The following is a 57,123-nucleotide window of genomic DNA, read 5'->3' as shown; positions in this document are numbered from 1 at the left end:
ACTCGTAAAATGGCCTCGTCCCCCACAGAAGCCCCTCCTTTTATATACAGAAAATTTATATTTTTAAAATAACTTTTTATATACGTTTCAAATTATTACATGAATATTAAAAAAATACAATAAAAAATTCAAAAAATTTCATCATTGTTGAAAAAAAATAAAAAACAACGGCTGTAAACGAGTAACCGTCGTTTTTAACAAATATATGTATCGTTTTCACTTTCCATACATAATAAACTTTTTATACCAATGTTCGACCACTTCGGGAGCAAACGGTCCCTTTTTTTCTGTAATCCATTGAACTAATTTTTGAATATTATTTTTTAAAATTTTATCAATAATTTCAGGGTAGCCCATTTGTTTGCGATGTCGTTCATATTCATCACGATCTAATATTTCATATTGACCGTTCGGAAATACTTTAATGTCTAAATCATAATCAATATATTTCAGCGCTTCCCCATCCCAAACGTAAGGCGAGCTCATATTGCAATAGTAATACACACCTTCTGGACGAATCATGGCAATAATGTTAAACCAATGTTCTGCATAAAAAAAACAAATGGCCGGCTCACGCGTCACCCACGTTCTCCCATCTGATTCTGTCACAAGTGTACGATCGTTGCCACCGATCACTTCATCTTCGCTTCCTTTTAAAACGACTGTTTCTTTCCATGCACGATGGATATGACCATCATGTTTATAACTATGAATTTGAATGATCGCCCCTGTCTGTGGATAATCCATACATATTCCCTACTTTCATTCGACGCTTTTTCCTCTATTATAACGTTAATAAGCGAGGAAGAAAAAGAGCATCGGACGAAAACCGATGCCCTTTGCGCGTTATTGATTTTTCTTTGCTTCTGATTTTGCGTTTTGTTGTTTAACATGTTGAACATCTGTTTCAGTTGAAAACTCTGTTCCATACTGGCCAGCATTTTGTTGTTTAACATGTTGAATATTTGTTCCTGCTGCTGTTTTGTTTGGTTTCACGATACTCACCTCCACGCTTATTACTTTGTATCATTCGCTCAAAAAATATCCATATGAATAATTTTTGTTTTGCTTCCTACACTACATAAAGAGGTGAGAATAATGTATATTGGCCGCGATTTAGCAGCTTTGCAAATGATTTCAAAACAGGAGTGGAAAGATAGCGAGTTAGCATTTTTTCATCATGCCCTTCAACAAGTAACGCCGTATTTAAATGCCGAAGGACAAACGATGCATCGTGAAATTATTGAAGAAATTGAAGCAAGAGGCGGTTTACAGCGAAACGAAGCCACATATACAAATGGAACACGCATATTTTATGAGTAAAGGCAAACGCCTTTACTCATACGCTTGCCATATTTTTTGATATATGACTGGAAAGGCATACTGTTTTAGTTCATCGGCTGTTACCCATTTGGTCGTTTTCCTATCGATCTGCAATTGAAGTGCCTTTGCTTTATATGCTTCAATATGCCAGACGATATGGGAAAATACATGCTCGAATGTATCGATTCGTTCCATCGAGCGGATTAAAACATGGTATCGTTCACTTATTTCTTTTATAAATTCCTGTTCATTCAATGTCGGAGCGTGTTCGTCATTTGGAAGTTGCCAGAGATTAGCAAGTAATCCGCTACTTGGTCGCTTTTCAATTAGTATACGCCCTTCTTCGTTAACAAGTACGACAGCACGAAAGGCCACGTGCTTTGGCGCTTTCGCTTTCGTTTTTATCGGTAGCTGTTTTTCTACCCCTTCTGCAAACGCGCGGCAGTGGCGTTGAACGGGACATAATAAACAACTTGGATTTTTCGGCGTACAAATAAGTGCACCAAGTTCCATTAACGCTTGATTAAAATCAGACGGATTGTCATGTGCAATAATATGGGATACAATTTGTTCAAACTTTTTTCTTGTACTCCCTTTCGCAATGTCGTCTGTAATATAAAAAATACGCGATAATACTCGCATCACATTTCCATCTACCGCAGGCTCAGGAATATCGTAAGCAATGCTTAACACCGCTCCAGTTGTATATGGTCCAACGCCCTTTAATGAAGAAAATTGTTCCTTAGACGCTGGCACACGTCCACCGTACTTTTCTTTTACTTCTTTTACAGCTGCATGTAAATGGCGAATACGGGAGTAATATCCGAGCCCCTCCCACACCTTTAACACTTCTTCTTCCTCCGCGTCAGCTAACGCGTCTAAAGTCGGGAACTTTTCAATAAACTGATAAAAGTAAGGGATGACCGTATCAACACGCGTTTGTTGCAGCATAACTTCTGATACCCATATTTTGTATGGATCTTTTTCTTTACGCCACGGTAAATCACGTTTCTCCGCTTGAAACCACTGAATTAAATCGTGCTGAAATAACTCAATATGAAAATGTGCCAATATTTGTTGTAAATTTTCTTTCACGTTCATTCCTCCAAGGTGGTAAACTAAAAGTAAGTTCAATCGGAAAAAGGGGGCCTTTTATTTGGATACTGGTACACACGTTTTGATGGGGTTTGCATTAGGTGGATTAGCTACGCTAGATCCAACAATCGCTCATGATCCGACACTTGCTCACGCTGTGCTCATCGGCACGCTCGTTGGCTCGCAAGCACCTGATATCGACACGATTTTAAAATTAAAAAATAACGCCAAATATATTCGCAACCATCGTGGCATCACTCACTCTATCCCTGCCTTGTTTGTTTGGACGTTGCTCATTAGCGTCGTTCTTTTTTATGTGTATGACACGTCTTTTTTTCATGTAGCGCTTTGGACATGGATTGCCGTTAGTTTACATGTATTTGTTGACATTTTTAATTCGTATGGTACGCAAGCGTTACGTCCTTTCTCAAAGAAATGGATTGCCCTCGGCATCATTAACACATTCGATCCATTTATTTTTATTATCCATGTCGCTGGTGTTGTATTATGGCTGAGCGGACACCATGCAGGATATACGTTTCTTTCAGTTTACATCGTGCTCATTGGTTACTATATCATTCGCTATCGTCAACAACAAGCGATAAAACAAAAATTAAAACAAATGTTCTCGGATGTCGAACAAATCATTACCGTACCGACAATAAAATGGAACGAGTGGCATTTAGCTGTCACGACATCGACCCATTTTTACGTTGCGCGAGCACAAAGCGGGGCAATCGATGTACTTGACATTTTTGAAAAATGTCCGATCCCAAATATCCAAGTCATTGAAAAAGCAAAGCAAGATGACAATTTAGCTGCCTTTTTGTCATTTTCGCCCGTATATCGTTGGGAAATTCATGAATATGACGATCATTATGAAGTGCGTTTCATTGACTTACGATATCGAAGCAAAGATTATTATCCTTTTGTTGCGGTCGTACAACTTGATCGCAACCTCAATATCGTTAGTTCATATACAGGTTGGATTTTTAGTGAGAAAAAATTGCGCAAAAAACTAGAACTTATTCCAAGCTAAAGTAGGCGTAAAGTCATCCGTCTCGACAAATACTATACGTGTGCTTTGAAAGCACGAAATGAACGTCTAGGGGGACTAACATTGAGCAATAAAGAACGCGGCTTTCCGAATCAAAACAACGAAAAATTAGAAGGCGAGCCACGCGCAAAAGCGGAATACGCATCGAAACGTGCGAACGGCACAATTAATACGCACCCTCAAGAACGAATGCACGCATCAAGTCAACGTGGCGACATCGAGGAGGAATAAAATGGGTAAACATTGGCGTAAAAAATTTTATGATAACCGTTATTCCGATCCTTTTCCACAACCATGGGCAAACCCGAAACACGCCCATGCGCAAGTAAACGGTGAAACACAACAATCGCAAAGTTTAATGATTTTACATTCTGAAGTAAGCAAACGGAAAATTTAAAATGAAAAAGAGGTTGACAAGCGTGTCAACCTCTTTTCTTTAACAACGAAATCGGTAGCGCGACTTCTATGTTTGGATCGTTTAAACGATAGCCCCATGCGAAAACGCCGTTCATATATTGAAGTTTAAATAACGACTGCGGGTCCCCTTCAATTTCATAAAATTCCCCTGGTTGAAAATCATTTGGATTTAACAAATACGCTTTCGCCATCGCGATTTTTCGTTCATATACCGCGTATTCGTTCACCATTCCCATTTGTTCAGCTTTCCGTGCTTTTTCAGTTAACGTGGCGATCTCTTGTTTTAATTCCCATTCGCTCATTTCACTATACCGTTTTTGTTCCATTCTCCCCACTCCAACTTTATGACTAATTCACCCTCATCGTATCATAAAGCGAAGCTAAAATACATAGATCAAAATAAGGCTAAAAATTCCCGTCATCAATACGTAATAAAGCATCGGAATGAGCGTCATACGAATGATTGTCCCTTCTTTTCCAGCTAAACCGACGACGGAAGCGGCAGCAACAACGTTTAATACACAAACCATATTCCCTGCATTCGCCCCTAACATTTGTCCAGCGATAACGATATGATGAGGTACTTGAATTTGATCAGCAATGCTAAATTGAAATAATGAAAACATCATGTTACTAAACGTTGCACTACCTGAAATAAATGAACCGAGCGCCCCAATTAAAGGAGCAACTAACGGCCAAGCCGCACCAACCGCCCCTGCGACCATCGATGCTAGCTCAATCGGCATACTTGCAAGCCCGGCGTCATTTATACCGGAGTTAATGAAAATTCGAACCATCGGCACCGCCGTTCCGAGCGCAATGGCGCTACCGATGAGCGTATATGCCGATTGTTTTACTGTTTCCACCACATCTTCGCGCTTCATTTTATGCATAAACACTGTAATGAAGATGACGACAAGAAAAATCGTTCCCGGTAAATATAACGGCTCAATCGATGTGCTAATGTTCGTTCCTAAAATGTTGTTAAACTGTAGTTTTACCGAACGAAGCCATGTTTTTAACGGTAAGTTTTGAAGGCGAGTTAACACTAAAATAAGCGCAACTAAAATATACGGCATCCATGCAAGTAAAAGCGGCATGTCACTTTTTTGCACGTTCGTTACTTGTTCATGTACATCTGTTTTCTTAAAATCCCACGGCTCTTTCGGTAACAAAAAACCTTTTTTCGCCGCTGGGACGACGATCGCTAAACCGATTAATCCACCGATCATCGATGGAAACTCTGGTCCGAGAAAAGAAGCAACGAGAAACGCAGGAACGGTAAAACTAAGCCCTGCAAATAAGGCAAATTTCCAAATTTCTAATCCTTCTTTCCACGAACGATTTTCACCAAAAAAGCGCGTTAAAATAAGCACTAAAATAAGCGGGATAAACGTACCGATAATAATATCAAACGACACTGCTTGTTTAGCTAATGTTTGAAGAAATGATGATAAATCCGCTGTGCCGATAACATGTTGCACTCGTTCGGCAACAGAGTTTCCTTCCCGAAGCCCTTGATCGACCCCGACAATAATCGGTGTGCCGACAGCTCCGAACGAAACAGGGCTACTATCTGCAACGAGGGCAACAACAACCGCTGCAAGTGGCGGAAAACCTAAAGCGACAAGAAGCGGAGCACCGATCGCTGCAGGCGTTCCAAAGCCTGCAGCACCTTCAATAAAAGCACCAAACAACCATGCAATAATGATAACTTGCACACGGCGGTCACGCGTAATGCCTAAAAATCCACTTCGAATCGTATCCATTGCTCCACTTTTTGTCAACGTGTTTAACAATAAAATTGCACCAAAAATAATCCATAAAATTGAGATTGCTACAATGACGCCTTCAATTGTGGCAGCTGCTACTTGAATGCCGGGCATTTTCCAAACAAACAACGATAAAACAACGGTAATTAAAAAACTAATCGGCATCGCTTTGGCCGCTGGGAGACGCAGTAAAACGAGAAAAATAAAGACAGCTAATACCGGTGTAGAAGCTGTAATCACTTGTAAAAAGCTCATATTGTTCCCCTTTCTTTGTTGTAATATAATGACATAAGACATTATACTACATATTTGTGCATATATTCACAATGACATTTGACTACTTCTTGACAACTGTTTATGTATACGTTTTCCTTGTTTTTGTAAATATATCACATACGGAAGGATGAAAATCATGGAAAGTATCGTTATTACAGGAGCTGGGACAGGGCTCGGAAAAGAACTTGCGCTTTTATATGCACAAAAGGGATACGAAATCATTTTAGTCGGGAGAAGAAAAGAACCATTGCAATGTGTTCAACAACAAATTGAATCATGTAAAGGAAAGGCAGTCGCTTTCCCGCTTGATATTACAAATTATGAACAAGTGCACCAAACAGCTGAAGCACTTTGTCATACATACAACATTACGATGCTTATTAACAATGCAGGCATTGGCCATTTCGGCCCACTAGAACAAATGACGGAGCAACATATTCACGAAATGATTGATACTAACGTCAAAGGCACGATATATATGACAAAAGCATTTCTTCCATATTTTAAAACGTTACCTGAAGCCAATATCATGAACATTATTTCAACAGCCGGTTTGCGCGGTAAAGTAAACGAAAGTGTATATGTCGCAAGTAAATTTGCTGTACGCGGTTTTAGCGAAAGTCTCGTAAAAGAGCTGGCGGAAACAAACGTCGCTGTGACGGCTGTATATATGGGCGGTATGAATACACCGTTTTGGGACGATTCTAACCATATTCAAGACCGTTCCCGCCTTCGCTCACCAAAACAAGTAGCAGAAACAATTATAAACGAATATAAACGACAAGCAGAAATTATTGTGGAATAGGAGGAATTAGTCCTCCTTTTTCTTTTCTAAAAATTTTTCAATTAACGAAAGCGAAAAACCTTTTCGGTACAATGCTTGTTTCATTTTTTGTTCATACGTATAACGGTCATATGTTTTGTAGCGACGATGTGCCTTTTCCCCGTGATACATGAGCGCTTCCCATTCCGCTTCGTCATTTGCCGCCACATGTTGTTTTGCCACTTCAACAATATGCGAAGGAAAACCTTTCATATGCAACAATTGCGCAACATATAATTTTTGTTCTTGATGCGACCGTTTTTTCGATTGCTTATTTATTTTTTCAATCCATTTGATCGCTTTATGTCGTTGCATATCTTCCGTATAACGTTCCATCGCTTTTGCGATCACATCGTCACTTATCCCTTTATCCATTAGCTCTTTATAAATCACATAAGGACCTTTCAACGTTGTGTTCACTTGTGTCTGCACGTATGCATGTGCAAATTGTTCATCGTCTATGTATTGCTCATGTTGTAGTTTTACAATCACTTGTTCAATCGTTTGGGCAGCTATGTCTTTTTTTGCTAAATAATCAACCACTTCTCGTTTCGAGCGCATGCGATAAGCTAAAAAACGAAGGGCCAACTTATACGCTTGTTTTTCGTCATCTTTTTTCATCATCTCTGCCCATTGCTCTCGGGTTACTGTCATTCCCTTTTTCATTCGGTATTCAATTAGTATATCTTGATCAACAGAAACCATTTGTTTACCGCCATCTTCTTTGACAAAATGAACGTAAAAACGTTCAGCATTTTTTCGGTCTACTTCAATTTTTTCAATCCACATCATGAAAACACACCTTTTCTTTCTTTTTTTCTTTGAGCAACGCATAATAAAGGAAAGGAGGGAAAATAATGAATATTTTGATTGCTGGGGGTACTGGGTTTGTCGGCAAGGCGTTAACGACATATTTTTCACAAAACGGGCATCATACGTATATATTAACGCGAAATGCACAAAAACGGGAGAACGATCCGTATATTCATTATGTACAATGGCTAACGGAGGACACTAACCCTTATGAACAACTATCTTCCATTGATGTGGTTGTCAATTTAGCTGGTGAATCGATTAATAGCGGACGCTGGAATGAAACAAGGAAGCGAGTAATTATGGAAAGTCGATTACAAGCAACACACGCGATTTATGATCTGATCGCCAAAATGAAGAAAAAACCGAACGTTGTCATTCAAGCAAGCGCAATCGGTATTTACGGTACATCGCTCAACGAAACATTTACAGAACGTCATGAAATAATGGGAACAGACTTTTTAGCACAAACAGTAAAACGATGGGAAGAAGCTGGGCAACGTATTGCATCACTTGGCGTGCGCACTATATTTATGCGCTTTGGCATTATTTTAGGGAAGGGTGGAGGAGCTCTTCCACGCATCATTCTTCCTTACAAATGGTTTATCGGTGGAACGATTGGAAGCGGGAAGCAATGGATGTCGTGGGTACATATAGACGACGTCATTGGCGCAATCGATTTTGCCATTCGTCATGAAAGGATCTCTGGTCCGGTCAACGTCACCGCTCCATCCCCTGTGACGATGGAACAGTTCGGAAAAACAGTCGCTAACGTTCTACATCGCCCACATTGGCTCCCTGTTCCATCCTTCGCTCTCAAACTATTGTTAGGGGAAATGAGCATGCTTGTGTTGGAAGGACAGCGTGTCATCCCAGAAAAATTACTTCAAACAGGATATCATTTTTCATTTCCAACTGTTGATCGGGCGCTTGTGAACATACTACAATCGTGACGAATACACTATTCGAAAAAGGAAATAAAGGAGTCTAGCATGAAAAACATATTGCTCAAATACGGTACAGTATATCCAATTACATCTCCTCCGATGAAAGGAGCAGATGTACGTATTGAAAATGGAAAAATTGCAGAAATCGGTTACAACCTTTCAGTTAACGAACAAACAGAAATCATTGACGTAGCAGGAAAATACGTCTTTCCGGGGTTTATCGACGTGCATACACACCTTGGTTTATACGACGAAGGAACAGGATGGGCGGGTAACGATGCAAACGAAACAATTGAAACGATGACTCCGCATGTACGTGCTATTGATAGCGTATATCCGCTTGATCCTGGTTTTCGTGATGCGATCGAACACGGCATCACAACGGTTCATATTATGCCTGGAAGTGCGAACGTCATCGGCGGAACGACAGCAGTCATTAAAACACACGGAAAAAATGTGGCAAACATGATCATCAAACAACCAGCTGGCTTAAAAATTGCACTCGGTGAAAATCCGAAACGCATGCATAGCCAAGGGAATAAAGAGTCACTCACGCGCATGGGCATTATGGGAATGCTCCGTGAAACGTTTTACAACGCTAAATATAGCGATTGTCCACGCGATTTTCGCACCATTCCAATCATTCAAGCATTAAATCGTGAAATTCCGATTCGTGTTCATGCCCACCGTGCTGATGACATTTTATCGGCCATTCGTCTAGCAGATGAGTTTGGGCTTGACTTGCGCATTGAACATTGTACAGAAGGGCATCTCATTGCGGAAGAACTTCAAGGTAGAAATTTGCATGTCTCCGTTGGGCCGACACTCACACGCCGCTCCAAAGTGGAGTTAAAAAACAAAAGTTGGAAAACGTATAAAATTTTATCCGATGCCGGCGTTCATGTCTCCATTACAACAGACCATCCGTACACGCCAATTCAATATTTGCACATTTGCGCTGCCATTGCTGTACGTGAAGGTCTTGATGAACAAAAAGCGCTCGAAGGCATTACGATTTTACCAGCACGTAACTTAGGAGTAGATGACCGTGTCGGCAGCTTAGAAATTGGAAAAGATGCTGATATTGTCGTTTGGAATTATCATCCTTTTCATTATCTTTCTACCCCTATCCTCACCATGATAAATGGGGAAATAATATACAAAAAAAATTAATAAAAAAACTATTTATTTTTTACATCGTTTCAAGTATGATATAAAAGGTTATACACGAAATATATACGTTCAAAATTATATACTGATGCGACAGTAAGGGAAGGCAAATGGTGCGCCACCAGCAATACGCTGGTTCTAGTGGGTTCGATTCCCACCCCGAAATTTTTTGATTTGCATAAATTAAAAAATTTCGAGGGTGGCTCGTTCCCTATGGTCGACTGCCCTCGTGAATGGAGGGAAATCCGATGTTAAAAAAACGCGAACTGCAAGATTGTCAAGCGTTGTATGAACTTATGGTGCACCCGGACGTCTTCCCTTTCGTGCGCCATAAAGCATATTCATACGAAGAGTTTTTATTTATTACAAAACAAACGATTGAAGCGGAAGAACGCGGTGAACTCATTTCGCGCACTATTTTAGATGAGTGGGGCAATCCAATTGGAACGATTAACTTATTTGATATTGAGGATGGCGCTGGCTTTTTAGGCACATGGCTCGGAAAGCCGTATCACGGAAAAGGATACAACCAACTTGCTAAAGACGCCTTCTTTAACGAACTGTTTTATGAACGTTCCATCAACACAATCTTCATGCGCATTCGCAAAGTCAACGTCCGCTCCACAAAAGCTGCCGAAAAACTTCCTTACGTCACCCTTGCTAATGAAACGAGAAAACCATTATGGGAAGCCATTAATCAAGGTGAAGACATATATAACTTGTATGAAATTTCTAAGGACAACTATACGTTATATGCGATGCGCCAACAAAAAGTCGATGACGAACAACAATTAAAAGAAGCGTAACCTGTTCTGTGCGAACAGGTTTTTTATTTGGATAATTTTTTATTTTTCTGTTCATAATGTTAACGTGACATTTTACAAAAGCGAGGGATACATATGACTGACAAAAAGAAACGTGAGAAAACGAAAAGTACGCTCTCTAGCGCACAAGAAGTGACATATGCTCGCGACTTTAAACGAGCAGATCAAGCAGGTGGATTTACTGACAAACATGCTCGCCATTAACAACATTGTCCATTCATTTTTTTCGCTATTCGTCACATGCTAGTAGCGAAAGAAAGGAGGCGACACATATGGGACGTTCACGTGGTCAAAAAGCGCGCGATAAAAACAAATCAAAAATGCCACAAGTACCAAAAACGATGAAATCAGACGGTCACGATGTCGAGTTTTCTGCCGAATTTGCCGATCATGAAGATTTAGAGGCACAAGCACGTGCTGAAGCAGCTGGCATTCGCCAAAGTAAAAGAAGAAAATCATAAAATAAAGAGAAGGTGTCCCGAAAATTCTAGGGACACCTTAAACTTTAAACGTAGAAACCGCATTGCGTAGTTTTTCTGCCATTTCAGCTAACGATGTAGCTGCTGATGTTACTTCTTCACTTGATGCTAGCTGTTCTTCAGAAGATGCGGAAATTTCAGCCGTCCGTTCAACGAAGTGTTTCGCAATCGACGATACTTCATCCATCGAAGCATGCACTTGATGAACACCGGCCGACATTTGTTCAGAAACCGCTGATAGTTCTTGAATTTGGGCATTTACTTGTTCAATCGAGCGCAAAATTTGCGCAAAAAATGTTCCTGTCTCTTCTACTAATTTTGTTCCTTGTTTCACTTCTTCCGTTCCTTTTCCAACAATACTTACAACATGGCCTGTATTTTGTTGAATCATTTCAATTAATTGTGCAATTTGATTTGCAGACTCACGCGACTGTTCTGCCAATTTACGCACTTCGTCTGCTACAACGGCAAACCCTTTTCCGTGTTCGCCTGCTCGTGCCGCTTCAATGGCTGCGTTAAGCGCCAATAAGTTTGTTTGTTCAGCAATACCGACGATGACATCGACAATTTTTCCGATTTGTGCTGATTTTTCATTTAGCTCTTTAATTACTGTATTCGTTTCGTTTGTCGACTGGTTAATTGTATTCATTTGCATAACGACTTTTTGTAAATATTGCTGTCCGACAGTCGCTTGTTTCGTTGTCTCCGTCACAGAATTCGCTACAACGGTAGCCGTTTGAGCCATTCGCTCAATTCCTGTTGCCATCTCACCAATAGCTTCCACGCTTTCTTCTGCATGTTTTCCTTGCATTTCTGCCCCTTGGGCTACTTCTTGAATAGCTGTCGTTACTTCTTCTGTCGCTGCACTTGCCTGCTCCGCGCTTGCCATGAGCTCTTGTGCCGAAGCAGACACATGCTCGGTTGCTGCACTTACTTGTTGAATAAGCTGTTTCAAGTTGTGAGCCATTCGATTAAACGACTTCGCCAATTCACCAATTTCATCTCGGTTCGTCACATGAATGTCATCAACTGACAAATCACCGTGCGCAATTTTTTCAGCATGATCGGAAATTTGTTTCACTGGTCTTGCAATCTTTTCGCTAATATATAACGCAATGGCAATACTTACAAAAAAGGCAATGCCCATCGTTATAAGCGTCATATATTTCATATCTTTTGCTTGTTGTGATAACGTTTCGCTCATTTTCTGCAAATGTTCGCCTTGTGCCGCTCGCGCTTGCTCCCCCGCTTCAGTTACTTCTAACGTAATGGCATTGCCTCGCTCTTTCATGAGACGTGAAATTTCATCCATTTGACCTTGCTTTTTGAACTCCATCGCCTGTTTCGCAATATCACGATAGTCTTGCTCTGCTTTTACTAAACGATCAATGGCTTGCTTTGCTTTCGCCTCTAACTGTAATGATGCCATTTTCTCTTGATTATCCGCAAACTCGCTCGCTGCTTGTTCAAATGCGGTTAAACTTTCAGGCTTTCCGTTAATTAAATATCCCCGTACAGCAATTTGTTCACGCAACACCGCATTTTGCATATTTGTAACAACATTCATGCGCACAAATCCTTCTTTCATCGCATTGGAATACTGTTCATCGATTTGCTCTAGCCTATTATATGTAAGCATACTTACGACAAAAAATAACAATAATACTGAAAGAAACGCCACAATTAATTTTTTTCTCACCGTTAAACTCATGATGCTTTCCCCCTGTCGTAATAAAATAAAAAAGCTGCCCAAACAAAGTAAGTAGAGGCAGCTATAGTTTAACGTATCCAGAGAATGGAACCTTCTTATACTTCACAAGAAGGGCAACTGGCTGGCATATCTATACACATAGACGTAGCCCCTATAGCTTTGCGCCCTACCCTTTCGAGTAGTTTGCCGATTATTCAATTTTTTACATTTTCATTTTATCACAACAACTATGAAAAAAGAAGTAGGTAGTTGTGACTAAAAGGGCAACATTTTATATCGTCAATATATAACAAACGAAATTTACCTTTAACAAAAATATTTTATGTTCTATTAATAAGCGGGCGTCTATGGGCGGCTTTTTTCAGTTCAACGGAAAATAGCCCAAGCATTTGCCTAGGCTATTTTTTCGTTGTGTTGATTCGAAACGGTACATAGAGCGGACAAAATCTTATAAATGCCGTAGCAATCAGAACAACTCCTAAAATGCCAACATATTTGATATTTCCTTCGAGGAAAAATAATCCTAATAACGCAATTCCTAATACAAAACGAATCATGCGATCAACTGAACCAACATTAGCTTTCATTTTCTTTTCCTCCTCTCATCTTTCTATCTTTATCATAGAGGAAAAAAGCGAATCGCTCCGTGATAAAATCACATTGTCGCAAATTTGTCACATAGTCTCTCTTTGTCCACAATCTTTACTTTTCCACGCGCGAGTTGAACGTATCCTTCTCGCTCGAGCTGTTTTAAAATGCGGCTGACAACTTCACGCGCTGTTCCAAGCTCGATCGCAATATGCTCATGCGTCATCTCGATCATATTTGTTTTATTTTTCTTGCATCTGTCAAGCAAAAATTCAATGAGACGCTTATCCATTTTTTCAAATACGATATGCTCGATCATTTGCATCATCGCCATAAACCGATTCATCATCATATCATAAACAAATGTTTGTAGCTGTGTGTTTGTTGCCATCATCGTCGCAAACGTATCTTTTGGAACGATCATCGCTTCCGCATCTTCTTCCACAATTGCCGTCGCTGGAAAAGGTGAATGCGACAATACGCTTGAAATGGTCAACACGCACGACTCGCCGCGACATACGCGATATAAATTGACTTCTTTTCCGTTTTCCCCAATCTTCGCTACTCGGATGACGCCAGAAACGATGAAGGCTACATGTTCGCACATATCCCCCTCCCGAAAAACAATGGTTCCTTTCGGGAGCTTTACGTTTATGTATACATTGTCGTACAAAAATGGAAACAATATTTCTCCCCCTCTCCTTTCTTAATATTACAACGTACCAATCGCCCCTTTCCATACAAAAAAACTTCCCCAAAATAGGAGAAGTTTTTCTAAGTCCCACAAAACGTCCGATACGGTCGGGCAGACGGTGCAGGGGGCTTGGCGTATTCTTCTTGCTCTTTCGTGTAGGCATACGGATATTTCAACACGTGAAGCAGTCGCTCCATGACCGTATCGTCCCCATACTCGACCGCTGCCGCAAGCGCTTCTTCAACACGATAGTTGCGCGGAATGATCGCAGGGTTGTGTTGCCGCATTCGTTCATGTACTTCATCTTTTGTGATGTCTTGGCGGGCAATTCTTTGTTGCCAACGTACATACCAGTCACGAAACTCTTTTTCGTTGAAATTCCATTCATCTAGCGTTAACGCGCGAAACGTATTCGTATAGTCTGCCTGATAGGTGTACATGAGATGAAGCAATTCACCGATAAGCTTTTTATCTTCCTCTTCTTCCGTGCAAAGTCCAAGCTTCGCGCGCATCCCTTGCAGCCAATACGTTTCATACAACGTCGGAAATTGAGCGATTACTTCTTGCGCTAGTTCAATTGCTTTTTGTTCTTCGTCATGTAAAAGCGGCAAAAGGCTTTCTGCAAAGCGTGCGATGTTCCATCCAGCAATATACGGCTGATTGCCATACGCATACCGCCCTTGCGTATCAATGGAACTAAACACCGTCTTCGGGTCGTACACGTCCATAAATGCGCACGGTCCGTAATCAATCGTCTCGCCGCTAATCGTCATATTATCCGTATTCATCACCCCATGAATGAACCCGACTAATTGCCATTTCGCCACAAGCGCCGCCTGCTTTTTCATCACTTCTTCAAGTAAAAAAACATAGCGGTTGGAGGCGTGTTCAACATCCGGGTAATGTCGCTTTATCGCATAATCGGCTAATTGTTGCAATTCCTCTTTCGATAAAAAACGAGCCGCATATTGAAACGTCCCGACACGCAAATGGCTCGCTGCCACGCGCGTCAAAATCGCCCCTGGAAGTTCCGTTTCTCGAATAACAACTTCCCCTGTCGTCACAACGGCTAAACTGCGCGTCGTCGGAATACGAAGCGCATGCATCGCCTCGCTAATGATATACTCACGAAGCATCGGTCCAAGCGCTGCCCGACCATCCCCACCGCGCGAATACGGCGTCCGCCCCGAACCTTTCAGCTGAATATCGACTCGCTCCCCACTTGGCGTCACATGCTCCCCAAGCAAAATGGCGCGCCCATCGCCAAGCATATTAAAATATCCGAACTGATGCCCCGCATACGCCTGCGCCAAAGGCTCCGCCCCTTCAGGCACACGATTTCCAGCAAACACCGCCACCCCTTCTTCACTCGCCAACGCCTCTCTATTTAATCCAAGCTCCTCCGCAAGCGAACGATTGAGCACAACAAGCTTCGGATCACGAACAGACGTTGGACGCATCCTCGTAAAAAACCGCTCAGGTAAACGAGCATAGCTATTATCAAAGTTCCAGTTGGCGTTCAACATATTTCCTCCCCGCATGAAATGTTCCTGTCCAACACTTGTTCTTTTTTCACTGCTTCTCACTCCATACACAAAAATTGTAGTTCTATTTTGTTTTTCAGTATACCCCATTTTCCTTAACAACGCTGCGGTGACGGATTGTTATGACAAAATTCTAACAAATGATGACAATGAAAGGAGGCAACAGGTATAATAATAGTAAAAAGCGGGGGGCAACAAAATGGCGCACGGAATATCGTATCACGCTAAAGATATTTTGTTTAAGTCGCTAAGCGAATTGTATCGTAATCAAGCGCTTGATGTGTACGGTCTCCATGACCTTCCGAAAATTAAAGCACTTCTGCCGAACGAATTCCCAGCAGTGCGAGCTGATGAAAAGCGTTCTGACACATTATTTCTTCTCGAAGACGATTCTATTCTCCTACTCGAATACGAAAGCAATGAACGGTTTATCGACAATCATCTGAAATACCTCGATTATGCTTACCGGATTTTGTACACATACTATAAACAAGAAAAACAACTGAGACACATTCGTATCGTGGTCATTTATACAAGTGATGTCACACGAAAATATGAACAATTTTACGCTGGTGATGTATTTCTTTCTTCCAAAGCCGTGCTGCTTTCTGAGTACAACGGTGATGCAATTTTTGCAACGATCGAAGAAAAAATTTGCAACAATGAACCGCTAACAGCAGAGGAAACGATGAAGCTCATTCTCGTTCCGCTTATGCATAGCCGTTTTGACCGACAAATGATGATTGAAAAAACGATTGAATTGGCAAAAAATATTCACAACGAACAAACACAATTGCACGTCATTGCTGGCATTTTAACCGCTACCGATAAGTTTATTGACGAACAATATGCACAAAAAATAAAGGAGTGGATGAAAATGAACAAAGTCATGCGCTTACTTGTCGAAGAATTTGAGCAAGAAAAAGAAAAAGAAGTGCACGAAAAAACACTTGAAATAGCAAAAAATTTATTAGACGTACTACCGATTCACGAAATTGCAAAACGAACAGGGCTTACAATTAGCGAGGTTGCTGATTTGGCGAAGAAAATGGAGAAATAATAGCATATCGATGATGTCGCTTTTCGTGTATGGTGCGATGACTATGCATAAAAGTGCAAAGGGGCTCATGTCTATGACCATTCCAAAAGAAATCGAAATTATGGTTCAGCATATTATTCGTGAACTTATTGTCGAATTTGGAAAATGTGAAACTGAAGCAAAAGAGCTTATCCAAAAATCAGATGTCGTTCGGTCGTTAATGAGTGATCCAATGGGCTTTCACGAGCCTCCTTACAATTGGGCTTTAAGCATACTAACCGATGCAAATGATATAGAAACGTTAGAAAAATATTTACGCCACTAATACCCCCAGAGAACAAACAGCGTGCTCTCTGGGGATTTATTTTGGCTTTTTTATACGAAAAAAGCGGAAAAGTTAAATCGTCCTATGCTCCGACAATATCTTCTGAATTTCGGTTAATTTCATCAATAATGCTGATAAGTTTACGTGCATCATCTAAGTTATCTTTAAACAGATCGACAATGCTTCCGACCGTTTTAAACGGTTCTTCTTGCAATACTTTTTTGTCCATCACGCCATTTTTCACAAAGTAATCAACGATCAATTTGACAAAGCGGCTTTGGTGAATGTTTAGCCGTTCGCTTGATAAAAATTCGGAAAATGCCTCGTTAGCTGCTTGTGGGGCAAGCCCGACCGTTTTGCGCACAAGTTTCATAATGGGTGTATCCCCAAATTCTTTTTCATAATCGGCTTTCGTCCCGAGTTCGTTCCAAAGAATATGTTCTAACGTGCGTAAATCTTGTACCGTTAACTTTTTATTATGGCGCAGTTTGTAAATCGCTAACTGGTCGCGATGTTCGTGAAGGTAATGCTCGACTTTTTTGCGATAATTTCTTAAGTCATTTACTTCTAACATCGAGCCATTTTCTTTCACTTCCAACACTTGATCTTTGAAATTCGTGTAGTAAATTTTTCTCGTTTCTCGTTCCAGAAATTTCACTAATTCACGCAACGCTTCACGAACAGCTTCTAGTTCAAAAAGATCCGCTTCTTTCCAAAACTCTTCCGTCTGCACTTTTTCAATAATATATTTTTGTTCCGCGACTTGAGGAATTGAACCGAGCTTAGATAACGCCTCTGCGGTGCGAATCACACTCCGAATCGGTTTTGTGGCGTTTTTCGTTTGCAGTTTTGCTAGTTCAATCGTATACATAAGTAAATCAAACCGCTTTGCAAATTCATCATCACTAAGCGGAACAATAAGCGGTGCAATGTATTGTTGAAGCTCATTGACATCTATCGCCGTCAACGAATCCCAATTCGCGCGATTTTTAAACTTATGCACATATTGAATGGATTGCCTTACACGAAAGCTTTCTTCGTTTAACTTCTTGATTTGTACAAGTACATCATCAATTAATTCGTTGCGATAAGAAATATATTCTTCCTCTTGGTAACGTAAATGTTGGAGCTCTTTAATCATTTCCACTTTGGCGTTAAACAAACGCTCCGTTAAACTCTCTCCTATCTCCCCGTCGATCCCTTTCGGGTTTTCGCGGAAAAACTCAAAGTTCCCACAATAATCAAAAATAAGAAAATGCGTTTTATCTTGACCGATGCCTAATAAATCTTTACATAAACGCGTGCCGCGTCCGATCATTTGCCAAAACTTCGCTTTCGAACGAACTTTTTTGAAAAAAACAAGATTGACGACTTCTGGAATATCAACTCCTGTGTCAAGCATATCAACGGACACGGCAATTTGCGGCAATTTGTTTCGATCTGAAAAATCATCAATTAACGTTTGGTAGTAATTGACGCTATAATCAATGACGCGCGCAAAGCCGCCTTTATATTCAGGATACAATCGATCGAAGCGCGCGACAATCCGTTCTGCGTGGTGGTGATTTTTCGCAAAAATAATCGTTTTGCCGAGTTTGTCCCCACCTTCGACGCGAATTCCTTTCTCCATTAGGTTTCTTAATACTGTATCAATCGTATCATCGTTAAACAGCCATTCGTTTAATGCGGCACTGTCAATATCCTCGCCCACTTCGTCGTCAAACGTTTCTTCATATCGTTCTTTTTCTTCATCAGATAAGTCATCGTAACGAATGCCTTCTTCGAGAAACTTGAGCGTTGTTTCAATCGTCCGATAATCGACTAAATAGCCGTCTTGAACGGCTTGATCTAGCTCATAGGCATAGGTCGGCACACCGTTTTCTAAATCAAACACTTCATACGTATTGCGGTCAATCTCATCTTTTGGTGTGGCGGTCAGCCCAAGCAATATGGCGTCAAAGTAGTCAAAAATCGCCCGATATTTTTTATAAATGCTGCGATGCGATTCATCGACGATAATTAAATCAAAATGTCCGACGGTAAATAAACGTTTGCCGTCTTTTCGCTTCGCTTCGTCAATCGCGTTCATCATCGTTGGATATGTCGAAAATACCATACGGCTTTCTTCTGGGTTATCTTTGTTGTCAAGCAAATTACATAGCGTTAAATTTGGAAGCAGGTGGCTAAAGTTATTTTTCGCCTGTGTGACAAGCGTTTTCCGATCAGCTAAAAATAAAACATTTTTTACCCAATTGTGACGCGTAAGCACATCAACAATCGCGATCGCTGTTCGCGTTTTGCCACTCCCCGTCGCCATAACAAGCAACGCTTTGCGTTGTTTTTTCTCCAGCGCATCACATACCGCTAGCACTGCTTCTTTTTGATAGTAACGATTGATGATGTTTTCATTCATTTGCACATCGTTAAAAGACTTTTTCATCGTCCGACGATCAATAAGCAAGCTTAATTCTTCCTTATTGTAAAAGCCGGAAACTTTCCGCGCTGGATAATGAAGGTCGTCCCAAATATACGTTTCAAAACCATTTGTGTAAAAAATAATCGGGCGTTGACCGTGCATGTTTTCGATGCAGTCAGCGTATAACTTCGCCTGTTGTTTTCCTTTATTCGGGTCAGCGGTTGTTCGCTTTGCTTCGATAACCGCAAGCGGCTTGCCATTATTGCCAAACAAGACGTAATCGACATAGCCGACCCCTTCTTGATTCGGCATGCCAACGACAGGATATTCGACAACAACGTCTTTTTGAAATTCCCAGCCCGCTAGTTTCAATTCGAGATCAATATATGTTTTTCTCGTTTCATGTTCGCTTAATTCATCGACATGAAAATCGTACTCTTCCGTATTCGCTTCCCTTTTGGCGGTGAGAAGCGCGCGAAGTTTTTCGTTTTCTTTCATCATTTCTTCAAGACGTTTGTCTTTCGAACTTAACCGTTCATATAAATCTTTTAATTCTTCTGGTCGCTCGCGCTTTTCTTCTCCGATTGGCAACAATGATTCATCAAAGTCTGCCGCTGTATACTCATCGGAATAACAATAGTCAATCCAAGAAACAAATTGATGAAGATGATGCAACGAAAGAATCGCTTCTTCTCTTGTAATCATCGCATTTGTATGAACCGCAACATTTCCTAACTTCACAATATAGCGCAATAGCGGCAACAACTCTTCGTCCATAATTTCCATAAACCCATGATCATGAATTAAGCTCGATAAATTGTCTTGATACGGCGCTTTTAACGCGCTATCAAAGCTGTACACCCACTTCACCGCAAGCTCCAGCGCCCGGCGCGTCAAAATCGCGCACGTCGCTGGACTCACCACTAAACTTTTCTCCGCCTCGACACACGCATTCGCAAAACTTTCGTAATGAGGTTTGCCTACTAAAAAATGAAAGTTGGATAACACTCAATCCCCTCCCTTGACCAAACCAACATGAATTCCCTTCACATTTATTAATCGTTGAATAGTTCTCCCTTAAATGCCCGTTGCATGAGGGAGTTGAAGTTTTTTTCTAACTCAACTAATCCTTTTTTAAAAAGTTCTCTTTGAGATTCTATTTTTTGTACAGTCTCAGCAAATCGATCTTGGAGTTGTTTAGGAGGTATATATATTTTTATTGATTTTAGTTCCTCAGCATTGATATTTGCCATCCCTACGATATTTTTAGCCATTGAAAATAAAATACTTTTTCCGTACTTCGAGTTTAAGTACGCAGATATAAACTCGGCATTGGCTTTTTCATTTGGAATTAACTTCACTAAATATCCTGCAAAGGCCATTGGTTTTTCGAAGCGATACACAGCTGTTTTTCCTACTAGTTCTTTGCTATTTGTTCTATTAAATAAAAGCTCTCCCTTATGAACTAAGTATTTTCCGATTTCCTTGTCATCTAAATCAACGTATTTAAGGTCTGTGAAATCCCAATGCCCCTCATAAGTAATATTGTTCATTCTTAATATAGGGTATTTTCCTGCACTCTCATTCGCTTTCTTACTTGTACCATATTGTGTTTTTAGAGCTAAATCCTTTATAAATCCCATCGACCACTTTTTAGGATTCGTAGCTGGATCCCCAAACATCTCCAAAAACAAACTTTGCGCTAACTGGTCTAACGCTTCAATTTGGGCTTTTCGTTTGTCGATGAGTTCTTGGGATTTGTCGAGTATTTTCGATATTTCTACCTGTTTGTCATACGAAGGTATTGGAATTTTAATTTCTTCCAATATCTTTTTAGATATATGTGGGATTGTAGCGCCCGTACAAGTGTCTCTTAAATATTTTGATTTCGATTGCAAAAATCTTCCTAAGTACGGAGTAAATATATCATTTGAATTCGTACGCAAAATGGCTAAAGTACTTCCTATGGCTCCTTCTAATCCGTAGCCAACAGTACCAGCGTTCGCACCATCCCACGCTATGATCACATCACTTCTCGCTGCATATATATATTCTTCTTTCCGTTCACAATATTTGATATTATCATCATTTCTTAAATCGTCTATTTGTATTAGTCTTACCGTATTCTCATCTGCTTCATCTACCTGTTCTACTTTTTTTCCTTTTATAACCTTAAATACTTCCTTTAATTTCACATATTTCATAAAACAACCTACCCTCTAATCATTTCTTTCAACTCTTGTAATCCTTGCATAATCTCTTTCTCCAACGTTTCCACTCGTTCTAAGATGACGCCCGGCGCTTCATACTGCACTTCTTCATACTCTATCTCTTTATACTTGTTAATCGACAAGTCATAGTCATTTTCTCGAATTTCTTCCACAGGTACAAAAAACGACTGCTCTGTGCGCTTCCGTTGTTTTTCTGCTTCACGGTTATGGAATCGTTCAATGATGTCGGGAATGTCGTTGTCTTCAATTGGATTGCGCTTGTCGTCCAATGAGTAGCCATCGGCTTTCATGTCGTAAAACCAGACGTGATCTGTTCCGCCGACGCCTGTTTTTGTGAAAATCATAATTGCTGTCGAAACACCAGCGTACGGTTTGAACACGCCGCTTGGCATCGAAATAATCGCTTCAAGCTTATGGTTTTCGACAATTTCTTTCCGAATCGCTTTATGGGCAGTTGAACTACCAAACAATACCCCATCTGGAACGATGCAGGCACAACGTCCACCCTTTTTCAAAATGCGCAAAAATAGCGCTAAAAACAATAGTTCTGTTTTTTTCGTTCTTGTAATTTTCAGTAAGTCACTTGAAACTGCTTCGTAATCTAACGAACCTTTGAATGGCGGATTGGCGAGGACGAGCGTATATTTCTCGTTGTCTTTATTTTGCTCGGAAAGGGAATCACGATATTCAATATTCGGATTTTCAATGCCGTGAAGCATCATATTCATCGCACCGATTCGCAACATCGTGCGATCCATATCAAAGCCATAGAACATATCGTTATGAAAATGTTCTTTTAATCCTTGCACCAAAAATAAATCCGCATGCTTTTTGCGCAAATATTCGCCCGCCGCCACTAAAAATCCTGCTGAACCTGCCGCTGGATCGACGATAATGTCTTCTGGAGTCGGTTTCATTAATTCAACGATCATCTCGATAATATGACGCGGCGTACGGAATTGACCATTCGTTCCCGCCGTTGCGATTTTCGATAATAAATATTCGTATAAATCCCCTTTTGTATCGCGGTCTTTCATCGGGATGTTATCAATGCCATCGACAATTTTCGCAAGCATTTGTGGGGTTGGAATCATAAAAATCGCATCGCTCATATATTTCGCGTACGCTGAATTTTTATTGCCATGCAAACTTTTAATAAACGGGAACACTTCGTTCGATACGATGTCGTACATTTGCGACGCTTCTAAGTTTTTAAATTTGCTCCAACGAAGGTGCTGCTTATCTTCTGGAAACATTGGCTCAAAATCAATACCTAATATAGCCGCCTCTTGTTCGCGAGACGTTTCTGCTTCATCAAGACCTTTCATAAACAACAAATACGTAAACTGTTCGATGACGGTTAGCGGGTTTGTAATCCCTCCTGTCCAAAACGTTTCCCATATTTTATCGACTTTATTGCGCAATTCACCTGTAAGCATCGTATACCTCCTTTTTATTTCCAAATCTAATTATAACTTGTCCACGCGATGTGTAAAACAAAAAGCGAGCATTTTTCATAAAATAAGTGATTATCTCATTTGACTTCTGCGTCTTTCCACAGCGCTAGGCGGGCTTTTGATTCTCCTTTTCATATTTTCACAATAATATACAAGGAATTTGATAGCTATTGTCGAAGAAATATGCAATGCGAGAAGGCGGGAAGTGAATTAAAATGAAAGTATTTGTCGCTGGTCCAAGGGCAGTTTCCATTTTGAATAAACAAGTAAAAGAAAGACTGTCTAATATTATAAACAACAATTTCACTGTTTTAGTCGGGGATGCAAATGGAGTCGATAAGCAAGTACAAAAGTTTTTACATTCGTTGAATTATCGAAATGTTAAAGTTTATGCAACAAATGGAAAAGCAAGAAATAATATTGGGCAATGGGAAGTAGAAAAGGTGGATGTTGAGCCACACAAAAAAGGATTTGATTATTACGCAGCCAAAGATATAGAGATGGCAAAAAACGCAGACTACGGTTTTATGATTTGGAATGGGCAAAGTAAAGGAACATTGAATAACATTATCAATCTTGCCAAGCTAAACAAAAAAGTATTAGTATACTTTATCCCTGCTAAACAATTTTATACAATTAAAGATGTGGACGACATTCAAATGATGATAAATACCGACAATGCCCCTGTTGTCGATAAACTTCATGAGCTTATACACAATTCAGAGCAGTTAAAGCTGTTTTAAATTGAACGTTCGAAAAAAATAAAGAAAAGGAGAGTCACTATGAGATTATGGGAATATGTTGGGAAAGACGTACGAATTGTATTTAAAGATGGAGATGTGTTGGAAGGATACGTCCTAGATTACTGCGACGGAGAGGATAATGAGGATGGGATAGACAGCTTAACAATTACAAACGAAGAAACAAAAGGAAAAGGCTATGTTTTTGGCGTATCGGAAAACGAAATAAAATCAATCACCATCCTTAACGAAAAACGAGAGAGAAACAAATGATTGTGGAAGAATTGGATGTTGTACGGCTAAGAGACGGAACAGAAGCTACTGTTTTAGAAATATTTTCGACGGAACCAAAATATTTTTGCCAACGCGCAGATGACTTTGATGATATGTTTTATGTCACCACCGATGAAATTACGTATAAATGCCGAAAGCGATCAATCATGCCCCATTTTTAACGATAAAAACATAAAAAGCACGTAACCATGTTCGGTTATGTGCTTTTTAACCATTGATACTTCTCCAAAATAATCTCCCTTAGTTCTTCCTCCCCAATGTAGCCATCATCATCTTGCCTATGTAAAGGATTCGGTTCGTACCAACCGCAAGCTTCAGAAATATCATCAAGTGCATCGACATACTGCTCATCAATGTTCCCCTCATGCATATAGAATAGATATATCGAGGGAAATTCATAAGAAAATTGTTCCGCCGATAATTCACCGTTGAAATATTTTTCAATGCAATGCAATAATTCATCCATTACTTTCCCCTCCTCACCAACTTCGCCACACTTTCCACATGTGCCGTATGTGGGAAAAGGTCAAACGGTTGAATGTATTCGACGCAATATTGTTTTGCGAGTGTGTCGATATCGCGAGCGAGGCTGGATGGGTTACAGGAAACGTACACGACCGTTTTCGGTTTGACTTGTAACATCGTTTTTAATAAAGCATTGTCGCAGCCTGTTCGCGGTGGGTCGACGACGATGACGTCTGGTTTCCAGCCTTCTTTCACCCATTTTGGCAACAATACTTCCGCTTTTCCGACCGCATAGGTGACGTTTGTAAAGCCGTGACGTTCGGCGTTTTGGCGCGCATCGTCAATCGCTTCTGGAATCGTATCCATGCCGCGCACTTCTTTCGCCTCACGAGCAAGCCATAGACCGATGGTGCCGACGCCGCAATACGCATCGACGACCCGTTCGTTTTTCGTGAGTGCGGCCGCTTTTTTTACTTCATCATATAGCTTTACCGTTTGAATCGGATTGAGTTGGAAAAAAGCGCGGGCGGATAGTTCAAAAGATAAGTCGCCAAGCACTTCTTGAATGTACGGTTCACCGGCAAGCACAATAGTTTCATCACCAAAAATAAGCGACGTTTTTTGTCCGTTTATGTTTTGAGCGATCGATTTCACTTCTGGCAATCGACGTTTCACTTCTGCTACAAATAAATCTTTGCGCGGCAGTTCTTTTGTCGCAGTCACAATGACAAGCTGCACATCGCCTGTAAAAAACCCGACACGCGCTACAATCGTGCGCACGACACCTGTTTTTTTCCGCTCGTGATAAATCGGAATGCGCAAATGTTGCAAAATTGTTTTCACGACCGTTGTGACACGGTTTGTAGCGTCATGTTGAATGAAACAGCGGTCGATGTCAATGAGTTCGTGCGAGTTCATGCTGTAAAGTCCGGCGATGACGCGCCCTTTTTTCACTCCGGTTTGAAATTGACTTTTATTACGATAGTGCCACGGATCGTCCATGCCAATCGTCGGACGAATATCAAGTTCTTCCACATGGAACCGACTATGGCGCTCAAGCGCTTGAATGACGATATCGCGCTTTGCTTCGAGCTGCGCATTGTAGTCCAAATGTTGCAGTTGGCAGCCACCGCATCGGTCATATACAGGGCAAAGCGGTTTAACGCGGTGCGGTGAGCGTTTTCGAATGCGTACCATTTTTCCTTCGGCATACGTCGGATACACATTCGTCGCTTGAACGACGACTTCTTCTCCCGGAAGCGCCCCCGGAACGAACACGACTTGTTTTTTAAAATAGCCGACACCTTCTCCGTTAATGCCTAATCGTTTAATCGTTAATGGAAATTGCTGTCCTTGTTGTAACATTGCCATCTCTCCTATTCAATACTTCTCCATAAATATAGCGACGCGTAGCTTAAATACGGCTCCCAGCACTTGCTTAACGCCTCCATTTGCGCCATAGAAGGTTTCGTTTCTAATGAAAGCAGTTTTTGCACTGCTCGCTGTAAGCCAATATCAGCTTTTGGAAATAGGTTCGGACGACCGAGCCCAAACAACAGGAAGTTTTGCACCGTCCACGGTCCGATACCGTGCAACGGAAGCAAGGTGTCCATCACTTCTTTATCCGTTGCCTCCGCTAGCTTGTCTAGTGCTAATTTTCCTTCTGCAACAAGCCGCGAAATATCGATGATATATTCCGACTTTTTTTGGCTAAACTGTAACGCTTTCAGCTCATCGTACGATAAACGAGCAATTTGTTCTGGGCGCGGATAAAACCATATACCGTCCATTTCTCGCCCGAACGTTTTCACAAACCGCTCCGTCATTTTGTACGCCACTTTCATATGTAGCTGCTGGTGAATAATGCATTTGATTAAGCAAAAATATAAATCCGCCTCTAACACAAGCGGCGTCCCTTCATGTTCACGGAAAATTTCCCGCAATTCCGTTTGTAAAAAATGTTCGTGAATCGGCAAAAGGGAGCGATCCCAATGTAATATGTGAAACAGACGGGACAATATCGCTTCTTTTAATTGTTCGTACTGCGCTTCAACAAGAAAAGCCGGTGCTTGTTTTGTCCCGATACTGCGAACGAAAACAGCAACCGGAGTTTCATTTATATAAAGCGGGATCACTAGCTGTTGCTTTTCTATGTCTACTGCAGCTAACGGGTCTTGCGCTAACCGCTCTAATACACGTGAAAAATCGTATGGAGCTTCTACTTCAATTCGTTGTTGCCACATGTCTATTCCTTCCTTTTTCCTTATATTATAACGAAACAAATCCCTTTGCACATCGTCAAAGGGAAAAAAGCCAAGTAGGAACGTTCATTTTTTGCAGCATGAAATCATCTAAGCTTTTAAAAACATATCCTTCTTTTCGCAAATCGTCAATAATTTTGGCAAGCGCATCGGCATTATCTTTTGACACCGTATGCAGCAGTATAATGGCGCCCGGATGAATTTGTTTCATGACGTTATTGTAAGCATATGACCATCCTTTTTGATCGTGAACGTGCCAATCGACGAACGCTAATGACCAAAAAACATGATAATAGCCGAGTTCGCGCGCAACCGCAAGCGTCCGTTCGTCAAAAACGCCGCGCGGTGGACGCATATAGCGCATATGCTTTTGCCCCGTCAACAGCTCTGTTTTTTTTCTGACCATTTCAAGCTCCTCACGCAACTTTTCATCGCTGACGGTCGTTAAATCGGGGTGGTGCCACGAGTGGTTGCCGACAATATGCCCTTCATTGACCATGCGTTTGACTAAATCAGGGGCAGATTGTAAATAATGACCGGTCACGAAAAACGTTGCAGGAACTTTTTTTTGTTTCAGCACGTCTAAAATTTGGGCAGTATAGCCATTTTCATATCCGTTATCGAACGTTAAATAAATATATTTTTTCGTCGGATCGCCTAAATAAAATGCATCGTATTTGGCAAGTAGTTCATCTAACTGTTTTCCCGCAGCAGGAGGAATGTGATTTTCGCTTCGCTTAAATCCCCATGACATCGCCTCTACTTGACTAAGCGGCAAACATAAAAGGAAGAAAAAGAAAATAACCATTTTTTTCACTTCTTACACCTCCCAATTCCTTTCCATGATAGGTTGTGCAAAATGGGACATAAAAAATCCGCCTAGCTACTCGCTAGACGGATTTTTCGTTAAAATACACGCTCTTTAAATTGGGCTAATTTTTCAAGCGATGATTTTTCGACATCTTCGTGCAAGCTGTTGCCGTGTGAATCCATCGTGACGACGGCTGTAAAGTCTTTTACACGTAAATGCCACATCGCTTCTGGAATACCAAATTCTAAAAAGTCGACACCTTCAACGGATTGAATGCAATCCGCATAATATTGAGCTGCACCGCCGATAGCGTTTAAGTACACGCCGCCATGTTCTTTTAACGCTGCCAATGTTTTTGCACCCATGCCGCCTTTTCCGATGACAGCGCGAATGCCGAACTTTTTCATAATTTCCCCTTGGTAAGGCTCTTCGCGAATGCTCGTCGTCGGACCAGCTGCTTTCACGTGCCATTTTCCGTTTTCATCTTTTAACATCACCGGTCCACAGTGATAAATGATTTGACCGTTTAAATTAACAGGAGCGTCATGATCCATTAAATGTTTATGAATCGCATCGCGGCCTGTATAAATCATGCCGTTAATGCGAACGACATCGCCTACTTTTAGCGAACGAATTTGTTCTTCTGTAATTGGCGCCTCAAGTACAACTTCGCGCGCTTCTCCTACAACCTCTGTTTTTTCTTGTTGGAAGTCGACGTCGTCTCCCTCTTGATATAACCATTCTTGAATGTCACCTGTATGCGGATCAATGGTTACACCTAAGCGACGGAACGCCCAACAGTTGTATGCGACAGAAACGAAAAAGCTTGCCGGAATGCGGTGCATGACGCCAATTTTACAGCCGAGTAGCGTCGTTTCTCCGCCAAATCCCATCGTGCCGATGCCGAGTTTATTCGCTGCTTCCATAATGTATTCTTCTAATTTGCGCAAATCTTCGTTCGGGTTCACATCGTCAACAGGGCGGAATAGCTGCTCCTTCGCTAAGTCGTATCCAGCAGAACGATCACCGCCGATGCCAACGCCAATAAATCCCGCGCTACAGCCTTGTCCTTGCGCTTGATATACCGCATGTAAAATACATTTGCGAATGCCATCTAAATCACGTCCTGCGCGACCAAGCCCTTCTAATTCACAAGGCAAACTATATTGAATGTTTTTATTTTCACAGCCGCCACCTTTTAAAATTAAACAAACATCAATATAGTCTTTCTCCCATTGCTCAAATTTGATGACAGGCAGTCCAATTCCTAAATTATCACCGCTATTTTCCCCTGTTAACGAATCAACCGAATTTGGACGCAATTTGCCGTCTTTCGTTGCTTGAGCGATCGCTCGACGAATCGCCTCTTTCATCTCCATTTGGTTGACACCTACAGGCACTTTAATTTTAAATGTCGGCAAACCTGTATCTTGGCAAATTGGCGATACATTTTCATCTGCCATTTGAATGTTTTGCACGATCGTCGCGAGCGACATTGCTGCTCTCGTTCCTGCGTTTTCACGTAACTTTGCTTTCGCAATGGCACGTCGTACATCTTTTGGCAACTTCGTTGACGTTTCAACGATCAGCTTGTACATACTCTCTTGAAACTTTTCCATCACCATGCCCCTTCCCCTTTGCTCAATATGTAACAATTTTTTGAATTCTCCACTTGTATTATACATCTTTTTCAAATATGAAAAAAAGTCGCCTAGCGACTTTTTTCCCAATCTTTTTTAAACCGCTCGTATTTCATTTCTAAGTCGTCAATCATTTGAATGAGCCGGTCGATGTCTTCTAATTCAGCTGTTTCCGGATCAAGCGCCTCAAGCACTTCAAGAAACATATTTAAGCGCGTTTTTAAATAGGATAGTTGTAGATTTTCATCTGATACTGCGTTACCCAACGTCGTCACCTCGCTTTTTCTTTATCGTACACGATCGAAACATCATTGACAACGATTCACTTCACTTTGCATAATTATCGTTAGTCCGATTTTAAAATAAAAGGAGCTTGGTTATGGGAACTTTATTACGTCAAGCGATCACCCCTACATTTGATCCATGGGAAGCATATATGGATGTTGAACAGTACGGAAGCATGCAGTTGACGAATATTGAGTTTACGACAACGACGCTTTGCAATATGCGTTGTGAGCATTGCGCCGTCGGTTATACGTTACGCACAAAAGATCCTGAGGCGCTTCCGCTTGAACTTCTTCTTCGCCGCCTCGATGAAATTCCGTATTTGCGCTCGTTAAGCATTACAGGTGGCGAGCCGATGCTTTCACTTAAGTCTGTCGAACAATACGTCGTGCCGTTGTTAAAATATGCGCATGAACGTGGGGTGCGCACACAAATTAACTCCAACTTAACGCTCGATTTAGAACGATATGAAAAAATTATTCCTTACTTAGATGTTTTGCACATTTCGCATAACTGGGGCACGATCGATGATTTCGTTGAAGGCGGCTTTGCGATGATGGAGAAAAAGCCAACCGTCGCACAGCGTGAGCGTTATTTTATGCGCATGATTGAAAATGCACGTGCGATTTCGAATATGGGAGTGATTGTGTCAGCAGAAACGATGCTAAATAAACGGACGCGGCCACATTTAGAAACGATTCATCGCCAAATTGTGAACGAAATGGGCTGTAAACGTCACGAAGTGCATCCGATGTATCCGAGCGACTTCGCTAGCAGTTTAGAAACGTTAACGTTAGATGAGTTGCGTGAGACGATTCATCATTTACTTGATATACGTGATGAAAATGTTTGGATGTTGTTTGGTACATTGCCATTTTATCCGTGCAGCGACAATGAAGAAGATTTAAGGTTGCTAAAACGTTTATATGAAAGTAAAAATGTAACGGTACGAAACGACCCTGATGGCCGTTCGCGATTAAATGTAAACATTTTTACAGGCGACATTATTGTTACTGATTTCGGCGATGAACCGACGCTCGGAAACATTCAAACCGACTCGCTTCTTTCTGCTTACAACAAATGGATGAAATCCGATTTAGCGAAATCGCTAAACTGCCATTGTCCGTCCGTAAAATGTTTAGGACCAAACGTGCTCGTCAAAAACCGCTATTATCCAAACATCGACTTTACAAAACGAAAAGCAAAAATTGAACGATAAAAAAGCTTGTCGGGCATTCGACAAGCTTTTTCCGTTTTATCTTGGCACATCGCTTGCGACAAAAGCAAATGAAATTCGGTCTTGCACCGGAATCCAGGCACCAATACCTTGCGATGTGACGTTTTTCACGACAATGCTTTTTTTCTTCCCTTTTAAGACGATATATACTTCTCCGTATGTCACTTTTCCTTTTTCATTGACTGCAGGTGCGTAGGCATACAAATAGCCTAATTTTTTCGGCGGAACGTTATATGGCTGTTCTTTTTTCGTTCCGATGCCAATCCATGTGCTAAAAGAAAGCGGCAAGTTTGTCTTTTTCATCGCTGTTAAAAGCATCATTTTTTTCACATCTTCTTCATTCGGAATGCTTGCGGTTAATCCACCGCGCACTTGTTTTTGCATCTCTTGCCGATAAGTTAGCCGCACCGTTGTTTTTCCGCTCCGATTATCAACGAAGTTTGTATTCACTTTTTGATACTCCCAATTCGTCGATGTTTCTGTCGATTCGTAATTTAACGGCCACTGTCCTAAATAAATCGTTGCTTCATAACCGATCGCAAACGGTGTGCTTGAAATCGACGATTCGTTTAAAAGACGAATTAATTCCGGATTTTCAATTTTAACATTCGCCGACTGAAGCAGTTGTTTAGCTAGTTCGCTCGGTTGCAAATACGGTAAATTTTGCGTCGGATTCGGATACGTATTTTCTTTTGAAATATCGATGACCGATGATGGAAGTTTGACAGTCGCTTCACTAATCGGTGGTATACATAAACAAATGGACATGATGCTTAAAACAAACCATCTTTTCATGCGCAGACTCCTTTCTTTTTACGTCGTTCATCGTTATTTTTTTCAAAAGTAAATAATTTATCCTCTTCACAAAAAAAATCCGCCAGCAACTGCTGACGGATTACAACAAATAAAATCCGATTCCCATAATCATATACGCTCCAAGCAATGTCGCTCCTTCAAACCAGTTCGTATCTCCATCGTTCGAAAGCACAATTGTCAACAATACCGCTGTCACCATTGCAACAAGTTCTGGGAGCGTAAAGACGAGCGCCATTTTCGTCGGGAATGCAAGCGATACAAGCACTAATACAGGCGCAACAAACATCGCAATTTGAAGCGTTGAACCAATGGCAATTTCAACAGCGACGTTCATTTTATTTTTGTATGCCATAATAATGGCGGAAGCATGTTCAGCGGCATTTCCGACAATAGCGACAATAATGACACCGATAAACAGTTCGCTCCAGCCAAATGAATGGGCCACAACTTCAAACGTATGAACTAAGCTTTCTGATACATATGCCACAGCTGCAGTAGCAAGCGCTAAAATAAGCATCGCTCTTCCTTTTGACCATTCCGGTTCTTCACGTTCTTCTTCATCTTCTTTATGTTGATATACACCGCGATGCGTCACGAGTTTAAAATATAGTGCAGCTAAATAGAGCACAATCATAATGACTGAAATGCCTACGCTTAACGACAGCGTCTTTTGTTCATTCATCGTCATCGAAAACACTTCTGGAATGACAAAGGCAACTAAAATGGCAAACGTTAATAGTCCTGCGTTATGGCGCGCATCATATACGTTGAATGATTGCCGTTTATATTTTAAACCGCCGACAAAAAACGATAAGCCTGCCACAAGCAGTAAGTTACCAAGCACAGAGCCGGTTAACGATGCAAGCACGACACCAACTAATCCAGCTTTTAGCGCAAAAATCGAAATGATGAGTTCTACCGCATTGCCAAATGTCGCATTTAACAAACCGCCAATGCGCGGTCCTGCCACAATCGCCAAGCTTTCTGTCGCTCGCCCCATATAACTAGCAAGTGCAATAATGGTAACACAGTAAACGACAAACATCGGTGCTGCGGGCCAATGAAGCAAACTTCCTGCAACAGAAAGCGGCACACCAATCGCCGTCAATAAAAAAAAGATGCGTTCCATCGAATCGTCCCCTTTTTCATTTATGGAATATCAACCATATTTTACACAAATTCATTTTTGCTTTCATCTTTCTTTTTTATTGCTTCTTTTCATCAAACATTTTAACATCGAACGTAGCGAACACGTTACAGGAGGAAACTATGCAACAACGTCATTTTTTTATTTTAATTAGCATTGTCATGATTTCAGGTCTTTCTCAAGGACTATTGTTACCGCTTATTTCTGTCATTTTTGAGCAGGACGGTGTACATTCCTCACTTAGTGGCATACATGCGACAGCGATGTATATCGGAGTTCTAATCGTTTCTCCGTTTTTAGAACGTCCGCTTCGTCGCTACGGCTTTAAACGTTTCATGATAATCGGTGTGGCGATCGTCATCGTTTCTTTAGCGATGTTTCCAATGTCATCATCGTTATCGTTTTGGTTTGTTCTTCGTTTGTTAATCGGAATTGGTGATCATATTCTTCACTTCGGTTCGCAAACGTGGATTACATACGCCTCCCCTATTCATCGACGCGGTCGCAACATTTCGTTGTATGGTTTATCGTTTGGCGTTGGTTTTATGATCGGACCACTTCTCGTTCCGCTCGTTCACATGCACGAAGCGTTACCGTTTATCGTTTCATCATTGCTTAGCTTATGTGGATGGATATTATTATTTTTCCTACCACATACGTATCCACAAACGAGCGAGGCCGAGAAAATCGGAGCAGTTCGCTTTTTTCATGCTTGGAAACAAGCATGGCCCGCATTGTTGTTGCCGTTTGGCTATGGCTTTTTAGAGGCATCACTTCATAGCATGTTTCCTGTTTATGCGTTGCGACAAGGCTTAAACGTTGAGACAGTCGCCATGATGCTCCCAGCGTTTGCGCTTGGCGGGATCGCTTTTCAACTTCCGCTCGGCACATTGAGCGACCGTTTTTCACGAAAAACGATGATTGTCGTTTCGTTAACCATTGGAGCCATTTGTTTTATGATTGCACAGTGGTTCACTTCCCCAGTGCAATTGACAACAACCTTTTTGATTGCTGGCATGTTTGTCGGTTCGCTTTTTTCACTTGGCATGGCGTATATGACAGACTTATTGCCGAAATCGCTTCTTCCTGTCGGCAACATTTTGTGCGGAATGTTATACAGCGTTGGTAGCATATGTGGTCCTGCCATCGGCGGTGTTGTACTACAACATCAAGACCAATCGTTTTTCATTAGCATTAGCTGCTTTTTACTTCTTTTACTACTTGCCCAACGACCGTTCACAAAATTTTCAAAATATTTTTCGGAAAAACACGAAAAAAACATTGACGTTTTTTAACCCTCTGTTATATAATACAATTAAACAAAATAAACTGTTTTAAAACAGAGGGGAGAGCGATGATAATGAGCAGAGAAGAAAGAAAAAATATGATTGAATTTATTACAAAATTGCGTAGCTTTAATCAAGAACAACTCATCTACATGACAGATGCAGAAATCGAGCATATTTACAACCAAACATACTACCATTACGAAGAAATCGCAGAATAAAGAGGGATGTGCAACACATCCCTCTTCTTTTTAATGGTATCCGTTTTGTCCGTTTGCGCTACTGCTTGTTTTATGTTTCGGACGGCTTTTTCCTTTTTGCTTTGTCCCGCCATCTTTTTTCGTTTTTTTCGTCACATATATGCCCCCTTCATAACCGCCTTCACTTTTAATGTGGTTTGTACAACTTTTTTTATGTGAGGAAATGACTACCGAATGCGCATTTTCCCTTCTCGTTTACAACAAAAAATGGCATTTAACTCTCCACCTAATACAATCATCATTCCCGATAAATAAAACCAAACCATCAATGCAATAATGCCACCGAGGCTACCATACATAGCAGAATAGTTACCAAATTGATTCACATAATACGAAAAAGCAAGCGAAACAATCATCCAACCAACCGTCGCAAATAGTGATCCACTCCACACATCACGAAATCGAACATATTTGCTCGGCGCAAAAACGTATAACACAGAAAAAACAAAAAATAAAATGACAAAGCTCACAAACCAGCGAAGTGTTTCCCATACGTGCAAAAACACGTCGGAGAGCCCAAACGATGAAAAAAGAAATGTACCAATCATTTTACCGAATACAGGAAAAACAAGGGCAACAATAATGACAAAAATCATTGCAAATGTAAGTAAAATCGAAACGCCACGCGAAACGAAAAAAGAACGCGTTTCTTTCACATCGTATGCACGGTTTAAGGCGCGAATAATGGCCGACATGCCATTTGATGCAGCCCACACCGTTGCGAGAACGCTAAAGGACAACCATTTTCCACTTTGCGATTCCATCAGCTGTTTCACGTTTGTCTCGATTAAATGTGCCGTTTCGCTTGGGGCATATTGACTTAAAAAGGAGATCACATCTTCATGCGGAATCGGCAAATATGATAAAAATGTCAATAGAAACAGTAAAAATGGAAATAAAGAAAGCAAAAAGAAATATGCCAACTCAGCGGATAAGTCAAAAACTTCATCTTCATCAAACCGTTTCATTAGTTCGCGAACAACAGAAAAGCTAATAACCATCTTTCTCACCACCTCGCTCCTTATGTGGAGCGTTTGCGAATTAGCTCTCCAATCCACTCCATCACTTGCGGTGTTGTTTCTTTTACTTCACTTAGTTTATTCACAATAAACTGCAAATCATTCATCATTTCGTCCACATGTTGTCTCGTTTGATGAACGGTCTCTTTTATTTCTTCTACGCTATCCATCCACTCACGACACGTTTCTTTAACGAATTGTCTTGTTTTTTTATCAGCTAACAACAAAGCTATGCCTGCTAATGCAATCCATTTCCCCTTCCCCATCACGGTTACCTCCTTATAACGAATGATCCCGTTTTATTCGCTCTAATATATGTTTACATCCTTCTTCGACTAATTCGTACACTTCTTCAAAATTTCCTGTAAAGTACGGATCCGGGACATCGTCTACGCGACGGTTTGGCACAAAATCCATAAAACGGGCAATCATAGCTTCCGACTGATCGCCGACAAGGCGACGAAGATGAGCGATATTTTCGCTATCCATTCCAATAATATAATCAAATGTATGGAAATCTTCTTTTGAAATTTGACGTGCTTTTAACCCTGTAAAATCAATTTGTTTTTCCGTTAAAATACGCTGAGTTCCACGATGTGGCGGTTTACCCACATGCCAATCACCTGTTCCTGCCGAATCAACAGAAATGACATGATCAAGCCCCTCTTGTTTTACAAGATAACGAAAGACAGCTTCCGCCATCGGAGAACGACAAATATTTCCTAAACAAACGAATAATACGCGAATCATTTCACTTCACCTCACATATAAAACAATGATACAATGAACGAAATCACCCATGAAAGGATGACGAATGTGCATTTATCAGTTGAACAAATGATCGAGCAAATAAAGGAAAAGCTAAAAGTATTAAATTTTGATGCCATTAAACCGGACCATTTTGATGAACAACTATACGATGAATTAAAAGATATATACGATATGGTGATGAGAAAGCAATCATTTAGTCCAAGCGAAATGCAAGCGATCGCTGAAGAGCTTGGGAACTTGCGAAAAAAATTATAAAATCGCCTCTCCTACAATAAGTAGCGACGGATGATCTGCCAGCGCAATTTCTTCGTGCGTATCCATATATCGTATATACGGGCGTTGCATATGTTCGACAATTTTTGTCACGATGGCGTTTCTTCCGTCGCTCATTTTCACTGTTGTTCCTGGCAAATAAGCAGGGATCGTATCAACAAACAGCCGCACAAGCTGTTGACTATATCGAATACCACTCCGCGCCATAATAATTTCAAGCGCTTCATGCGGTGGCACAAATTCGGAAGAAATTAAATTTTCATATTCGTTGGCGATCGCACAAATTTGAGCGTACAAATGAATATTCGCTTCTTTCAATCCGCGTGGCGTACCTGAGCCGTCCGCATGTTCATGATGTTGATACGCCATATGCGCGCATAATAAACTCATTTCCCGCTCTTTGCGTAAATATTCAAAGCCTTTTACTGTATGATGCTCTTCGCCTTCTATTTCTTTTCCAACATCGTGAAACAATGCTCCTATCGCTACGTCACGTAATTGTAAATCGTTGAAATTCATCTTTTTCCCTAACTGCAATGACAATAAGGCAACGTTGACCGCATGAGCGTACGGTTGCATGTCCATCGCAAGCGATGTCGCTGGAATGACGGCTAATACTTTTCTTTTTTTCACTTCATCAACGAGTTTTACCGCTAGTTTAAACAACGAACGAAGCGGTAATTCTTCGCCCTTTCGTACAGCATCAAACGATTGCTGAACAACTTCAATCGCATCCATCCACGATGGCATATCAAGTAACTCTTCCAACGTGATCCCTTCCGATACCGCGTCTTCTACGAATACGTAACGAATATCCATTTGTTTTAGTCGTTCGACATATTTTGGATGAATTTTTCTTCCTGTTGCTAATAACACACGACGATGGCGATCATAAATCGGACGTGCCAATTCCATCGTTCGCTCATCGTATTCTTCTAATAAAATGAGTCGCAAACATACTCCACTCCCTTCAACATCTCCCATACAAACAGTATAATCATGTTTCTTTTCATTTGCCATGACGTTTTTTTAAAAAATAAATTCCGATAGAAAAACTAGGATTGACATTCGAGTGAATTGTGTTAAAATTTAAAACAATCAAACAGAAAGGAAGATGAATACGAAGGAGAGATGAGACATGATTACGTATGAAACGTGGGATAGTGAACAAAAACCTACTTTTCCTATAGACAATAATGAAAAAGGGGCATTACACGTGCTCACATGGGCTTATGACCATTACGGTGAGGACCTTTTATATGCGTGCAGTTTCGGGATTGAAGGGATCGTGCTAATCGATCTTATTTCCCAAGTGCGTGACGATGCTGGAATTGTGTTTCTCGATACAAACTTACATTTTTCTGAAACGTATGAAACAATCGAACGCGTAAAAGAGGCGTACCCACGTTTACGTATTCATTTACAAACACCTACGTTATCGCTTGAGGAACAAGAAAAACAATTAGGAGCTGAACTTTGGAAGAGGGATCCGAACAAATGTTGCGAAATAAGAAAAATTGTTCCCCTTCGTCAAGCGATGACAGGGAAAAAAGCGTGGATCTCCGGACTGCGCCGCGAGCAATCGCCAACGCGACAACATGTTGAATTTATTAATCTCGATAAAAAGTTTCACAACATTAAAGTTTGCCCACTTATTCATTGGACATGGAAAGACGTTTGGCGCTACGTGCATGGCCACCATCTTTCCTACAATCCACTTCATGATCGCGGATATCCAAGCATCGGTTGTGCACCATGTACATCCCCTGCCTATATGGAAGAAGATTTACGTTCAGGCCGATGGGCTGGACTAAGAAAAACAGAGTGTGGCTTGCACGAGTCGTAAGGAGGGGAAGGTGTTGGTTACAATTGCTTTTATTATCGCTTTTTTCTTTGCGATGAACATTGGCGGAAGCGGTGCTGCAGCAACAATGGGAGCTGCTTACGGTTCGGGCACATTGTCAAATAAACGAGTCGCTTTATTTATATGTGCCGTTGCCATTTTTCTCGGCAGCTTAAGCGGTGGGGAAGTTGTTAAGACGATCGGTTCTGGCATCGTTCCAACATCGATTTTAAAAACAGACCTTGTCGTCATCGTTTTAGCAGCGGCAACCATTTCGCTATTTGCCGCCAACGTGCTCGGCATTCCGTTATCAACGAGCGAAATTACAGTTGGGGCGGTCGTTGGTGCAGGCATTGCGTACCAAAGCTTGTACATCAGCAAGCTTCTTTGGATCGTATCATTTTGGCTCATTACACCACTTGCTGCATTTTCTTTAGCTTTTTTCATTAGCAAATGGCTAAAAGGAAAAACATTGAAACAAAACAAATGGGTCGGCTTTTTACTTATTATCGCTGGATTTTTTGAGGCATTTTCGGCAGGAATGAACAATGTTGCCAACGCCGTCGGTCCTCTCGTTGGAGCCGGTTTATTATCTGTCCATCACGGTATTATTTTTGGTGGATTGTTCGTCGCACTTGGGGCTCTTTTACTTGGAAGTCGCGTGTTAGAGACGAACGGAAAAAAAATTACGACTTTTTCCCAACTAGAAGGATGCATTATTTCAGGAATCGGGGCAACGCTCGTTATCGTTTCATCTCTTTTTGGTCTCCCCGTTCCGCTCACACAAATCACGACATCAGCTATTATCGGCATCGGCACAACAAAAAGCGGCTTTTCGATTTGGCAAAAGCAAATTGTTATTCAAGTGCTGAAAGTATGGGTAGTCTCTCCTATTTTTGCCTTAGCAGTTTCATATAGTTTAATTAAGTTATTGCTTCATAGCGATGTTTACACAGCAATTGCAATCGTTAGCGTTTGCTTCGCCACACTCGGCACGATTAGTTTAAAAAAGACGATTACAGAGGAACGTCGTTCATTTCACGAGCATGGTGGCGGTATTTAATCCTAGTTATTTTATAAGGATAATAAGTTTAGGGGGCATAAAAAATGAAACAAATTGTATTAAGTAAAGCAGAATTAAGTGACCTTGAATTACTTGCGATTGGTGGCTATGCACCGCTTACTGGTTTTTTAGGAAAAGACGATTATGAGTCAGTTGTTGAAACGATGCGGCTAACAAGCGGAGCCATCTGGAGCATCCCTATTACACTTGCGGTAACCGAACAACAAGCGAAACAACTATCACTTGGGGATGAAGTCGAGCTCGTTTTTAACCAAACGGTATACGGCACCATGGAAGTGCAAGATATATATCAACCAGATAAACGAAAAGAAGCGCTTCTTGTGTACCAGACGGAAGATTTGACACACCCTGGCGTCAAAAAGTTATTTGAAAAACCAAATGTATATGTTGCTGGACGTGTGGCGCTCGTACGTGAAACAGACAAAGGAGTTTTTTCGCCATTCTTTTTCACCCCTAAAGAAACAAAACAACGATTTGCAGAGCTTGGCTGGAAAACAATCGTTGGATTTCAAACACGTAATCCCGTTCACCGTGCTCATGAATACATTCAAAAATGTGCACTTGAAATTGTCGATGGTCTTTATTTAAATCCGCTCGTTGGCGAAACAAAAGAGGACGACATCCCAGCAGACATTCGTTTAAAAAGTTATCAAGTATTGCTTGAGCATTATTATCCGAAAGACCGCGTTTTTCTTGGGGTATTTACAGCTGCCATGCGCTATGCTGGGCCACGTGAAGCCATTTTCCACGCACTCGTACGTAAAAACTTCGGCTGCACACATTTTATTGTCGGTCGCGATCACGCGGGAGTTGGCAACTATTACGGCACATACGATGCCCAAAAAATTTTCTTGCAGTTTACAAACGAAGAACTCGGCATTACTCCTCTCTTTTTCGAGCATAGCTTTTACTGCACAAAATGCGAAGCGATGGCGTCAACAAAAACGTGCCCGCATGATGCGACAGCTCATGTCGTCCTTTCCGGCACAAAAGTACGAGAGATGTTGCGCGCCGGTGAGATGCCGCCAAGTACATTTAGCCGACCTGAAGTGGTGCGTGTGCTCATGGATGGTTTACAAACGGTCGGAGGTGGGCGATGATGAACATTATTTGGCATAAAGAAAGTATAACAAAAGAAGATCGCCGAAAGAAAAATAACCATCATAGTTTTGTCCTTTGGTTTACGGGACTATCAGGATCCGGGAAATCTACATTAGCAAATGAAGTCGCGAAAACGTTGTTTGAACAAAATATTCACTGTTACGTACTTGATGGGGATAACGTGCGTCACGGTTTAAATAGCGACTTAGGTTTCTCTGCGAAGGATCGCACCGAAAATATTCGTCGCATTGGCGAAGTCGCGAAATTGTTTGTAGATAGCGGTCAAATCGTGCTCACGGCCTTTATTTCTCCTTTCCGCCAAGATCGCCAACTCGTTCGTAGTAAACTCGAACAAGATGAATTTGTTGAAGTTTATGTCCGCTGTCCACTTGAAACGTGCGAACAACGCGATCCAAAAGGATTGTATAAAAAAGCACGAAATGGGGAAATTCGCGACTTCACCGGCATTGACTCACCATATGAGCCACCGTTGTCGCCAGATGTTGTCGTCGATACAGATCAACATTCAATCGACCAATGCGTTCAACAAATCATTTCTTACTTAAAAAATAAACAATGGATTTAGGTGGAGACAATGGGAAAAGTATATTTAGTCGGCGCTGGCCCTGGAGATCCCGAGCTTATTACGGTAAAAGGATTAAGATGTATTCAACAAGCAGATGTCATTTTATATGACCGCCTTATTAACGAACAGCTTTTATCGTTTGCGAAACGTGATGCCGATTTAATTTATTGCGGGAAGCTACCAGACTACCATACAATGAAACAAGAGACGATTCATCATTTTTTAGTCAAGTATGCAAAAAAAGGAAAGATTGTAACAAGATTAAAAGGTGGAGATCCTTTTCTATTCGGACGTGGTGGTGAAGAAGCACAAGCGCTTATGAAACACGACATCCCTTTTGAAATCGTTCCGGGTGTCACATCCGGCATTGCTGTTCCAGCGTATGCTGGAATCCCTGTGACTCATCGTGATTTTAGCGGAAGCGTTGCATTTGTCACAGGTCATCGCCGAATCGACGCCACAGACGCCGTACAATGGGAACATTTAGCGAAAGGCGTAGATACACTCGTCATTTATATGGGTGTTAAACATCTTTCATCGATTTGTAAACAGTTACAGCGATACGGAAAACGACCGCAAACTCCTGTTGCGATTATTCAATGGGGAACGCTCCCTGAACAAAAAACAGTTGTAGCAACGTTACAGACGATTGTAGATGTTGTAAAGAAACAGCCGATCTCGAATCCGAGTATCATTATTGTCGGAGAAGTTGTTCAGCTACATGAGCACCTGCAATGGTTTGAAACGATGTTAGAAGAAAAAATGGTACATGGAATGAGGTAACGTTATGAAAGCTGTATTATATATTTGTCATGGAAGTCGTTCAGTAGAAGGGCAAAAAGAGGCGATCGCTTTCGTTGAACGCCTCTCCTCTTCAATTTCAATACCGATTCAACATGTATGCTTTTTAGAATTATGTGAACCGAATATTGTCACAGGAGTGGAACGTTGTGTTCACGACGGAGCAACAACGATTTTAGCCATTCCGCTTTTACTATTGTCAGCGAATCATGCCAAACGCGACATTCCGTATGAATTAGAAAAAGCAAAAGAAATGTTCCCTTCTTTGACCATCATATACGGAAAGCCATTTGGTGTACAACACGATATTATTTCTGCTCTCTCCGCGACGATCGAACAGGCTGATGCCATTGTACTCGTTGGTCGCGGAAGTAGCGATACTGAGGCACAAGCGGATTTTAGGCAGATCGCACATTTACTACAACATGAGACAAACGTCCCTGTATATCCGTGCTATTTAGCGGCTGCCGTCCCTTCTTTTTCTGACGTTATCACCTCGCTTGCCCAAACAACAGAACATAAGCGAGTGGCCGTTGTTCCGTACATTTTATTTTTCGGTCAGTTGCTTGACTACATTCATCAGACGTTGCAAGCAAACCAAGCGAGCGAAGTGTCGTTTACGTTGTATCCTCCTATTCGAACATACGATGTTTTAGATCGCCTCGTTGAACAACAAGTGAAGGAATGGGGATGAAAATATGCTCCCTTTTTTCGTACGCATGACAGGGAAAAAAGTTGTTATTGCTGGCGGGGGACAGATTGCGTATCGCCGCCTTCTCCCTCTTTTACATGAGGGAGCTTATATTACTGTCATTAGCCCAGAAGCGATCGATGCCATTGTTCATTTAGCCGAACAAAAACGAATTACGTGGCACCCCCGTCCCATTGAGCCAACCGATTATAGCGATGCTTTTTTGATTATTGCGGCGACAAACGACCCGAATGTCAATGAGCAAATCGCTACATATGCATCACCAAACCAACTTGTCAACGTAGCGAGCAACCATCTTCTCGGCAACGTTCATATTCCTGCATCTTTTTCGCGCGGAAGATTACAAATTGCCGTTACGACAGGTGGCGCGAACCCTGCACTAGCTAAACAAATTAAAAAACAACTCGAACAACAATTTGATGAATCGTTTGCTAAGTATGTAGACGAACAATACAAACAGCGCCAACAACGAAAAAAGCCTTGATCATTTCGATCAAAGCTCTTTTTGTTTACGACTCTAATACTATCACTTCTAATGAAGGAGTGCGGGATACGTAACCGACGGCAACGACCGTATAAGACTTATTTGGTTGGAAGCGCACATTGGGAATCGATAAAACCACTTGATTTGTTCCTGCGACCCGCACATCGACATGTAATTTTTCGTTGACTGGCGCCTCAATGTAATCGGTCACTTTTCCAAATGCAGCATGGCGAAATAGCACATCGCCATTGCGCAACGCAATATCTACCGCTGGGGCATCTGGGGAAAAGTGAGCAAAACGCACTTTCGCTTTCCCATACGGCGCATATGGTTGGTCGAGCATAGAAAGAAGTTGTAAACGATGCACATCACCGATCACCGCAAGCGTATACGTCGTTTTCGGCAATATTTGAATCGTTTGACTAAGAACTGGAGACGCCGTATGCCCTGCTGGATACACATCGATGCGATGCTCTCCTTTTGGCACTTTCATATATTGACTTAGTTGTTTATATCTCATATTTCGTAATATTTTTTGCCCATTGACATATACATCAACCGCAGGAGCATTAGGTGATGCATGAAATAAACGAACTCGTCCGGCGTCATCATCTCTATCCTCTTCGCGTGACTTCACAACTTTTTCTACATACTCCATATGTTTTCGCATATACTTTTCATACTGATCCCAATCTTTATATTGATAATAACGCGCCAACAAATCATACATAACTGCTTTTTGAATGTAACGATCTATTTCGTTCACAACCGTTCCTCCCTCGTAAATCTTTTTACGTATTCAACGTATGCAATACAAGGTAGGCTGTTGTATGATTTTTATAGAAAATTTTTAGCGAAGGAGATAAATAGATGGTCGTTCGTTATTCCATTGTTGCGCACGGTCGCGTACAAGGTGTAGGATTTCGTTACTTCGCCCAATATGAAGCAAGAAAACAAGGGTTAACTGGCTGGATAAAAAATTGTGAGGCTGACCATATGATCGAAATGGAAGTTCAAGGGGAAGTGGAGAAGGTTGAAGTGTTTGTTGATCAAATAAAACAAGGACCTCCGTTTGCGCATGTGGAACGCATAGAACAATACGCCATCCCTACCGTCTCTCATGAAACAACGTTTCGCATAATATACTGAAAAAGCTGACCGAGGTCAGCTTTTTTCATGGCAACTAGTGCTGCACGATCCTTTGACAGAACAAGCGGCACATGTACCACGTTTACTTTTTTGAATAAAACGAAAAATCGTCCATCCTGCATATCCGAAAATGATTGATCCAATGACAACATTTGCAATCATATATATCCCTTCCTTTAGAAGCCGAATAAGCCTCCGACTTGGTAAATGACAAACGAAACGATATATGCGAGCACGAGCGCATAACCAATCGAAAACATCGTCCATTTTCGTGAACCTGTTTCTTTATAAATCGTTGCGACAGTTGCTAAGCACGGGACATACAGTAAAACGAACACCATAAAACTAAACGCTGATAGCGGAGTAAAGTGCGTTGCCATCAACCCTTGGAGCGATTCGACATCCGGTACATGATAAATAATGTTCATCGTTGATACAACGACTTCTTTGGCTAAAAATCCGGTTAATAACGCTGCTCCGGCTTGCCACGTTCCAAATCCAAGCGGAGCAAGTAGCGGGGCAAGTATACCACCGATCATCGCCAAAAAGCTGTCGTCCATATTTACATTGACACCGTGTGGTCCAACGTAAGACAATAACCAAATGGCAACGGAACCGCCAAAGATAAACGTTCCTGCTTTTTTCACGAATCCTTTTCCTTTATCCCACGTACTACGCCATAGTGCTTGCCATTGTGGCATACGATATGGTGGCAATTCCACGACAAAGACCGATGTCTCTTCTTTTAAAATCGTTAGCGAAAAAAGTTTTGCAAGTATAAGCGCAAGTGAAATGCCTAGAACATATAAAGAAAGAACGACAATGGCTTGATGTGCTGCAAAAAACGCACCGACAAACAAAGCATATACCGGCAAACGCGCGGAACAAGACATTAGCGGTGTTAACAACGTTGTCACAAGGCGCTCCCGTGGTTGCTCAATCGTCCGTGCCGCCATGACGCCTGGAACATTGCAACCAAATCCAATAATGAGTGGAATAAACGCTTTTCCGTTCAATCCAACTGCTTCCATTAGTCGATCCATGACAAGCGCTACACGCGCCATATACCCTGAATCTTCTAAAAATGAAATAAAGAAAAATAAAATAAAAATTTGCGGAACAAACACAAGTACACCGCCTACTCCTGCAATCACGCCGTCAACAACGAGCGCACGAATAAATTCAGAAGCGCCAATCGCTTCTAACAGCGCTGTCACCGAATCGGTTAACGGCCCAGCGAAAAAGGCATCAAGCAAATCGGAAAGCGGTGCTCCGAGCCAATCAAATGTAAGTTGAAATAAAATATACATAGCTAATAAAAAAAGCGGAATACCGATATATTTATTCGTTACAACTGCATCGATGCGATCTGTCAGCGTTACTTGTCCGATTTCTGTGCGTTGCACAACTTGTTGGATGACCTCTTTTACAAATGAACGTCGTTTTTCATAAATAAACTGAGCAAGCGACATTTGTTCCGCATGCTGAACTTCTTTTTCTGCTTGTTCATATAATGAACGCCATGTTGCCTCTGGCCATTTTTCTGCAACATAATCACGGACGTAGCTATTTCCTTCATAAAATTGAATGGCTAACCAGCGAACTGGGAATTGTTCCTCTGTGCCCCATGACGCAATAAATCGTTCGATCGCTCGTTCCATCGCCTCACCGTAAAAAAGAGTGAAAAGCTCTGTTTGCTCTGCTACTTTTTCAAGTAGCGTGCGCTCTACTTCATCACATCCTTTTCCTGTTCGGGCAATGACAGGAACAACGGGTACGCGTAACGCTTCAGCCAATTTTGTTTGATCAATGAATATGCCTCGTCGTTCTGCCACATCTACCATATTTAAAGCAATCGCCAACGGTTTCCCGAATTCTAATAACTGCACAGTTAACAATAAATTTCGTTCCAATTGCGACGCATCGACAATATTTAAAATTTTATCGAATGACTCGGTCAGTAAAAATTGCGTCACGACACGCTCATCGCGAGAAAGTGGATGAAGCGAATATACGCCGGGCAAATCAATCATTTTTGCTTTTTTGCTGCGCAAAACACCCACTTTTTTTTCAACGGTAACGCCGCTCCAGTTTCCCACATACTCGTACGTTCCTGTTAATTGATTAAACAATGAGGTTTTCCCTGTATTTGGGTTACCTACAAGAGCAATATGCATCATAACGGCTTCACCTGAATGTTCATCGCCTCATGCCGGCGGATGCCGACACATTGTCCACAATTTTCAATCATAAATGGGCCACCAAGCGGCATTGTACATTTCAAACAAATTTCTGCCCCTTCTGTTACCCCCATATCTAACAATCTCCTTTTTACTAAATCGCTTACTTGCGATAAATCAACAATTTTTGCACGTTCCCCAACTCGTAATTGCGTCATCGCAACCATACGTAATCCCCCAATTAATAATGATAACCTTTTTCATTAATCATTATAGTACGAGTAAACAAAAACATCTATCTTTTTTTATTGTGTTCACAAAATATTACGATGCGGAGGACACAGGCATATGTTTGAAACATGCACGTATAATCATTTCATTCGCTTTTTCATTTTTTGCGCCAAACAAACGATCTTCACCACATATGTCAACACCGAGCACATGCTTAAATCGGAAAAGGTAGTCAACGTAAGTGATAAGTGAGCGTAGCGACATTGTCCCTTGATCCCAATTTGTTTGTGCATCTTGAGGGCGAAGCACATCTTTATCAATGCTAATGTATATATGTTTTGTCGGAATCGCGCGCACAATTGTCATTGGCGCGTACATGAAATTGCTTTTTGGAAAGATCGTAACATGTGAAGATGTTTGTGAAGTTGCAGAACCGATGATGACAACATGTTTTAATGTCGGAACGTGTTTTTGAGCATATAATACCCATGAGCCACATGAAAGAAGTGGAAACAACGTTTGCTCGTTCATGTCTGTATGATGGTCAAACAATACGAGCGTAAACGGCTCACGAAACGGCTTAAGTAATGCATATGAAACGTAATGATAGTTGCCGCTGCCGATCAACGTTATTCCTCTTGTGTGACGGCATGCTAGTCGTTTTTCAATTTCTTGCATCGCACCGTCATCGCAATACAAATTCGTTCCTTTAATGTCATCCATCTCGATCCATTCATGAGGAAAACGAAGAAGATTCCGTTGCCACGTATACGTATGATCGAAGTTTAAAAACGTTACACTTGGATGCATACTTCTCCCCACCCTTGTGCAAGTTTTTTCTTCAATCAAATTATACAAACATCTTAATCACATGCACAACGACATTTTTCGTGAAAGAATTCACATATTTGTCAAAAACAAATACTAATACCCCTTTATCTATATATATTCTTGTGATACAATTCACAATGTAAGGAGGCTGATCAAGATGAGCAAAAAAATCGTGATAGTTGGTGGCGTAGCTGGTGGCGCAACGACAGCTGCTCGCTTACGTCGTTTAGATGAACAAGCAGAAATCGTAATGTTTGAACGTGGAGAATATATTTCATTTGCAAACTGTGGTCTTCCATATTATATCGGTGGTGCGATTGCAGAGCGTGATGCTTTACTTGTACAAACGGTTGAAGGAATGGCAGAAAAATTTAATCTTGACATTCGCATTCAAAGCGAAGTCATTGCCATTAACCGTGAACGTAAAACGGTAACTGTAAAACATTTACCAACCGAAAAAACGTATGAAGAAAACTATGATTATCTCGTTTTATCGCCAGGGGCAAGCCCAATAAAACCAAACATCCCAGGTATTGAAGAAGCGAACGATTTATTTACATTGCGCAACATCCCAGATACAGATCGGATCAAAGCATATGTAGATGAAAAGAAACCGAAAAAAGCGGTCGTCATCGGTGGCGGGTTTATCGGTGTGGAAATGGCAGAAAACTTATGGGAACGCGGCATAGACGTGACACTTGTTGAAATGGCGAAACAAATTATGGCACCTGTCGATTACGAAATGGCGGCGATTCTCCATCAGCATATGAGAGATAAAGGCGTGCGACTCATTTTAGAAGACGGTGTCGCAGCATTTGAAAAGCAAGGAAAAATCGTTCGGTTACAAAGCGGAACAACACTTGATACGGACATGATCGTATTAGCGATTGGCGTAAAACCAGAAAATGAATTAGCCAAACAAGCAGGATTAGCTATCGGGGAACATGGAGGTATTCAAGTCAATGAATATTTACAAACATCTGATCCATCGATTTATGCCATTGGCGATGCGATCGAAGTGATGGACTATATTAACGGCAAACCGACTCACATTCCGCTCGCGTGGCCAGCAAATCGGCAAGGACGAATTGTTGCTGACCATATCAATGGCCGAAACACAAACTACAAAGGAACGCTCGGCACAGCGATCGCGAAAGTATTTGACATGACGGTAGCGGCAACAGGAAACAATGAAAAAACGTTACAACGTCTCGGCATACAATATGAAGTGATACACATTCATCCAAATTCACATGCAAGCTATTATCCAGGTGCATTTCCAATTGCTCTAAAACTATTATTTGATCGACAAACAGGTCGCATATTTGGGGCACAAGCAGTTGGTTATGACGGTGTCGATAAACGAATTGACGTCATTGCGACAGCAATCAAAGGCGGAATGACTGTGTTTGACTTACCAGATTTAGAATTAGCGTACGCACCACCATATTCATCTGCTAAAGACCCAGTGAATATGGCTGGTTATGTCGCAACAAACATCATTGAAGATATGGTTGAAACGATTCAATGGCATGAAGTCAATGAATTAGTGAAGAGCGGAGCATGTCTTGTTGATGTTCGTGAGGAAATAGAACGCGACATGGGCTTTATTCCAAGCTCAATAAATATTCCGCTTGGACAATTACGCAAACGACTTCATGAATTGCCTAAAGATGAAACGATCTACGTATATTGCCAAGTCGGACTACGTGGTTATTTAGCTGCACGTATATTAAGTCAGCACGGTTTCCGCGTGAAAAACTTAGATGGCGGATATAAAACATATGCAGCTGTTTATAGCGAACAACAAGAGCAACGAAAAGAGGAACAAACAGAAAAACAAGTGGAGCGTGTAAACGTCATGAACGTTCAAGCAACAACAACATTAGACGCATGTGGACTCCAATGCCCTGGACCAATTATGAAAGTATATCAAACGATGGAACAGTTAAAAGATGGAGATGTACTAGAAGTAAAAGCAACGGACCCAGGGTTTGCACGAGACATTCAATCATGGTGCAAAAAAACAGGGAATACGCTGTTAAAAACAACTTTTGAAAATAAAATGTTTATTGCCTACATTCAAAAAGGAACGAATAAAATCACTTTACCTGAAAAAGAAACAAGAAAAGACGGCGCAACACTTGTTGTTTTCAGCGGCGATTTAGATAAAGCGATCGCATCATTTATTATCGCATCAGGAGCTGCTGCAATGGGTAAAAAAGTAACGATGTTCTTTACATTCTGGGGGCTCAATATTTTACGAAAAAAAGATGCTCCTCCCGTACAAAAAGATATGCTTGAAAAAATGTTCAGCATGATGATGCCAAAAGGTGTTCACGATCTTCCATTATCAAAAATGAATATGGCTGGCATGGGTCCGAAAATGATTCAATACGTCATGGAGAAGAAACATGTCGACGATATTGAAACATTGATGAAAAACGCCATGGCTGCAGGAGTTAAACTTGTCGCTTGCTCGATGTCAATGGACATTATGGGCATTAAAAAAGAAGAATTAATTGACGGAATCGAAATTGGCGGTGTCGCCACATATTTAGGCGATGCTGAAGAAGCAGGATTAAACTTGTTTATTTAAAAAAATCGGGCTATCTCGCTACGGAGATAGCCCTTTCAAGTATATTCACAGGGGGATCGGGGGAATACACTTAGCATTATTCATTATGACCGTTCTTTTTTGTTTTATACATATGGTCATAAAATTTTTATGCCATTTTTCGTTTATCTATTTTTTTATTTTTTACATATCCCGCTAGTAAAATAGAAGCTGTCACAACAATAAGGAATACGAGCGACTGCGAACCTTGTGAAAAAGTAATCCACTTTTTCACTTGCTCATCTTTCAACAACATCTCCCCCGCTGTCCACGCTAAAATACCTGATCCAACATAAGGAATCCATTTATACTTCTCCATCGCCAATACAATCGCCTTCGACCCAAAAATCATAATCGGAATGCTAATGGCGACACCGAAAGCGATCATGCCAATATGCCCGCCTGACGCCCCTGCAATCGCCACGACATTATCTAAACTCATGACAGCATCGGCTACAATAATTGTCCAAATCGCCTTCCATAAACGATCGGCAGCTTGTACGTTCGCTTCTTCCTCTTCATTGATCAACACTTTATATGCGATCCAAAGCAATAATAATCCCCCGGCAAGATGGACGAACGGAATTTGTAATAACAATACAATGACTGCGGCAAATAATACGCGTAAAATAACCGCTCCAGCTGTACCAAATAAAATGGCTCGATTTCGTTGTTTTTCCGGCAATCGACGTGTAGCCATCGCAATCACAATCGCGTTATCTCCAGAAAGAATAATATCAATAGCAATAATTTTTAACAAAGCAAGAAGCGCTTCTGATGAAATCATCCAATCACCCATTACAGTTCCCCTTTTTCAATGTACTTCTCCCCTATCTTATCGTGAAGCCCGTCTACATTCAACTTTTGTGTTCCGACATATATGTTAAATTCTCTCTTTATTTTTACAAAAAACGATCGTTGTAATGTATTTGTAACATAATTTAATGGCTATGTAACAATTTTTCGACATCTTTTTTGCTATAATGTAGTCGTCCATGGAACAAGTCTTTTGGAGGTTCAAGCAATGAAAAAAGCTCTAGCCACTACCGCTCTCTTCATGTTGCTATGTTTCACGTATTTTGCAAACCCTTTCAAAACAGAGGCTGCCTTTTCAGCAAATACGCTCATCGCTGAAGCGCATAAAGTCATTGGCACACCGTATCGTGCAGGAGGAACGACGCCAAAAGGATTTGACTGTTCCGGTTTTGTTAGCTATACATATAAGAAAGTAGGAGTTTCGCTTCCGCATTCTTCGAGTGCAATGTATGCGAAAGGGAAGCCTGTTTCTCTTAACCAATTAGCACCAGGAGATTTACTATTTTTCAAAACGTCGAAACATAAAGGGATTTCCCACGTAGCGATCTATATCGGCGATGGTCGTATGATTCATGCGACATCATCAAAAGGCGTTCAAGTAAACTCCATCCACCAAGCTTATTGGAAACAACGTTTTGTAGGTGCAAAACGATTATAATGCGAAGGCAAGCACTTCATGCCGAACGTCTTTTCGACGCGAAGTGCTTGCTCTCGACGAAAAGCAGGGAATGTCCCCTGCTTTTTTCATTATTTTTTCATTTCCTCTCCCGTTTTTCCGATATATAATGTATGTAACATGGGGATGGTGGAGGGACATAACATTGATGACAAAAAAAGAGAAGCGAACGGTGACCATAACTGTTTTTGCTTTCATTTGTTTTTTAGGCATTTTACTATTTAGCTCATCGTTAACAATGACATTTGAGCGGAACCATTTTTTATCGATTCATACATTACTTGAGTTTTTCAGTATTACGGTAGCCATGGCCATTGCGTTTCAAGGGTGGATTTCATTTCCCCAAGCATTGTCACGCCGTCGTTTACGTATTGCAACAACATTTTTAACTGTTGCTTTTCTCGATTTATTGCATACGCTTACATATAAACAAATGCCTGGCATTATCGTTGCCGATAGCTCGATTCAACTTTCAACTTCTTTCTGGCTAGCTGCCCGTATGACCCAAGCCATATTTTTATTGCTCGCTTTCTTGCTTCCTGACGGTCCGATTCAAGAAAAAGAGAAGCTGCTCGGTTTCATCGCTCCTTTGTTATATGTTGGACTTGTATCAGTGAGTATCGTTCATATTGCCGACGCTCTTCCTCCACTTGTAATTGAAGGAGTAGGGACAACTTCCTTTAAAAATGGAGTCGAGTATATCATCACAATATTAAACATGATAACAATCGTTTTACTCATCGGCCACTATAAAGAAAAACGATTAGCACCGACGCTTGATGTCATTGCTGGTTTCGTCTTTTTATTTTTAAGCGAGCTTATTTTTACGTTATATCGTAACGTTTATGATGTGCTAAACATCTTCGGACATATATATAAAGTGATCGGCTTTTCTTACTTTTTACGTGGCTTATACTTGGCATCATTTAAAGAACCGTTTCAGGCAAGAGAGCGCGCTGAACAAGCGCTCGCTAAAAGTCGGGAACAGCTAAGAAAACAGGCGTTATTCGATGAACTAACGAATTTACCAAATCGTCGTTATTTTATCGATACACTTCGTGAACGATTGGAAATAGCGAAAGTAAAAAACGAAACAGTAGCGCTTTTTTTCCTAGATTTAGACAATTTCAAAAACATTAATGATTCACTCGGGCATGCGGCTGGTGATCTTTTATTACAGTCTGTCGCTAAACGTTTAACTCATTTGCACGACCATTTTGTCGCTCGCCTTGGGGGTGATGAATTTGCGGTCATTGTTTCTGATGTTCCTTCACTTGAACAAGTCGCACAACAGATGATTGATATACTTGGTGAACCTTTTTTCATTCGTCAAAAAGAGCTGTTTATTACAACAAGTCTCGGCATAAGCATATATCCGACGCACGGTGAAGATGAAATGACATTGATTCAACATGCGGATATGGCAATGTATGAAGCAAAGAAAAAAGGAAAAAATCAATGGGCGATGTACGATCCAACGTTTGAAAAAGAACGGATGCGAAAATCGCTCATTCGTCAGCGACTACACGTTGCGCTAGAGCAACGTTCCATTTCTGTATATTACCAACCAATTATCGATATGAAACAAAATCGGCTTGTTGGCATAGAAGCACTCGCTCGCTGGAAAGACGAAGAACTCGGATTCGTTCCACCACATGAATTTATTAGTATCGCGGAAGAAGATGGTTTTATTATTCCGCTTGGAGAATATATTTTCCAAACAGCTGTATTAGATTTAAAACGGCTGCATGAACAAGGCACATCTCACGTATATGTGAGCATTAACTTATCACTTCGTCAGTTAAAAAACGAGCAATTCTTTTCTTTTGTACAACAATTATTAGAACAAACTTGTTTACAGCCGCACTATATTGAACTAGAAATTACAGAAAATATCGCTTTAAGCGATGAAAAACAAGTCATTGAAACAATTCGTGCATTAAAACAAATGGGCATTCGCATCGCAATTGACGATTTCGGAAGCGGCTACTCATCCATTGCCTATTTACGTCATATTTCCGTCGATACACTAAAAATTGACAAATCATTTATTTTCGAAGTCATTACAAACGAACATACCGCAAAATTAACAGAAGCAATTATCGCACTTGCCCATCGTTTGCAGCTTCACATTGTCGCTGAAGGAGTAGAAACAGATCGACACGTATCGTTTTTACAATCCACTCATTGCGACAAAGCGCAAGGTTATTTATTTAGTCCACCTGTTCCTTTTGAACAAGTGGTAAAACAGTTACAAACAGCTCATATACGATAAGGGGAGTACTTGGGGGATGAAACATATACGCGTAACAGACCATAAGCGACTGCAACAGTTAAGTTACACAGGGGTAACAGAAGGAAAGCTACAATCAATTTATATCATTGGAAACTAACAGACGCCTTTCCTCCAGAAAAAGTAAAAGAAATTTTCCTTGATGGTCGCGGAAAACAATTTGATCCAAAACTAATTGATTTATTCCTTACAATGTGGAACGATTTTCTTGAGACAAGAGAGCAGTTGGCATGAATCTTTTCAAAAAGAGAAGCACCTCCAGCTTTTTCGGGGTGCTTTTCCTTTTTATAACATTTGTCGCTGAATGATTGCAGCACGTTGGGCGGTTTCTGTCACATATGCTGCCATTTTTTCATTTGCATCTTTTAAATGTTCAACTGTCGCACTCACTTCTTCAAGCGATGCGCTCGACTGCTGAATAAAGACAGAAAAATCGCCAATGGAACGATCCATCTTCTCCCCTTGCTTCTCTAGCTTTTCACTAATGATAAAAAAGTAAGATAATTGTTCTTGCAAATGATTTAACGACCCATACAATTTTTCAAAATACACATTCACTTCATCCGTTAACGTCTCATTTTTCGTTAATTGTTCACTCGTTTCATTCATTCTCTCTAATAGTTCATTGTTGCTTTCGTTGACTTCCGCTAAATTACGAACGATGTGTTGTGTCGTTTCTTCCGTCAATACAGCCAATTTGCGAATTTCTTCAGCAACAACCGCAAATCCTTTCCCATACTCTCCTGCTCGCGCTGCCTCAATCGTTGCATTTAAAGCCAATAAATTCGTCTGATTTGTAATTTGTTTAATTTGTTTCGTTAACTCATTTGTATTGGCAATTTTACTTGTTAAAGCATGTAATGTTGCTTTTGTAGCATGAATCGCCTCGTGAAATTTTTCTGTATGTGTTAATAAAAGATGCATTTTTTGTATACCCGCTTGTGCCATTTCGCTTGATTGCGATGAGTGCTCTTTTAATTGTTTAGAAGTCTCGTAAATATGCTCACTCATTGCTTTCGCTTCCGCTACTTCATCATGAATATCAATGACTTGTTCGCTTTGCGCTTGACCTGCTACCGCTGCTTGCCGAATCGCTTCTTTCATTTCTTCTTGTGCTTGTACATTTTGAAGTACTTGTTGATGAATATGTTCAACATTTTCAATAATATGCTTTAACTGGTCTTCAAGTTCATGTCTTCTTGCCATTTGCTTTTCTTTTTCGGCATGCGTCTGTCCTACATGTTCAACGAGTTGATGAAATTGTTTGCGACTTAAATGTAATAACACAGAAAGGGCGATACCAATCATCACATAAACAATAAAAACCGTATGTCCTGTTTTTTGAAATACTTGCTGAAAAGAAGAAGGAACAAGCGCACCGACAACTAAAATGATAATGCCAAGCAGAAGTCCTGTTACAAACAACGTGCGATTTAAATGTAACACGGATAACACAACTAAACAAAAAGCGAGTGCAATCGTTCCTAAACTTCCCCCTGTCGTAAATAAACTACCTAATGTCGCAAAAAATAATATAAAAATAATAAAATACGGATAGATGCGCTCGTATTTTTTTATCTTTCTTAACAAGGTATAAACAAGCACATTCAGCGCAAGACTCCCACCATAAATAAAAATTTTCTCCATTTTCTCCCCGATGAAAATGAGACCGATCACACCTGCTACTGCACTAAATGTGTAAATAAGAAACAAGAAAAAATTTTTCTTCCTCATTTCTTCAATTTTGAGTTGCTCAATAAAATCCACCCGTGCCTCCCCCTTTTCCTTTTTTCTATACTATATCAAAAAAACAAGAGATTAGTAAATAATATTCTGAAAATTAAAGATATATTCATATAAAAAACACCGCGTCGATTGCGGTGTTACTCATATGGAAGTTGTTGATAAAAATAATTTGGTGTGACGATTGTATTATCATAATATTGGTGAAAAATGTGCGTCGTTGCAGGAGAAAGTGGGGGAATGAGCCACGTCCAACTGCCCGTTACTTTCCTTCCTGCTTCTTGTTCTTGCTGTTCGAACCGCTTAAACTGCTGTGCAGCGGTGTGATGATCGACAATACTTACGCCTGCTTTTTTATATGAGTATAAAACGGCGATATTTAGTTCAATAAGCGCTTGATCTTTCCATAATGTACTATTTCTTGACGTATCGAGTCCCATGCATGAAGCAATTTTCGGAAGCATGTTATAGCGGTAATCATCGGCAAAATTGCGTGCGCCAATTTCCGTTCCCATGTACCATCCATTAAACGGAGCTGCCGTATAGCGTATGCCTCCGATTTCTAAACACATATCTGAAATAATCGGCACCGCATACCATTTTAATTGTAAATCGCGAAACCATGAAAACGTCGGATGTTCAATCGGCACTTCCAGCACAATATCTTTTGGAATCGGAAACAATTTCGGCTTGCGCCCATCCACTTGAATGACAAGAGGCAAGATGTCAAAATGCGTTCGTTCCCCTTTCCAACCTAACTGCTCACATGCTTTCGTAAACGATATGGACGATGAGTCCCCAATCGTTCCATGCTCTGTTTCATAACCCGCATAGCGAATTAGTTGATGATTCCAGATGCGTACCCGCTCAGGACGAAAAATAGTAATGGTAGGACGGATTTTCCCACCGTTTGTCGCAAATTCAATGTGATAAAACAGCCGCTCAGCGATATCCTCTTCCCGCTCAATCATGCGTGCATCAAACACATGAAGCGTTTGCCAAAATAGACGCCCGATACAACGATTGCTGTTGCGCCATGCCATACGCGCTCCATGCTCAAGTTCTTCATACGTATGTTCATACGTCCCGCATTGTTCAATCTCTCGCTTAATTTGTTGGAGACGTTTATTCTTCTCCTCCTCGCTTTTTCCTAACTCTTCATAACATAACGTAATAAATTGTTCCGCCTCTTTCCATAACATATGCCCGTCACCCCATGATCGTATCTCCTTATACAATACATCATGTATGGAGAAAATCAAAATAAAGAGCATATCGTTTCTTGTTCCGCTCTTCATTCTTATCATTTATAATAATACTGGGGAACGGTCTTCATCTGTACTGCCACATCAAACAAAACCTCTCTTCAACACACGACATACCACAAAGCTGTTTCCCTTTCTACTTTTCCAAACGAAAGGAGGGTAAGCATGGAGCATATGCTACAACGCATTTTGGACAAGCTCGAAAAGATGGGAACAGAACTTGAAGAAGTCAAAGCTAACATGGCAACAAAACAAGAACTTGAAGAAATTAAAGCTAACATGGCAACAAAACAAGAACTTGAAGAAATTAAAGCTAACATGGCAACAAAACAAGAACTTGAAGAAATTAAAGCTAACATGGCAACAAAACAAGAACTTGAAGAAATTAAAGCTAACATGGCAACA

64 protein-coding genes, 1 pseudogene and 1 riboswitch (1 of these 66 cut by a window edge) are annotated in these 57,123 nt (G+C 40.9%); of the genes and pseudogenes, 31 read left to right on the top strand and 34 right to left on the bottom strand.

The features are described 5' to 3' along the window. From HNQ82_RS09415 to HNQ82_RS09405, 3 genes are all read right to left on the bottom strand, one after another. Positions 1–26: the 5' end (the start) of an oligopeptide/dipeptide ABC transporter ATP-binding protein gene (locus HNQ82_RS09415; protein ID WP_183249105.1), read on the bottom strand. It extends 988 nt beyond the left edge of the window; the window shows 26 of its 1,014 coding nt (coding positions 1–26); its start codon is at positions 24–26; its stop codon lies beyond the left edge, outside the window. A gap of 190 nt (positions 27–216) precedes the next feature. Continuing rightward, positions 217–747 carry a nucleoside tri-diphosphate phosphatase gene (ntdP, locus tag HNQ82_RS09410; protein ID WP_055442007.1) on the bottom strand — a complete coding sequence of 177 codons (531 nt, stop codon included), beginning with the start codon at positions 745–747 and terminating at the stop codon, positions 217–219. A 99-nt stretch (positions 748–846) separates the two neighbouring features. Next, positions 847–999, bottom strand: coding sequence for a gamma-type small acid-soluble spore protein (locus tag HNQ82_RS09405; RefSeq protein ID WP_183249149.1), 153 nt, complete (start codon positions 997–999; stop codon positions 847–849). A gap of 99 nt (positions 1,000–1,098) precedes the next feature. On the opposite strand from HNQ82_RS09405, the gene HNQ82_RS09400 reads away from it, so the two are divergent. Further along, complete coding sequence (locus HNQ82_RS09400) at positions 1,099–1,323, top strand: cytosolic protein (RefSeq protein WP_183249102.1); 225 nt, start codon at positions 1,099–1,101, stop codon at positions 1,321–1,323. A gap of 12 nt (positions 1,324–1,335) precedes the next feature. On the opposite strand, the gene mutY is transcribed toward HNQ82_RS09400, so the two are convergent. Next, positions 1,336–2,424: an A/G-specific adenine glycosylase gene (gene mutY / locus HNQ82_RS09395; protein WP_183249100.1), complete on the bottom strand. Its 1,089-nt coding sequence runs from the start codon at positions 2,422–2,424 to the stop codon at positions 1,336–1,338. 55 nt (positions 2,425–2,479) lie between these two features. Here mutY and HNQ82_RS09390 point away from each other — a divergent pair, with 55 nt between their 5' ends. From HNQ82_RS09390 to HNQ82_RS09380, 3 genes are all read left to right on the top strand, one after another. Further along, positions 2,480–3,457: a metal-dependent hydrolase gene (locus tag HNQ82_RS09390; protein WP_183249098.1), complete on the top strand. Its 978-nt coding sequence runs from the start codon at positions 2,480–2,482 to the stop codon at positions 3,455–3,457. A gap of 81 nt (positions 3,458–3,538) precedes the next feature. Further along, a complete protein-coding gene (locus tag HNQ82_RS09385) occupies positions 3,539–3,706 on the top strand; it encodes a small, acid-soluble spore protein K (protein ID WP_006322049.1) in 168 nt (55 codons plus the stop codon). 1 nt (position 3,707) lies between these two features. Next, the gene (locus HNQ82_RS09380) at positions 3,708–3,872 is read left to right on the top strand and encodes a YpzG family protein (RefSeq protein ID WP_006322047.1); all 165 of its coding nucleotides are present in this window, start codon (positions 3,708–3,710) and stop codon (positions 3,870–3,872) included. Between the two features lie 25 nt (positions 3,873–3,897). On the opposite strand, the gene HNQ82_RS09375 is transcribed toward HNQ82_RS09380, so the two are convergent. Then, positions 3,898–4,218 carry a YfhH family protein gene (locus HNQ82_RS09375; protein ID WP_183249096.1) on the bottom strand — a complete coding sequence of 107 codons (321 nt, stop codon included), beginning with the start codon at positions 4,216–4,218 and terminating at the stop codon, positions 3,898–3,900. Between the two features lie 54 nt (positions 4,219–4,272). Next, the gene (locus HNQ82_RS09370; RefSeq protein ID WP_183249093.1) at positions 4,273–5,919 is read right to left on the bottom strand and encodes an L-lactate permease; all 1,647 of its coding nucleotides are present in this window, start codon (positions 5,917–5,919) and stop codon (positions 4,273–4,275) included. Between the two features lie 157 nt (positions 5,920–6,076). Here HNQ82_RS09370 and HNQ82_RS09365 point away from each other — a divergent pair, with 157 nt between their 5' ends. Beyond that, positions 6,077–6,745 carry an SDR family NAD(P)-dependent oxidoreductase gene (locus tag HNQ82_RS09365; protein ID WP_183249091.1) on the top strand — a complete coding sequence of 223 codons (669 nt, stop codon included), beginning with the start codon at positions 6,077–6,079 and terminating at the stop codon, positions 6,743–6,745. Positions 6,746–6,751: 6 nt separating this feature from the next. Here the strand turns inward: HNQ82_RS09365 and recX are convergent, their stop codons facing one another. Beyond that, positions 6,752–7,552, bottom strand: a complete 801-nt coding sequence (recX, locus tag HNQ82_RS09360) for a recombination regulator RecX (protein ID WP_183249148.1) — start codon at positions 7,550–7,552, stop codon at positions 6,752–6,754. 68 nt (positions 7,553–7,620) lie between these two features. Between recX and HNQ82_RS09355 the strand changes: the two genes are divergently transcribed. The 5 genes from HNQ82_RS09355 (at position 7,621) to HNQ82_RS09335 (ending at position 10,978) form a co-directional block, all read left to right on the top strand. Next, positions 7,621–8,529: a TIGR01777 family oxidoreductase gene (locus HNQ82_RS09355; protein WP_183249089.1), complete on the top strand. Its 909-nt coding sequence runs from the start codon at positions 7,621–7,623 to the stop codon at positions 8,527–8,529. A 39-nt stretch (positions 8,530–8,568) separates the two neighbouring features. Next, on the top strand, positions 8,569–9,696 hold the full coding sequence (locus HNQ82_RS09350) for an amidohydrolase (RefSeq protein WP_183249087.1): 1,128 nt from the start codon (positions 8,569–8,571) through the stop codon (positions 9,694–9,696). 245 nt (positions 9,697–9,941) lie between these two features. Continuing rightward, on the top strand, positions 9,942–10,499 hold the full coding sequence (locus HNQ82_RS09345) for a GNAT family N-acetyltransferase (protein WP_032101047.1): 558 nt from the start codon (positions 9,942–9,944) through the stop codon (positions 10,497–10,499). Between the two features lie 93 nt (positions 10,500–10,592). Further along, positions 10,593–10,721, top strand: coding sequence for a YfhE family protein (locus HNQ82_RS09340; protein WP_072242748.1), 129 nt, complete (start codon positions 10,593–10,595; stop codon positions 10,719–10,721). 68 nt (positions 10,722–10,789) lie between these two features. Continuing rightward, a complete protein-coding gene (locus tag HNQ82_RS09335; RefSeq protein ID WP_183242750.1) occupies positions 10,790–10,978 on the top strand; it encodes a YfhD family protein in 189 nt (62 codons plus the stop codon). Positions 10,979–11,015: 37 nt separating this feature from the next. On the opposite strand, the gene HNQ82_RS09330 is transcribed toward HNQ82_RS09335, so the two are convergent. From HNQ82_RS09330 to HNQ82_RS09315, 4 genes are all read right to left on the bottom strand, one after another. Continuing rightward, positions 11,016–12,707, bottom strand: a complete 1,692-nt coding sequence (locus HNQ82_RS09330; protein WP_183249085.1) for a methyl-accepting chemotaxis protein — start codon at positions 12,705–12,707, stop codon at positions 11,016–11,018. Between the two features lie 109 nt (positions 12,708–12,816). After that, positions 12,817–12,905: riboswitch (cyclic di-GMP riboswitch) on the bottom strand. A 200-nt stretch (positions 12,906–13,105) separates the two neighbouring features. After that, entirely contained in the window at positions 13,106–13,294 is a 189-nt protein-coding gene (locus tag HNQ82_RS09325) for a YgaP family membrane protein (protein ID WP_183249083.1), read from the bottom strand. A 68-nt stretch (positions 13,295–13,362) separates the two neighbouring features. Beyond that, a complete protein-coding gene (locus HNQ82_RS09320) occupies positions 13,363–13,968 on the bottom strand; it encodes a Crp/Fnr family transcriptional regulator (protein ID WP_281380812.1) in 606 nt (201 codons plus the stop codon). 101 nt (positions 13,969–14,069) lie between these two features. Then, a complete protein-coding gene (locus tag HNQ82_RS09315; RefSeq protein ID WP_183249080.1) occupies positions 14,070–15,515 on the bottom strand; it encodes a protein adenylyltransferase SelO in 1,446 nt (481 codons plus the stop codon). Between the two features lie 217 nt (positions 15,516–15,732). Between HNQ82_RS09315 and HNQ82_RS09310 the strand changes: the two genes are divergently transcribed. Both HNQ82_RS09310 and HNQ82_RS09305 read left to right on the top strand, forming a co-directional pair. After that, positions 15,733–16,593, top strand: a complete 861-nt coding sequence (locus HNQ82_RS09310) for an RpnC/YadD family protein (protein ID WP_183249078.1) — start codon at positions 15,733–15,735, stop codon at positions 16,591–16,593. A gap of 73 nt (positions 16,594–16,666) precedes the next feature. Then, positions 16,667–16,897 carry a hypothetical protein gene (locus tag HNQ82_RS09305; protein ID WP_183249075.1) on the top strand — a complete coding sequence of 77 codons (231 nt, stop codon included), beginning with the start codon at positions 16,667–16,669 and terminating at the stop codon, positions 16,895–16,897. A gap of 82 nt (positions 16,898–16,979) precedes the next feature. Here HNQ82_RS09305 and HNQ82_RS09300 read toward each other — a convergent pair whose 3' ends face one another. The 3 genes from HNQ82_RS09300 to HNQ82_RS09290 are packed head-to-tail and all read right to left on the bottom strand — an operon-like array spanning position 16,980 to position 22,983. Next, complete coding sequence (locus HNQ82_RS09300; RefSeq protein ID WP_183249073.1) at positions 16,980–20,321, bottom strand: DEAD/DEAH box helicase family protein; 3,342 nt, start codon at positions 20,319–20,321, stop codon at positions 16,980–16,982. A 47-nt stretch (positions 20,322–20,368) separates the two neighbouring features. Further along, a complete protein-coding gene (locus HNQ82_RS09295; protein WP_183249071.1) occupies positions 20,369–21,517 on the bottom strand; it encodes a restriction endonuclease subunit S in 1,149 nt (382 codons plus the stop codon). A gap of 8 nt (positions 21,518–21,525) precedes the next feature. Beyond that, a complete protein-coding gene (locus HNQ82_RS09290; protein WP_183249069.1) occupies positions 21,526–22,983 on the bottom strand; it encodes a type I restriction-modification system subunit M in 1,458 nt (485 codons plus the stop codon). 233 nt (positions 22,984–23,216) lie between these two features. Here HNQ82_RS09290 and HNQ82_RS09285 point away from each other — a divergent pair, with 233 nt between their 5' ends. The 3 genes from HNQ82_RS09285 to HNQ82_RS09275 are packed head-to-tail and all read left to right on the top strand — an operon-like array spanning position 23,217 to position 24,196. Beyond that, positions 23,217–23,744 carry a hypothetical protein gene (locus HNQ82_RS09285; protein ID WP_183249067.1) on the top strand — a complete coding sequence of 176 codons (528 nt, stop codon included), beginning with the start codon at positions 23,217–23,219 and terminating at the stop codon, positions 23,742–23,744. A 39-nt stretch (positions 23,745–23,783) separates the two neighbouring features. Continuing rightward, positions 23,784–24,014 (top strand): hypothetical protein, encoded by a 231-nt coding sequence (locus tag HNQ82_RS09280; protein WP_183249065.1) that lies wholly within the window; start codon positions 23,784–23,786, stop codon positions 24,012–24,014. After that, on the top strand, positions 24,011–24,196 hold the full coding sequence (locus HNQ82_RS09275) for a hypothetical protein (protein ID WP_183249063.1): 186 nt from the start codon (positions 24,011–24,013) through the stop codon (positions 24,194–24,196). Before HNQ82_RS09280 ends, HNQ82_RS09275 begins: the two co-directional genes overlap by 4 nt. 35 nt (positions 24,197–24,231) lie before the next feature. Here HNQ82_RS09275 and HNQ82_RS09270 read toward each other — a convergent pair whose 3' ends face one another. The 6 genes from HNQ82_RS09270 to HNQ82_RS09245 all read right to left on the bottom strand — a co-directional run bounded on the left by HNQ82_RS09270 (position 24,232) and on the right by HNQ82_RS09245 (position 29,478). Further along, positions 24,232–24,501, bottom strand: coding sequence for a hypothetical protein (locus HNQ82_RS09270; protein ID WP_183249061.1), 270 nt, complete (start codon positions 24,499–24,501; stop codon positions 24,232–24,234). Then, positions 24,501–25,865: a 23S rRNA (uracil(1939)-C(5))-methyltransferase RlmD gene (rlmD, locus tag HNQ82_RS09265; RefSeq protein ID WP_183249059.1), complete on the bottom strand. Its 1,365-nt coding sequence runs from the start codon at positions 25,863–25,865 to the stop codon at positions 24,501–24,503. Before rlmD ends, HNQ82_RS09270 begins: the two co-directional genes overlap by 1 nt. An 11-nt stretch (positions 25,866–25,876) precedes the next feature. Then, entirely contained in the window at positions 25,877–26,743 is an 867-nt protein-coding gene (locus HNQ82_RS09260; RefSeq protein WP_183249057.1) for a DNA-3-methyladenine glycosylase family protein, read from the bottom strand. Between the two features lie 55 nt (positions 26,744–26,798). Then, on the bottom strand, positions 26,799–27,569 hold the full coding sequence (pdaA, locus tag HNQ82_RS09255) for a delta-lactam-biosynthetic de-N-acetylase (RefSeq protein ID WP_183249147.1): 771 nt from the start codon (positions 27,567–27,569) through the stop codon (positions 26,799–26,801). Between the two features lie 98 nt (positions 27,570–27,667). Beyond that, on the bottom strand, positions 27,668–29,191 hold the full coding sequence (locus tag HNQ82_RS09250; protein ID WP_183249055.1) for a fumarate hydratase: 1,524 nt from the start codon (positions 29,189–29,191) through the stop codon (positions 27,668–27,670). 92 nt (positions 29,192–29,283) lie between these two features. Beyond that, positions 29,284–29,478, bottom strand: a complete 195-nt coding sequence (locus tag HNQ82_RS09245; protein ID WP_032101026.1) for an SE1561 family protein — start codon at positions 29,476–29,478, stop codon at positions 29,284–29,286. Between the two features lie 113 nt (positions 29,479–29,591). Between HNQ82_RS09245 and yfkAB the strand changes: the two genes are divergently transcribed. Continuing rightward, a complete protein-coding gene (yfkAB, locus tag HNQ82_RS09240) occupies positions 29,592–30,716 on the top strand; it encodes a radical SAM/CxCxxxxC motif protein YfkAB (RefSeq protein WP_183249053.1) in 1,125 nt (374 codons plus the stop codon). A 36-nt stretch (positions 30,717–30,752) separates the two neighbouring features. Here yfkAB and HNQ82_RS09235 read toward each other — a convergent pair whose 3' ends face one another. Both HNQ82_RS09235 and cax read right to left on the bottom strand, forming a co-directional pair. Further along, a complete protein-coding gene (locus HNQ82_RS09235) occupies positions 30,753–31,529 on the bottom strand; it encodes a YfkD famly protein (protein WP_183249052.1) in 777 nt (258 codons plus the stop codon). 100 nt (positions 31,530–31,629) lie between these two features. After that, the gene (cax, locus tag HNQ82_RS09230) at positions 31,630–32,679 is read right to left on the bottom strand and encodes a calcium/proton exchanger (RefSeq protein ID WP_183249050.1); all 1,050 of its coding nucleotides are present in this window, start codon (positions 32,677–32,679) and stop codon (positions 31,630–31,632) included. Positions 32,680–32,819: 140 nt separating this feature from the next. Between cax and HNQ82_RS09225 the strand changes: the two genes are divergently transcribed. Together HNQ82_RS09225 and HNQ82_RS09220 are read left to right on the top strand one after the other, a co-directional pair. After that, positions 32,820–33,992 (top strand): MFS transporter, encoded by a 1,173-nt coding sequence (locus tag HNQ82_RS09225; RefSeq protein WP_343053472.1) that lies wholly within the window; start codon positions 32,820–32,822, stop codon positions 33,990–33,992. A 65-nt stretch (positions 33,993–34,057) separates the two neighbouring features. Next, positions 34,058–34,204, top strand: a complete 147-nt coding sequence (locus tag HNQ82_RS09220) for a BH0509 family protein (RefSeq protein WP_032101078.1) — start codon at positions 34,058–34,060, stop codon at positions 34,202–34,204. 206 nt (positions 34,205–34,410) lie between these two features. Here HNQ82_RS09220 and HNQ82_RS09215 read toward each other — a convergent pair whose 3' ends face one another. From HNQ82_RS09215 to HNQ82_RS09205, 3 genes are read right to left on the bottom strand one after another with little or no spacing between them, the layout of a single operon-like run. After that, the gene (locus tag HNQ82_RS09215; protein ID WP_183249145.1) at positions 34,411–35,244 is read right to left on the bottom strand and encodes a YihY/virulence factor BrkB family protein; all 834 of its coding nucleotides are present in this window, start codon (positions 35,242–35,244) and stop codon (positions 34,411–34,413) included. A gap of 20 nt (positions 35,245–35,264) precedes the next feature. After that, positions 35,265–35,528, bottom strand: a complete 264-nt coding sequence (locus tag HNQ82_RS09210) for a hypothetical protein (RefSeq protein ID WP_032101020.1) — start codon at positions 35,526–35,528, stop codon at positions 35,265–35,267. 13 nt (positions 35,529–35,541) lie between these two features. Further along, positions 35,542–36,012 carry a low molecular weight protein-tyrosine-phosphatase gene (locus tag HNQ82_RS09205; protein WP_183249048.1) on the bottom strand — a complete coding sequence of 157 codons (471 nt, stop codon included), beginning with the start codon at positions 36,010–36,012 and terminating at the stop codon, positions 35,542–35,544. A gap of 57 nt (positions 36,013–36,069) precedes the next feature. On the opposite strand from HNQ82_RS09205, the gene HNQ82_RS09200 reads away from it, so the two are divergent. Beyond that, on the top strand, positions 36,070–36,288 hold the full coding sequence (locus HNQ82_RS09200; protein WP_032101018.1) for a DUF1128 domain-containing protein: 219 nt from the start codon (positions 36,070–36,072) through the stop codon (positions 36,286–36,288). Here HNQ82_RS09200 and HNQ82_RS09195 read toward each other — a convergent pair. Continuing rightward, positions 36,283–37,260 carry an HD-GYP domain-containing protein gene (locus tag HNQ82_RS09195; protein ID WP_183249046.1) on the bottom strand — a complete coding sequence of 326 codons (978 nt, stop codon included), beginning with the start codon at positions 37,258–37,260 and terminating at the stop codon, positions 36,283–36,285. The genes HNQ82_RS09200 and HNQ82_RS09195 overlap by 6 nt on opposite strands. A 184-nt stretch (positions 37,261–37,444) precedes the next feature. Between HNQ82_RS09195 and HNQ82_RS09190 the strand changes: the two genes are divergently transcribed. From HNQ82_RS09190 to HNQ82_RS09160, 7 genes are read left to right on the top strand one after another with little or no spacing between them, the layout of a single operon-like run. Beyond that, a complete protein-coding gene (locus HNQ82_RS09190; protein ID WP_183249044.1) occupies positions 37,445–38,152 on the top strand; it encodes a phosphoadenylyl-sulfate reductase in 708 nt (235 codons plus the stop codon). A gap of 13 nt (positions 38,153–38,165) precedes the next feature. After that, a complete protein-coding gene (gene cysP, locus HNQ82_RS09185; RefSeq protein ID WP_183249042.1) occupies positions 38,166–39,212 on the top strand; it encodes a sulfate permease in 1,047 nt (348 codons plus the stop codon). A 44-nt stretch (positions 39,213–39,256) separates the two neighbouring features. After that, a complete protein-coding gene (sat, locus tag HNQ82_RS09180) occupies positions 39,257–40,333 on the top strand; it encodes a sulfate adenylyltransferase (protein WP_183249040.1) in 1,077 nt (358 codons plus the stop codon). Further along, complete coding sequence (cysC, locus tag HNQ82_RS09175; RefSeq protein WP_183249143.1) at positions 40,333–40,920, top strand: adenylyl-sulfate kinase; 588 nt, start codon at positions 40,333–40,335, stop codon at positions 40,918–40,920. The genes sat and cysC overlap by 1 nt, the downstream gene beginning before the upstream one ends. 9 nt (positions 40,921–40,929) lie before the next feature. Continuing rightward, entirely contained in the window at positions 40,930–41,703 is a 774-nt protein-coding gene (gene cobA, locus HNQ82_RS09170; protein ID WP_183249038.1) for a uroporphyrinogen-III C-methyltransferase, read from the top strand. A gap of 4 nt (positions 41,704–41,707) precedes the next feature. Continuing rightward, on the top strand, positions 41,708–42,415 hold the full coding sequence (locus tag HNQ82_RS09165; protein WP_183249036.1) for a sirohydrochlorin chelatase: 708 nt from the start codon (positions 41,708–41,710) through the stop codon (positions 42,413–42,415). Positions 42,416–42,419: 4 nt separating this feature from the next. Next, entirely contained in the window at positions 42,420–42,917 is a 498-nt protein-coding gene (locus HNQ82_RS09160) for an NAD(P)-dependent oxidoreductase (RefSeq protein WP_032101011.1), read from the top strand. Between the two features lie 25 nt (positions 42,918–42,942). Here the strand turns inward: HNQ82_RS09160 and HNQ82_RS09155 are convergent, their stop codons facing one another. Next, entirely contained in the window at positions 42,943–43,683 is a 741-nt protein-coding gene (locus HNQ82_RS09155; protein ID WP_183249034.1) for a DUF4397 domain-containing protein, read from the bottom strand. 104 nt (positions 43,684–43,787) lie between these two features. Between HNQ82_RS09155 and HNQ82_RS09150 the strand changes: the two genes are divergently transcribed. After that, a complete protein-coding gene (locus HNQ82_RS09150; RefSeq protein WP_183249032.1) occupies positions 43,788–44,066 on the top strand; it encodes an acylphosphatase in 279 nt (92 codons plus the stop codon). 15 nt (positions 44,067–44,081) lie between these two features. On the opposite strand, the gene HNQ82_RS09145 is transcribed toward HNQ82_RS09150, so the two are convergent. The 4 genes from HNQ82_RS09145 to HNQ82_RS09130 all read right to left on the bottom strand — a co-directional run bounded on the left by HNQ82_RS09145 (position 44,082) and on the right by HNQ82_RS09130 (position 47,287). Beyond that, on the bottom strand, positions 44,082–44,228 hold the full coding sequence (locus HNQ82_RS09145; RefSeq protein WP_055441775.1) for a FeoB-associated Cys-rich membrane protein: 147 nt from the start codon (positions 44,226–44,228) through the stop codon (positions 44,082–44,084). A gap of 14 nt (positions 44,229–44,242) precedes the next feature. Beyond that, positions 44,243–46,246, bottom strand: coding sequence for a ferrous iron transport protein B (gene feoB / locus HNQ82_RS09140; RefSeq protein ID WP_183249029.1), 2,004 nt, complete (start codon positions 46,244–46,246; stop codon positions 44,243–44,245). After that, positions 46,243–46,473: a FeoA family protein gene (locus HNQ82_RS09135; protein ID WP_032101006.1), complete on the bottom strand. Its 231-nt coding sequence runs from the start codon at positions 46,471–46,473 to the stop codon at positions 46,243–46,245. The genes feoB and HNQ82_RS09135 overlap by 4 nt, the downstream gene beginning before the upstream one ends. A gap of 97 nt (positions 46,474–46,570) precedes the next feature. After that, the gene (locus tag HNQ82_RS09130; protein ID WP_032101005.1) at positions 46,571–47,287 is read right to left on the bottom strand and encodes an arginase family protein; all 717 of its coding nucleotides are present in this window, start codon (positions 47,285–47,287) and stop codon (positions 46,571–46,573) included. A gap of 178 nt (positions 47,288–47,465) precedes the next feature. On the opposite strand from HNQ82_RS09130, the gene cdr reads away from it, so the two are divergent. After that, positions 47,466–49,907: a CoA-disulfide reductase gene (cdr, locus tag HNQ82_RS09125; protein WP_183249027.1), complete on the top strand. Its 2,442-nt coding sequence runs from the start codon at positions 47,466–47,468 to the stop codon at positions 49,905–49,907. Positions 49,908–50,034: 127 nt separating this feature from the next. Here cdr and HNQ82_RS09120 read toward each other — a convergent pair whose 3' ends face one another. Next, positions 50,035–50,724, bottom strand: a complete 690-nt coding sequence (locus HNQ82_RS09120; protein WP_183249026.1) for a TerC family protein — start codon at positions 50,722–50,724, stop codon at positions 50,035–50,037. Positions 50,725–50,949: 225 nt separating this feature from the next. On the opposite strand from HNQ82_RS09120, the gene HNQ82_RS09115 reads away from it, so the two are divergent. Together HNQ82_RS09115 and HNQ82_RS09110 are read left to right on the top strand one after the other, a co-directional pair. Further along, positions 50,950–51,399 (top strand): C40 family peptidase, encoded by a 450-nt coding sequence (locus tag HNQ82_RS09115; RefSeq protein ID WP_055441770.1) that lies wholly within the window; start codon positions 50,950–50,952, stop codon positions 51,397–51,399. Between the two features lie 166 nt (positions 51,400–51,565). After that, positions 51,566–53,692 carry a putative bifunctional diguanylate cyclase/phosphodiesterase gene (locus HNQ82_RS09110; RefSeq protein WP_183249141.1) on the top strand — a complete coding sequence of 709 codons (2,127 nt, stop codon included), beginning with the start codon at positions 51,566–51,568 and terminating at the stop codon, positions 53,690–53,692. Between the two features lie 303 nt (positions 53,693–53,995). Here HNQ82_RS09110 and HNQ82_RS09105 read toward each other — a convergent pair whose 3' ends face one another. Together HNQ82_RS09105 and HNQ82_RS09100 are read right to left on the bottom strand one after the other, a co-directional pair. After that, positions 53,996–55,477 carry a methyl-accepting chemotaxis protein gene (locus tag HNQ82_RS09105; RefSeq protein WP_183249024.1) on the bottom strand — a complete coding sequence of 494 codons (1,482 nt, stop codon included), beginning with the start codon at positions 55,475–55,477 and terminating at the stop codon, positions 53,996–53,998. A 116-nt stretch (positions 55,478–55,593) separates the two neighbouring features. After that, positions 55,594–56,655, bottom strand: a complete 1,062-nt coding sequence (locus HNQ82_RS09100; protein ID WP_183249022.1) for a nitric oxide synthase oxygenase — start codon at positions 56,653–56,655, stop codon at positions 55,594–55,596. A gap of 228 nt (positions 56,656–56,883) precedes the next feature. Between HNQ82_RS09100 and HNQ82_RS09095 the strand changes: the two are divergent. After that, positions 56,884–57,123, top strand: a pseudogene (locus HNQ82_RS09095) (hypothetical protein); the annotation flags it as partial.

The organism is Anoxybacillus tengchongensis (assembly GCF_014201585.1).
GTDB lineage: Bacteria > Bacillota > Bacilli > Bacillales > Anoxybacillaceae > Anoxybacillus > Anoxybacillus tengchongensis.
The sequence above is the reverse complement of the archived record's forward strand: the minus strand, read 5'-3'. Positions and strand labels throughout refer to the sequence as shown.

Bases quoted from the DNA above. Each gene is read 5' to 3' on its own strand.
- HNQ82_RS09135 (WP_032101006.1), bottom strand. From the start codon at position 46,473: ATGGTTGCGATGACGCAATTACGAGTTGGGGAACGTGCAAAAATTGTT.
- HNQ82_RS09280 (WP_183249065.1), top strand. From the start codon at position 23,784: ATGAGATTATGGGAATATGTTGGGAAAGACGTACGAATTGTATTTAAA.
- HNQ82_RS09335 (WP_183242750.1), top strand. From the start codon at position 10,790: ATGGGACGTTCACGTGGTCAAAAAGCGCGCGATAAAAACAAATCAAAA.
- yfkAB (WP_183249053.1), top strand. From the start codon at position 29,592: ATGGGAACTTTATTACGTCAAGCGATCACCCCTACATTTGATCCATGG.
- HNQ82_RS09225 (WP_343053472.1), top strand. From the start codon at position 32,820: ATGCAACAACGTCATTTTTTTATTTTAATTAGCATTGTCATGATTTCA.
- HNQ82_RS09365 (WP_183249091.1), top strand. From the start codon at position 6,077: ATGGAAAGTATCGTTATTACAGGAGCTGGGACAGGGCTCGGAAAAGAA.
- ntdP (WP_055442007.1), bottom strand. From the start codon at position 747: ATGGATTATCCACAGACAGGGGCGATCATTCAAATTCATAGTTATAAA.
- recX (WP_183249148.1), bottom strand. From the start codon at position 7,552: ATGTGGATTGAAAAAATTGAAGTAGACCGAAAAAATGCTGAACGTTTT.
- HNQ82_RS09270 (WP_183249061.1), bottom strand. From the start codon at position 24,501: ATGGATGAATTATTGCATTGCATTGAAAAATATTTCAACGGTGAATTA.
- HNQ82_RS09160 (WP_032101011.1), top strand. From the start codon at position 42,420: ATGCTCCCTTTTTTCGTACGCATGACAGGGAAAAAAGTTGTTATTGCT.
- feoB (WP_183249029.1), bottom strand. From the start codon at position 46,246: ATGATGCATATTGCTCTTGTAGGTAACCCAAATACAGGGAAAACCTCA.
- cobA (WP_183249038.1), top strand. From the start codon at position 40,930: ATGGGAAAAGTATATTTAGTCGGCGCTGGCCCTGGAGATCCCGAGCTT.
- HNQ82_RS09120 (WP_183249026.1), bottom strand. From the start codon at position 50,724: ATGGGTGATTGGATGATTTCATCAGAAGCGCTTCTTGCTTTGTTAAAA.
- sat (WP_183249040.1), top strand. From the start codon at position 39,257: ATGAAACAAATTGTATTAAGTAAAGCAGAATTAAGTGACCTTGAATTA.
- HNQ82_RS09380 (WP_006322047.1), top strand. From the start codon at position 3,708: ATGGGTAAACATTGGCGTAAAAAATTTTATGATAACCGTTATTCCGAT.
- HNQ82_RS09235 (WP_183249052.1), bottom strand. From the start codon at position 31,529: ATGAAAAGATGGTTTGTTTTAAGCATCATGTCCATTTGTTTATGTATA.
- HNQ82_RS09100 (WP_183249022.1), bottom strand. From the start codon at position 56,655: ATGTTATGGAAAGAGGCGGAACAATTTATTACGTTATGTTATGAAGAG.
- cax (WP_183249050.1), bottom strand. From the start codon at position 32,679: ATGGAACGCATCTTTTTTTTATTGACGGCGATTGGTGTGCCGCTTTCT.
- HNQ82_RS09275 (WP_183249063.1), top strand. From the start codon at position 24,011: ATGATTGTGGAAGAATTGGATGTTGTACGGCTAAGAGACGGAACAGAA.
- HNQ82_RS09110 (WP_183249141.1), top strand. From the start codon at position 51,566: ATGACAAAAAAAGAGAAGCGAACGGTGACCATAACTGTTTTTGCTTTC.
- cdr (WP_183249027.1), top strand. From the start codon at position 47,466: ATGAGCAAAAAAATCGTGATAGTTGGTGGCGTAGCTGGTGGCGCAACG.
- HNQ82_RS09150 (WP_183249032.1), top strand. From the start codon at position 43,788: ATGGTCGTTCGTTATTCCATTGTTGCGCACGGTCGCGTACAAGGTGTA.
- HNQ82_RS09355 (WP_183249089.1), top strand. From the start codon at position 7,621: ATGAATATTTTGATTGCTGGGGGTACTGGGTTTGTCGGCAAGGCGTTA.
- HNQ82_RS09115 (WP_055441770.1), top strand. From the start codon at position 50,950: ATGAAAAAAGCTCTAGCCACTACCGCTCTCTTCATGTTGCTATGTTTC.
- HNQ82_RS09345 (WP_032101047.1), top strand. From the start codon at position 9,942: ATGTTAAAAAAACGCGAACTGCAAGATTGTCAAGCGTTGTATGAACTT.
- HNQ82_RS09210 (WP_032101020.1), bottom strand. From the start codon at position 35,528: ATGGGGAAGGGGAAATGGATTGCATTAGCAGGCATAGCTTTGTTGTTA.
- HNQ82_RS09165 (WP_183249036.1), top strand. From the start codon at position 41,708: ATGAAAGCTGTATTATATATTTGTCATGGAAGTCGTTCAGTAGAAGGG.
- HNQ82_RS09315 (WP_183249080.1), bottom strand. From the start codon at position 15,515: ATGTTGAACGCCAACTGGAACTTTGATAATAGCTATGCTCGTTTACCT.
- HNQ82_RS09350 (WP_183249087.1), top strand. From the start codon at position 8,569: ATGAAAAACATATTGCTCAAATACGGTACAGTATATCCAATTACATCT.
- HNQ82_RS09190 (WP_183249044.1), top strand. From the start codon at position 37,445: ATGATTACGTATGAAACGTGGGATAGTGAACAAAAACCTACTTTTCCT.
- pdaA (WP_183249147.1), bottom strand. From the start codon at position 27,569: ATGGTTATTTTCTTTTTCTTCCTTTTATGTTTGCCGCTTAGTCAAGTA.
- HNQ82_RS09250 (WP_183249055.1), bottom strand. From the start codon at position 29,191: ATGGAAAAGTTTCAAGAGAGTATGTACAAGCTGATCGTTGAAACGTCA.
- HNQ82_RS09130 (WP_032101005.1), bottom strand. From the start codon at position 47,287: ATGCATCCAAGTGTAACGTTTTTAAACTTCGATCATACGTATACGTGG.
- HNQ82_RS09260 (WP_183249057.1), bottom strand. From the start codon at position 26,743: ATGTGGCAACAACGAATTGAAGTAGAAGCTCCATACGATTTTTCACGT.
- HNQ82_RS09220 (WP_032101078.1), top strand. From the start codon at position 34,058: ATGAGCAGAGAAGAAAGAAAAAATATGATTGAATTTATTACAAAATTG.
- HNQ82_RS09285 (WP_183249067.1), top strand. From the start codon at position 23,217: ATGAAAGTATTTGTCGCTGGTCCAAGGGCAGTTTCCATTTTGAATAAA.
- mutY (WP_183249100.1), bottom strand. From the start codon at position 2,424: ATGAACGTGAAAGAAAATTTACAACAAATATTGGCACATTTTCATATT.
- HNQ82_RS09400 (WP_183249102.1), top strand. From the start codon at position 1,099: ATGTATATTGGCCGCGATTTAGCAGCTTTGCAAATGATTTCAAAACAG.
- HNQ82_RS09295 (WP_183249071.1), bottom strand. From the start codon at position 21,517: ATGAAATATGTGAAATTAAAGGAAGTATTTAAGGTTATAAAAGGAAAA.
- HNQ82_RS09370 (WP_183249093.1), bottom strand. From the start codon at position 5,919: ATGAGCTTTTTACAAGTGATTACAGCTTCTACACCGGTATTAGCTGTC.
- HNQ82_RS09325 (WP_183249083.1), bottom strand. From the start codon at position 13,294: ATGAAAGCTAATGTTGGTTCAGTTGATCGCATGATTCGTTTTGTATTA.
- HNQ82_RS09330 (WP_183249085.1), bottom strand. From the start codon at position 12,707: ATGAGTTTAACGGTGAGAAAAAAATTAATTGTGGCGTTTCTTTCAGTA.
- HNQ82_RS09205 (WP_183249048.1), bottom strand. From the start codon at position 36,012: ATGATTCGCGTATTATTCGTTTGTTTAGGAAATATTTGTCGTTCTCCG.
- rlmD (WP_183249059.1), bottom strand. From the start codon at position 25,865: ATGTTACAACAAGGACAGCAATTTCCATTAACGATTAAACGATTAGGC.
- HNQ82_RS09145 (WP_055441775.1), bottom strand. From the start codon at position 44,228: ATGATTGCAAATGTTGTCATTGGATCAATCATTTTCGGATATGCAGGA.
- HNQ82_RS09375 (WP_183249096.1), bottom strand. From the start codon at position 4,218: ATGGAACAAAAACGGTATAGTGAAATGAGCGAATGGGAATTAAAACAA.
- HNQ82_RS09290 (WP_183249069.1), bottom strand. From the start codon at position 22,983: ATGCTTACAGGTGAATTGCGCAATAAAGTCGATAAAATATGGGAAACG.
- HNQ82_RS09310 (WP_183249078.1), top strand. From the start codon at position 15,733: ATGGCGCACGGAATATCGTATCACGCTAAAGATATTTTGTTTAAGTCG.
- HNQ82_RS09340 (WP_072242748.1), top strand. From the start codon at position 10,593: ATGACTGACAAAAAGAAACGTGAGAAAACGAAAAGTACGCTCTCTAGC.
- HNQ82_RS09305 (WP_183249075.1), top strand. From the start codon at position 16,667: ATGACCATTCCAAAAGAAATCGAAATTATGGTTCAGCATATTATTCGT.
- HNQ82_RS09215 (WP_183249145.1), bottom strand. From the start codon at position 35,244: ATGGTTATTAGCTTTTCTGTTGTTCGCGAACTAATGAAACGGTTTGAT.
- HNQ82_RS09200 (WP_032101018.1), top strand. From the start codon at position 36,070: ATGACGAATGTGCATTTATCAGTTGAACAAATGATCGAGCAAATAAAG.
- cysC (WP_183249143.1), top strand. From the start codon at position 40,333: ATGAACATTATTTGGCATAAAGAAAGTATAACAAAAGAAGATCGCCGA.